The organism is Anaerosacchariphilus hominis (assembly GCF_014290175.1).
GTDB classification, from domain to species: domain Bacteria; phylum Bacillota; class Clostridia; order Lachnospirales; family Lachnospiraceae; genus Laedolimicola; species Laedolimicola hominis.
Window position 1 is genome coordinate 1 of sequence record NZ_JACOOR010000010.1, and the last position, 57,671, is coordinate 57,671.

General features: G+C 46.4%; 52 protein-coding genes and 7 pseudogenes (1 of these 59 running past the window's edge). 23 read left to right on the top strand and 36 right to left on the bottom strand.

Annotation, left to right across the window (positions count from 1 at the left end):
• The 14 genes and pseudogenes from H8S44_RS16500 to H8S44_RS14775 form a co-directional block, all read right to left on the bottom strand.
• On the bottom strand, positions 1-630 hold a 630-nt coding region (locus H8S44_RS16500), incomplete at its 3' end, for a recombinase family protein (protein ID WP_243167625.1).
• Positions 631-720: 90 nt separating this feature from the next.
• Positions 721-1,389 (bottom strand): annotated as a pseudogene (locus H8S44_RS16505) (type IV secretory system conjugative DNA transfer family protein); the annotation flags it as partial.
• A gap of 85 nt (positions 1,390-1,474) precedes the next feature.
• Positions 1,475-3,376, bottom strand: coding sequence for an AAA family ATPase (locus tag H8S44_RS14720; protein ID WP_186873960.1), 1,902 nt, complete (start codon positions 3,374-3,376; stop codon positions 1,475-1,477).
• 16 nt (positions 3,377-3,392) lie between these two features.
• On the bottom strand, positions 3,393-4,907 hold the full coding sequence (gene mobQ / locus H8S44_RS14725; protein WP_186874016.1) for a MobQ family relaxase: 1,515 nt from the start codon (positions 4,905-4,907) through the stop codon (positions 3,393-3,395).
• A gap of 231 nt (positions 4,908-5,138) precedes the next feature.
• Positions 5,139-5,435, bottom strand: coding sequence for a DUF3847 domain-containing protein (locus tag H8S44_RS14730; RefSeq protein ID WP_117566690.1), 297 nt, complete (start codon positions 5,433-5,435; stop codon positions 5,139-5,141).
• A gap of 150 nt (positions 5,436-5,585) precedes the next feature.
• Positions 5,586-6,524: a serine hydrolase gene (locus tag H8S44_RS14735; protein WP_040219241.1), complete on the bottom strand. Its 939-nt coding sequence runs from the start codon at positions 6,522-6,524 to the stop codon at positions 5,586-5,588.
• A gap of 79 nt (positions 6,525-6,603) precedes the next feature.
• The gene (locus H8S44_RS14740; RefSeq protein ID WP_117831495.1) at positions 6,604-6,900 is read right to left on the bottom strand and encodes a hypothetical protein; all 297 of its coding nucleotides are present in this window, start codon (positions 6,898-6,900) and stop codon (positions 6,604-6,606) included.
• Between the two features lie 133 nt (positions 6,901-7,033).
• Complete coding sequence (locus H8S44_RS14745) at positions 7,034-7,225, bottom strand: transposon-encoded TnpW family protein (protein WP_112091126.1); 192 nt, start codon at positions 7,223-7,225, stop codon at positions 7,034-7,036.
• Between the two features lie 79 nt (positions 7,226-7,304).
• Positions 7,305-9,154 (bottom strand): annotated as a pseudogene (locus tag H8S44_RS14750) (recombinase family protein).
• 56 nt (positions 9,155-9,210) lie between these two features.
• Positions 9,211-9,501: pseudogene (locus H8S44_RS14755) on the bottom strand (VirD4-like conjugal transfer protein, CD1115 family); the annotation flags it as partial.
• The gene (locus H8S44_RS14760) at positions 9,498-9,989 is read right to left on the bottom strand and encodes a PcfB family protein (protein ID WP_007705957.1); all 492 of its coding nucleotides are present in this window, start codon (positions 9,987-9,989) and stop codon (positions 9,498-9,500) included. The gene H8S44_RS14760 and the pseudogene H8S44_RS14755, both read right to left, overlap by 4 nt.
• Positions 9,990-10,886: a DUF6017 domain-containing protein gene (locus tag H8S44_RS14765; RefSeq protein WP_186873962.1), complete on the bottom strand. Its 897-nt coding sequence runs from the start codon at positions 10,884-10,886 to the stop codon at positions 9,990-9,992.
• 103 nt (positions 10,887-10,989) lie between these two features.
• Positions 10,990-11,577, bottom strand: coding sequence for a DUF5720 family protein (locus H8S44_RS16915; RefSeq protein WP_243167627.1), 588 nt, complete (start codon positions 11,575-11,577; stop codon positions 10,990-10,992).
• Positions 11,578-11,649: 72 nt separating this feature from the next.
• Entirely contained in the window at positions 11,650-11,847 is a 198-nt protein-coding gene (locus tag H8S44_RS14775; protein ID WP_114000934.1) for a helix-turn-helix domain-containing protein, read from the bottom strand.
• Positions 11,848-12,515: 668 nt separating this feature from the next.
• Here H8S44_RS14775 and H8S44_RS14780 point away from each other — a divergent pair.
• The 8 genes and pseudogenes from H8S44_RS14780 to H8S44_RS14815 all read left to right on the top strand — a co-directional run.
• A pseudogene (locus H8S44_RS14780) lies at positions 12,516-12,743 on the top strand (site-specific integrase); the annotation flags it as partial.
• A 203-nt stretch (positions 12,744-12,946) separates the two neighbouring features.
• Positions 12,947-13,924: a choloylglycine hydrolase gene (gene bsh / locus H8S44_RS14785; RefSeq protein ID WP_186873963.1), complete on the top strand. Its 978-nt coding sequence runs from the start codon at positions 12,947-12,949 to the stop codon at positions 13,922-13,924.
• Positions 13,925-13,969: 45 nt separating this feature from the next.
• Positions 13,970-15,529 (top strand): cardiolipin synthase, encoded by a 1,560-nt coding sequence (gene cls / locus H8S44_RS14790; protein ID WP_186873964.1) that lies wholly within the window; start codon positions 13,970-13,972, stop codon positions 15,527-15,529.
• Positions 15,530-15,701: 172 nt separating this feature from the next.
• The gene (locus tag H8S44_RS14795; protein ID WP_186873965.1) at positions 15,702-17,135 is read left to right on the top strand and encodes a phospholipase D family protein; all 1,434 of its coding nucleotides are present in this window, start codon (positions 15,702-15,704) and stop codon (positions 17,133-17,135) included.
• An 18-nt stretch (positions 17,136-17,153) separates the two neighbouring features.
• Positions 17,154-17,825 (top strand): response regulator transcription factor, encoded by a 672-nt coding sequence (locus tag H8S44_RS14800; protein ID WP_186873966.1) that lies wholly within the window; start codon positions 17,154-17,156, stop codon positions 17,823-17,825.
• Positions 17,825-18,868, top strand: coding sequence for a HAMP domain-containing sensor histidine kinase (locus H8S44_RS14805; protein WP_186873967.1), 1,044 nt, complete (start codon positions 17,825-17,827; stop codon positions 18,866-18,868). Before H8S44_RS14800 ends, H8S44_RS14805 begins: the two co-directional genes overlap by 1 nt.
• Positions 18,869-18,899: 31 nt before the next feature.
• Complete coding sequence (locus H8S44_RS14810; protein WP_186873968.1) at positions 18,900-19,964, top strand: FUSC family protein; 1,065 nt, start codon at positions 18,900-18,902, stop codon at positions 19,962-19,964.
• Positions 19,965-20,137: 173 nt separating this feature from the next.
• Positions 20,138-20,284: pseudogene (locus H8S44_RS14815) on the top strand (GNAT family N-acetyltransferase); the annotation flags it as partial.
• Positions 20,285-20,368: 84 nt separating this feature from the next.
• On the opposite strand, the pseudogene H8S44_RS14820 reads toward H8S44_RS14815, so the two are convergent.
• Both H8S44_RS14820 and H8S44_RS14825 read right to left on the bottom strand, forming a co-directional pair.
• Positions 20,369-20,518: pseudogene (locus tag H8S44_RS14820) on the bottom strand (ATPase); the annotation flags it as partial.
• A 36-nt stretch (positions 20,519-20,554) separates the two neighbouring features.
• Complete coding sequence (locus tag H8S44_RS14825) at positions 20,555-22,315, bottom strand: diguanylate cyclase domain-containing protein (protein WP_330593589.1); 1,761 nt, start codon at positions 22,313-22,315, stop codon at positions 20,555-20,557.
• A gap of 250 nt (positions 22,316-22,565) precedes the next feature.
• Between H8S44_RS14825 and H8S44_RS14830 the strand changes: the two are divergent.
• From H8S44_RS14830 to H8S44_RS17045, 3 genes and pseudogenes are all read left to right on the top strand, one after another.
• A pseudogene (locus H8S44_RS14830) lies at positions 22,566-23,132 on the top strand (DUF4143 domain-containing protein); the annotation flags it as partial.
• A gap of 21 nt (positions 23,133-23,153) precedes the next feature.
• Positions 23,154-23,744, top strand: coding sequence for a hypothetical protein (locus tag H8S44_RS17040; protein WP_456298173.1), 591 nt, complete (start codon positions 23,154-23,156; stop codon positions 23,742-23,744).
• On the top strand, positions 23,626-24,111 hold the full coding sequence (locus H8S44_RS17045) for a tyrosine-type recombinase/integrase (protein ID WP_456298172.1): 486 nt from the start codon (positions 23,626-23,628) through the stop codon (positions 24,109-24,111). Before H8S44_RS17040 ends, H8S44_RS17045 begins: the two co-directional genes overlap by 119 nt.
• Before the next feature lie 342 nt (positions 24,112-24,453).
• Here H8S44_RS17045 and H8S44_RS14840 read toward each other — a convergent pair whose 3' ends face one another.
• From H8S44_RS14840 to H8S44_RS14855, 4 genes are read right to left on the bottom strand one after another with little or no spacing between them, the layout of a single operon-like run.
• Entirely contained in the window at positions 24,454-25,920 is a 1,467-nt protein-coding gene (locus H8S44_RS14840; RefSeq protein ID WP_186873970.1) for a glycoside hydrolase family 1 protein, read from the bottom strand.
• A gap of 1 nt (position 25,921) precedes the next feature.
• A complete protein-coding gene (locus H8S44_RS14845; protein ID WP_186873971.1) occupies positions 25,922-26,248 on the bottom strand; it encodes a PTS lactose/cellobiose transporter subunit IIA in 327 nt (108 codons plus the stop codon).
• 25 nt (positions 26,249-26,273) lie between these two features.
• Positions 26,274-27,506 carry a PTS sugar transporter subunit IIC gene (locus H8S44_RS14850; RefSeq protein ID WP_186873972.1) on the bottom strand — a complete coding sequence of 411 codons (1,233 nt, stop codon included), beginning with the start codon at positions 27,504-27,506 and terminating at the stop codon, positions 26,274-26,276.
• A 15-nt stretch (positions 27,507-27,521) separates the two neighbouring features.
• Positions 27,522-27,821 carry a PTS sugar transporter subunit IIB gene (locus tag H8S44_RS14855; RefSeq protein ID WP_186873973.1) on the bottom strand — a complete coding sequence of 100 codons (300 nt, stop codon included), beginning with the start codon at positions 27,819-27,821 and terminating at the stop codon, positions 27,522-27,524.
• 163 nt (positions 27,822-27,984) lie between these two features.
• Between H8S44_RS14855 and H8S44_RS14860 the strand changes: the two genes are divergently transcribed.
• The 6 genes from H8S44_RS14860 (at position 27,985) to H8S44_RS14885 (ending at position 36,219) form a co-directional block, all read left to right on the top strand.
• On the top strand, positions 27,985-29,898 hold the full coding sequence (locus H8S44_RS14860; RefSeq protein WP_186873974.1) for a BglG family transcription antiterminator: 1,914 nt from the start codon (positions 27,985-27,987) through the stop codon (positions 29,896-29,898).
• A 34-nt stretch (positions 29,899-29,932) separates the two neighbouring features.
• Positions 29,933-30,685, top strand: coding sequence for a hypothetical protein (locus tag H8S44_RS14865; protein ID WP_186873975.1), 753 nt, complete (start codon positions 29,933-29,935; stop codon positions 30,683-30,685).
• A 130-nt stretch (positions 30,686-30,815) separates the two neighbouring features.
• Positions 30,816-33,128: a phospholipid carrier-dependent glycosyltransferase gene (locus tag H8S44_RS14870; protein ID WP_186873976.1), complete on the top strand. Its 2,313-nt coding sequence runs from the start codon at positions 30,816-30,818 to the stop codon at positions 33,126-33,128.
• A 15-nt stretch (positions 33,129-33,143) separates the two neighbouring features.
• Positions 33,144-34,457 (top strand): ArnT family glycosyltransferase, encoded by a 1,314-nt coding sequence (locus H8S44_RS14875; protein WP_186873977.1) that lies wholly within the window; start codon positions 33,144-33,146, stop codon positions 34,455-34,457.
• 54 nt (positions 34,458-34,511) lie between these two features.
• A complete protein-coding gene (locus H8S44_RS14880) occupies positions 34,512-35,279 on the top strand; it encodes a hypothetical protein (protein ID WP_186873978.1) in 768 nt (255 codons plus the stop codon).
• Complete coding sequence (locus H8S44_RS14885) at positions 35,269-36,219, top strand: class B sortase (protein ID WP_186873979.1); 951 nt, start codon at positions 35,269-35,271, stop codon at positions 36,217-36,219. Before H8S44_RS14880 ends, H8S44_RS14885 begins: the two co-directional genes overlap by 11 nt.
• Before the next feature lie 15 nt (positions 36,220-36,234).
• Here H8S44_RS14885 and H8S44_RS14890 read toward each other — a convergent pair whose 3' ends face one another.
• From H8S44_RS14890 to H8S44_RS14900, 3 genes are all read right to left on the bottom strand, one after another.
• Positions 36,235-36,645, bottom strand: coding sequence for a hypothetical protein (locus H8S44_RS14890; RefSeq protein WP_186873980.1), 411 nt, complete (start codon positions 36,643-36,645; stop codon positions 36,235-36,237).
• Positions 36,642-38,168, bottom strand: coding sequence for a Y-family DNA polymerase (locus tag H8S44_RS14895; RefSeq protein ID WP_186873981.1), 1,527 nt, complete (start codon positions 38,166-38,168; stop codon positions 36,642-36,644). Before H8S44_RS14895 ends, H8S44_RS14890 begins: the two co-directional genes overlap by 4 nt.
• A 97-nt stretch (positions 38,169-38,265) precedes the next feature.
• A complete protein-coding gene (locus H8S44_RS14900) occupies positions 38,266-39,105 on the bottom strand; it encodes a TrmH family RNA methyltransferase (protein ID WP_186873982.1) in 840 nt (279 codons plus the stop codon).
• Between the two features lie 211 nt (positions 39,106-39,316).
• Between H8S44_RS14900 and H8S44_RS14905 the strand changes: the two genes are divergently transcribed.
• Entirely contained in the window at positions 39,317-39,790 is a 474-nt protein-coding gene (locus tag H8S44_RS14905; RefSeq protein ID WP_186873983.1) for an LURP-one-related/scramblase family protein, read from the top strand.
• 386 nt (positions 39,791-40,176) lie between these two features.
• Here H8S44_RS14905 and H8S44_RS14910 read toward each other — a convergent pair whose 3' ends face one another.
• The 13 genes from H8S44_RS14910 to rpmH all read right to left on the bottom strand — a co-directional run bounded on the left by H8S44_RS14910 (position 40,177) and on the right by rpmH (position 52,223).
• Entirely contained in the window at positions 40,177-41,055 is an 879-nt protein-coding gene (locus tag H8S44_RS14910) for a DUF3881 family protein (protein ID WP_186873984.1), read from the bottom strand.
• A 117-nt stretch (positions 41,056-41,172) separates the two neighbouring features.
• On the bottom strand, positions 41,173-42,450 hold the full coding sequence (gene serS, locus H8S44_RS14915) for a serine--tRNA ligase (protein WP_186873985.1): 1,278 nt from the start codon (positions 42,448-42,450) through the stop codon (positions 41,173-41,175).
• 76 nt (positions 42,451-42,526) lie between these two features.
• Positions 42,527-43,039 carry a DUF4446 family protein gene (locus H8S44_RS14920; RefSeq protein WP_186873986.1) on the bottom strand — a complete coding sequence of 171 codons (513 nt, stop codon included), beginning with the start codon at positions 43,037-43,039 and terminating at the stop codon, positions 42,527-42,529.
• A 26-nt stretch (positions 43,040-43,065) separates the two neighbouring features.
• On the bottom strand, positions 43,066-43,968 hold the full coding sequence (locus tag H8S44_RS14925; protein WP_186873987.1) for a ParB/RepB/Spo0J family partition protein: 903 nt from the start codon (positions 43,966-43,968) through the stop codon (positions 43,066-43,068).
• Position 43,969: 1 nt separating this feature from the next.
• Positions 43,970-44,737 (bottom strand): ParA family protein, encoded by a 768-nt coding sequence (locus H8S44_RS14930; RefSeq protein WP_186873988.1) that lies wholly within the window; start codon positions 44,735-44,737, stop codon positions 43,970-43,972.
• A 306-nt stretch (positions 44,738-45,043) separates the two neighbouring features.
• Positions 45,044-45,763, bottom strand: coding sequence for a 16S rRNA (guanine(527)-N(7))-methyltransferase RsmG (gene rsmG / locus H8S44_RS14935; protein ID WP_186873989.1), 720 nt, complete (start codon positions 45,761-45,763; stop codon positions 45,044-45,046).
• Between the two features lie 97 nt (positions 45,764-45,860).
• A complete protein-coding gene (mnmG, locus tag H8S44_RS14940) occupies positions 45,861-47,744 on the bottom strand; it encodes a tRNA uridine-5-carboxymethylaminomethyl(34) synthesis enzyme MnmG (protein ID WP_186873990.1) in 1,884 nt (627 codons plus the stop codon).
• Between the two features lie 16 nt (positions 47,745-47,760).
• Entirely contained in the window at positions 47,761-49,140 is a 1,380-nt protein-coding gene (gene mnmE / locus H8S44_RS14945; protein ID WP_186873991.1) for a tRNA uridine-5-carboxymethylaminomethyl(34) synthesis GTPase MnmE, read from the bottom strand.
• 49 nt (positions 49,141-49,189) lie between these two features.
• The gene (gene jag, locus H8S44_RS14950) at positions 49,190-50,185 is read right to left on the bottom strand and encodes an RNA-binding cell elongation regulator Jag/EloR (RefSeq protein ID WP_186873992.1); all 996 of its coding nucleotides are present in this window, start codon (positions 50,183-50,185) and stop codon (positions 49,190-49,192) included.
• A 16-nt stretch (positions 50,186-50,201) separates the two neighbouring features.
• Positions 50,202-51,464, bottom strand: coding sequence for a YidC/Oxa1 family membrane protein insertase (locus tag H8S44_RS14955; protein ID WP_186873993.1), 1,263 nt, complete (start codon positions 51,462-51,464; stop codon positions 50,202-50,204).
• Positions 51,465-51,482: 18 nt separating this feature from the next.
• Positions 51,483-51,692 (bottom strand): membrane protein insertion efficiency factor YidD, encoded by a 210-nt coding sequence (gene yidD / locus H8S44_RS14960; RefSeq protein ID WP_186873994.1) that lies wholly within the window; start codon positions 51,690-51,692, stop codon positions 51,483-51,485.
• Positions 51,689-52,036: a ribonuclease P protein component gene (rnpA, locus tag H8S44_RS14965; RefSeq protein ID WP_186873995.1), complete on the bottom strand. Its 348-nt coding sequence runs from the start codon at positions 52,034-52,036 to the stop codon at positions 51,689-51,691. The genes yidD and rnpA overlap by 4 nt, the downstream gene beginning before the upstream one ends.
• A gap of 52 nt (positions 52,037-52,088) precedes the next feature.
• Positions 52,089-52,223: a 50S ribosomal protein L34 gene (rpmH, locus tag H8S44_RS14970; RefSeq protein ID WP_158361287.1), complete on the bottom strand. Its 135-nt coding sequence runs from the start codon at positions 52,221-52,223 to the stop codon at positions 52,089-52,091.
• A 300-nt stretch (positions 52,224-52,523) separates the two neighbouring features.
• Here rpmH and dnaA point away from each other — a divergent pair, with 300 nt between their 5' ends.
• From dnaA to gyrB, 5 genes are all read left to right on the top strand, one after another.
• Entirely contained in the window at positions 52,524-53,891 is a 1,368-nt protein-coding gene (gene dnaA / locus H8S44_RS14975; protein ID WP_186873996.1) for a chromosomal replication initiator protein DnaA, read from the top strand.
• Between the two features lie 285 nt (positions 53,892-54,176).
• On the top strand, positions 54,177-55,289 hold the full coding sequence (dnaN, locus tag H8S44_RS14980) for a DNA polymerase III subunit beta (RefSeq protein WP_186873997.1): 1,113 nt from the start codon (positions 54,177-54,179) through the stop codon (positions 55,287-55,289).
• Between the two features lie 28 nt (positions 55,290-55,317).
• The gene (locus H8S44_RS14985; RefSeq protein ID WP_186873998.1) at positions 55,318-55,530 is read left to right on the top strand and encodes an RNA-binding S4 domain-containing protein; all 213 of its coding nucleotides are present in this window, start codon (positions 55,318-55,320) and stop codon (positions 55,528-55,530) included.
• The gene (recF, locus tag H8S44_RS14990; protein WP_186873999.1) at positions 55,527-56,612 is read left to right on the top strand and encodes a DNA replication/repair protein RecF; all 1,086 of its coding nucleotides are present in this window, start codon (positions 55,527-55,529) and stop codon (positions 56,610-56,612) included. The genes H8S44_RS14985 and recF overlap by 4 nt, the downstream gene beginning before the upstream one ends.
• Before the next feature lie 28 nt (positions 56,613-56,640).
• Positions 56,641-57,671, top strand: the 5' portion of a protein-coding gene (gyrB, locus tag H8S44_RS14995; RefSeq protein ID WP_186874000.1) for a DNA topoisomerase (ATP-hydrolyzing) subunit B. Its footprint extends 886 nt past the window's final position; 1,031 of the gene's 1,917 nt are visible here — the first part of the coding sequence; the start codon lies at positions 56,641-56,643; its stop codon lies beyond the right edge, outside the window.

A 57,671-nucleotide genomic window follows, 5' to 3' on the forward strand; every position in this document is an offset into this window, starting at 1 on the left:
AATTTCAATCCGGTCTGTGGATAATTTGCAGGCGATCTGGTAAGGCCCATATCCCTCCAGCGTGAGGGAGAATATACGGCGTACCACTTCGGCAGCTTCCTCATCTACCAGCCAATGCTCCCGTTTTTCGTCCCATAAGTAGCCGTAAATCACAGTGCCGGTCAGGTGCTTGCCACTCATGCCTTTTGACTTAAACACAGAGCGGATTTTCCGGCTGGTATCACGGGCGTAAAATTCATTCATAATGTTACGGAAGGGCGTAAAATCGTCATCGCCTTTCAGACTGTCCACACCGTCGTTGATGGCAATCAGACGAACGCCTCGCTGCCGCAAAACCTCCATAACTTGACCGACCTTCAGATAGTCGCGTCCTAACCGGCTCATGTCCTTGATGACGATTGCCTCTACACGCCCTGCCTCCACTTCCTCCATCATCGCCAAAAATCCGGGGCGGTCAAAACGGGTGCCTGAGATACCATCATCGGTAAAGTGCGTAGGGTTGGGCAGCCCATTCCGGCGGGCAAAATCCTCTAACATCTGTTTTTGGTTGGATATGGAGTTGCTCTCGCCCTGTAACTCATCGTCCCGGCTCAGGCGCTCGTACAGTGGGGTAATTTTTTCATTTCTCATGGCTGTACCTCCTGAAACAAAAATGCTCTAAGTGATTGCTTCACTAACCATGACAAAATCATGATTAAGAAGTCACTTAGAGCATATATCACCCGCCGCCATCTTGAATTTGCGGTACTGCTTGACGGCGAAGTGGTCCGGCTCCCGTTCCTCCAGTTGAGAAAAGAGCAGATCCACCGGGCTTTGATAAGTCTCGTCATCTTCTCTGGCCTCACTGGCATTGATAAGGTCCAGAAGTGTGATGAAGTTCTTTTCTTCCTCCGTGGCCTCGTACCAGATGTAGCCGATCAGTGCGGAATAATAGAGGCGTTCCGCTTTGACCCAGAAATCTTCCGAAGATTTTTCGCCTTCGCCCTTCGTGTTCATAATCAGGGCATTCACCAGCTTTAAGATATCCTTCTCCGACCGAATGTAGGCCAGCGGGTTGTATTTCATGGATTTTCGGAAGTTTATCAGGTTGAGGCACTTGATACGGTATTTCTTCCGTTCCAGGAAAGTGCCGATCTCCGGCAGCAAGGTCCCTTTCGGATCGGTGCAGACATAGGACGAATGGGCTTGCAGCAGCGACGGCTTACAGAAGAACCGCGTCTTGCCGCTGCCGGAACCGCCGATCACCAGAATGTTTTTGTTTCTGGCGTACTTCGGCTGCTTTGGGCGGCTCGCCATTGTGATCCGCTCCGTCTGCGTCATGGGGATGTTCTGGAAAAAGTCCTTGTCCATGTAGGGAGCGATATCTGTCGCCGTACCCCATGAAGCGTTTTGTCAAGTGCTTTTTTGAGTTATTGACGCAAATTATCGTGAAAGTGCGAAAGTGCAAAGTGCAAAGGGTCTGCGTTTTGCACTTTCAGCTTGCGGGTTCGGGTGGCTGCTTCTTCTTGATGAAGTTGTACCATTGACCGCCGACACGCCTTGCGCCTAAAATACCGCCCATGTCGCGCTTGGCGTTCTGTACCGTCCTTTCGGATATTCCGGCTTCGGCTGCGGCTTTTACAATGTCCTCGCTGGCAAGCTCTTTTCCGTCTGCAAGCAGGTCAAGTATCAGCCTTTCGGCCTGTTCGGTCTTGGTGGCGGTGTTCCCGCCCGCGCCGGACAGCAGCTCGTCGGCGGTGATGTCGTATTCGCCTATCCATGAAAAGCCCGTTTCCGGGTCAAGGCAAAAGGCAACGGGCTTGCCCTCCGGCGCAAGGGAAGATTTGTCATGGACGATAACGCGCACATTCGGTTCTCGCTTCACGCGCCCGATTAGCAGGACGCTCCTTGCTGCGGCGCGGAAGTCGATAGAACCTAAGCCCCGGTATGCGCTCTGCCCTCCGGCAGCTTTGTTGAGATGTCCGATAAGGATAACGGCGCACCCGGTACGCTCGGCAACATCGGCAAGGCGGCGGAACATGGGGCGCACTTCGTTTGCCCGGTTCATGTCGGTCTTTTCGCCCATGTACGCCTGTATGGGGTCAAGGATAATCAGCCGCGCCCCGTTCTGCGTGATTGCCTTTTCTATGCGCTCATCGGACAGGGTAAGCTCCCGCTTGGCTTCATCAATCACAAGCACCCGGTCAAGGTCTGCGGTGGCTTCTATCAAGCGTGGCTTGACGGTATCGCCCAGCCCGTCCTCGGCGGTCTGGTAAATTACTTGGAATGGCGGCAATGGCTTCATTCCCGGCAGCGTTCCCCCGGTGGTGCAGGCGGCGGCAAGGCGTAGGGCAAAAGTGGTCTTGCCCTCGCCGGGATTGCCCTGCACAATGGTTACTTTCCCAAAGGGGATATACGGCTCCCATAGCCATTCAACGGTCTGTGTGTCAACCTCGCTCATGCGGATAATCTCAACGGTTTCTTCCTGCGGCGGCTCTTTCAAGCCGTAAATCGCTTCCCGGATATACTTCCCGTCTGTGATTTCCGCCCGGTGCTGCAACACCTCGTTCCAATCCTTGAAAAGAGGGATAAGCCGGTGGACGATGTAGCCCTCCGGCATGAGCTTCACAAGGCGGCTGCAAGCGTCGTTTCCGGCTTCGTCGCTGTCAAGGCAGAGGTAAACCGTCTGAATGTCTGGACGGTCAGAGAGAAAGCGTAAGAGGGCTTTTTCTCCCACGCCGCCCAGTGACAAATAGCTTTGCTTCTGCCAGCCCTTTTTGAACAGGCAGAGGAAAGATAACAGGTCAATCGGGGCTTCAAAGACAAATAACCGCTCGCCCGCGCCCCGATAGGAGAAATTAAAGGCTTTGTCGCTGCCTTTCACATCAAGCCGGAAGTTCCCGGCTGTGCCGCGCTGGTGGGCGTATCTCGGTATGCCGCTTTCATCTCTGCCGACGAATACGGCGTTGTGGTGGGCGGCTTCCTCGTAAATATCCCCGCTGGCAAAGAAAAAGCCCGTCACATCTTCATCAATGCGGCGGGCTGCTGTGAGGTAGTTCCTCGCTATGCGGTTGTCGGGGCTACGGGGCGGCAGTCGGAAGTCAGAAATGGGCGCGGGGCTTGGTCTGTCCGGCGGTGGGGCTGCGCCTTTTTCTCCTGTCAGCAATTCTATGGCTTCGGTAAAACTCTTTCCGAAAAACTCCATGACAAAATCAATGGGTGCGCCGCCTTTGCACTGGCTGTGTCTGTACCATTTGTTTCCCCGGATAGTCAGGCTATCGTGCCGTTTCCAACGATATTCCTGTCCGGCGCGGGTAAGCTGCTCGCCCTGTGATTGCAGGAAAGAAACAAGGTCTGTTTGGTTGGCGCGGTCTATTTGCTCTTGGGTGTAATACATAAAATTTCAACTCCTTTCAGCGGTCTATATCATGCCGCTTGGTGCGGTTCTGTGTCTGCTCCGGCTGCTCGGCTTTCAGCGCAATATCCACGCATTTGCGTATCTTCTGAAGCTCGGCAACCTCGGCGCGGGCAGCTTTCAGTTTGGTGTAGTCGGTATCTCTCTGTGTCTTAATGTCAGAGTATTCCTGTTCCCATTCCGCAATAGGCAAGGTCTTTGTTCCTTTCGGCAGATTTGCATGGAGATAGCGGCTTGCTGCGTTCCATAGTGTCAGCTCGGCGCGGTGGGCTTCCTCGTACTTGTCGCGCTTGTTTGTCCAGCCGTTTTGCAGCTTTTTCAGCTCATCGTGAATGGGCTTGTACTCTGTATAGTTCTTCCCGTATTCAATTAGCTTTTGCAGCTTCTTCATGCGTTCCTCGGCGGTTTTCATTCCCTCCCGGATTGAATAGGCTTTATCACTGACAGAGGAAAGAGAAGCGTCCAGCTCATCAAGATTAGAGATACCATGCTCGGAAAGATAGTTGACCGCTGCCGCTATGGTTTTCAGTTCATCGGCTGTGTGCTGTTGTTGCCAACGCTGCGAATACTTCCGGCTCTTTTCTCTCTGAACGCTCAAATACTTCATCAACAGATTTGCGAGGTTGGGAGATTGCGGCGGCTGTTCTGGGGCGGTTTCCCGCGCTTTGAACAGGTCGGCAATCCACTCTTTGAGCTTTCCAATCTGCGCCCGGATTTCCCGGATAAGGCGGTTTGCCTTTTGGATATTTCGGTTCAGTTCGCCTTTCTCGGTGGCGATACCTTTCTTCTCCATTTGGCAAGCAGCCACGCCCATGTGGACGGTGGGTATCTCGTCTATACCGCGCTCTGCGTTGCTGCGGTGGTCGATGCGCTCCGGGCTTCCGTTCCTCTCCAAAAAGTCGTTGGTAAAGTCAGCCCATGCCTTGCGCCACAAGAAGGTGTTGTCCTTGTCGTTCCAGCCTGTAAGGTCAATTTTGTGCGTCTTGTATCTGCCGCTTGCAAGCCGTATGCGCTCGCCGTTTTCGTCAAGGTCATATTCCTTTTTGGATTTCGCTGCCCATGTGCCGCGCTCGTCAAGGGGGCGCATGGTAAGCATGATGTGACAATGGGGGTTGCCGCTGTCGGTGTCGTGAATGGCATAATCAACGCACATTCCTCTGGAAACAAATTGAGAGGAACAGTATTCCCGGACAAGCCGGATCTGTTCCTCTCTGGATAATTCTATGGGGAGCGCCGCGTCAATCTCTCTGGCAAGCTGGGCGTTCCCGGCTTTCTCGTAAAGCTCCACGCTGTTCCACAAGGCTGAACGGTCAGAGAATGAGGGCGGGGCATGGGGCGGCAGCATGATTTCTGTATGGACAACGCCGCCTTTGCGGGTGTAGTCATGGGTCATTCCGTCCCACTCGTTTGTGAGCTTTTCGCCGCTTCGGTAGGCGGCTGCGGCAACGGCTGATTTGCCTTTTCCTCGGCTCACAATGCCGATGTTCCAATGGTAAATGGCTATGGGTATCACCTCCCGGATAGGATAATAAAACCCGCAAAAATGGTACAGACGCCAAAGGCGGGTGTACCGTTTTTGTGGGTGTGCAGGGATAGCCGCGAAGCGGCGCAAGGGGTGCAGCCCCTTGTTGCGGCAAAGCCGCCATATCGGAGCGCGGGGTAAAATCCCTGTGCGGAGATAAGCCCTCGGCAGAGCGCACACGCCCGTTAGGGTGTATAAGTGCGCCCTTTGTTCCAAAGGGATTTATTCGGCGTTCCCGCTTTCGGCTCGTTTTTTCAAAAACTCCCGCGCTGGCTCACTGGTTAGGGCAAGCCGGAGAAGCGCGGCGGCTTCCTCGTCAGTCATGTTCTTTGCTTCCGGCACAATGCTTTCAAAGACTGCGCCCCGGACGATAAGGCGGTGGCTGCGCGTTCTGCGTTCTTCTTTGGATAGCTTCTGACGCAACATCTTTTCCCGGTTCTCAAACTGCCGGATTTTCTTCTTTCCGTCCTCAATCTCGGCTTGCAGCTCCTCGCGGGTTTTCTCTCTCGGTTTCGTCATGGCTGGTCGCTCCTTTCTGCCTGTCGGCGTAGAAAAAGGACAGTCGATTTCTCGGCTGCCCTTTTGGGTGGGTATTAAGTTTTATTGTGTGCTGTTTTATCTTACCCTTATTGTTTTGACACTTTACTTAAACGGGATATTTCATCATCATTATTCAATAATCGTGTTGATAGCAGACTGTACCGCTTTATATCTCCCCTCATTTGAGTGTGCCGCTAAACAGGTAATTAAATATGCTTTTCCATCTTTTTCATACAGAACAACAATGTTATAGGAAGATGCCATTGTTCCTGTTTTCATTCCTTTAACATTTGCATTATAGTACGGTGAATTTTCATCTAAAAATTCATTTGTATTTTTCCATGTAAATTCACCTTGCGGAGTTTGAATTGAAAATTCGCTTTTTCCAATACATTCTTTAACAAAATCGTAGTTAAGGAGCTTCAACGCTACGCGGTTAATGTCATCTAAATGAGAGTCAGCTTGCATAGACGCGCCACTTGGGTCATTATATAAATTTGTTTTGGAATAGCCTGCTTCGATTAAATACTCACTAAGTTCTGTCATGAAATAATCTATATATTCCGTTGCTGTATAACCTTCGCCTAATTCGTTTTTAGCGATATGATATGCCAACGCATAGGCTGCGTCATTTCCGGAAGGAACAAGCATAGCCTCCATGATTTGTTTAACTGTGTATTCCCCAGCATACAGATTTGCTAAAGATGAACCCGCCGGAACAAGTTCTAATACCTCTTGATTTACTTCAACAATATCTTCCAAATCTACTTTTCCCAAAGCATAATCAATGGCAAATAGTTTTGCCAAACTTGCTACTGTGGGAAGTTGGCTATCGCCCTCGTAAAATAAATATTCCTCCTGTTCAATATCATAAACAGAAAATGAAAGAGCGTCCTGCGGAATGTTAAGCTCGTTCGTACTTAGTTGAAAATCAATTTTTTTATAGATGTCCTTTAAGAAATCAAAACGATAAATCCCTGTTTTGTGTAGCCCAATTACTGCAACAAATGCTATAAACAACACTGTTACAAAAGCTATTATCTTTTTACATTTTCTATGCTTCTTCATATTTTTTCTCCCACGAATTTATATCTGCCATTCTGTGCCTTTAAGAAAAGTATAGCACAAGAATATGAACAAATCCACATTATTTCAACAAGTTTGTAGTGCTGTTTTCTCTGGCATATCGCCGCGTTGCTTCCCGTCGTTCCTCGCTGTATGGGGCAGTCAGACGGAAAGAGAAACGCCCTTTCTCAATATCAAACTCCATGCAGCCCGTTTCCGGGTCTGTGTCCGTCTGCTGGCAATTCGCCGGATAACGGCGGCTGTATGCAAGCAGCCGCTTCTTTAAGGCGGTGTTGTGGGTGCGGATATGGATAAGGGGGTCTTTCTCGTCAAACCAAATATCGGTGGTCTTTTCCTGCTTCGTAAGCCCTGTTCTCATAAACTCTCCTTTCTGTGCCCCTGTTACGCAGTAGGGGCATTTTTCGGGTGTTTTTCCCGGCTCTTGACTTGGGGAAAATGAGGATTTTCAAATAGAAATCGCCCGGACAGGGAATGGTTCGTCAGGGCGGCTGTTATCGCAAGATTTCTGTTTTTTCCGGCTCTTGACCGTCAGACGCGGATAAACGCGTACTGTCGGCAAGCACCAGTTTGAGCAGCTTGTCGCGGAATGTTTCTGTGCTGCTGTGATTGAAAAATAACTCCGCAACAATGGTCTGCCCGTTCCTCTGGGTCGTGATGATATTGTCGGGGGTCTGTTCTGCCATAGGCGGCTCCTTTCTCCGGGTGCAAAAGAGGGATTTCCCGTAACTCGGAAAATCCCTCTTGGTTGACGGTTATTCTGTTTTACTGTGTGGGCTGTGCGGCGGCTGCCTGCGCCTTTTTCTTCGCCCGGTATTCCCGCGCCTTGATACGGTCATACTCCCGCTGCTTTTCAAGGTTTCGCGCCCGGTACTCCCTTGAATACTGCCGGTGGTATGCGCGGCTCTTTTCCTTTTGGCTTCTTCGATTTCCTCCCGCATTTGCCGGATTTCCTGCTCGGTCGGTTCCGCAAGCTGTGTCACTTCATTCTCAAACTTGCCGATATAATTGAAATATATGCTGATGTGCTGGATTGCGTATCTCGCCCTTTTCTGGTCGCGCTCATACACTTCAATCCTGCTGATAAACTCGTTGAGAATGGCGGGTGTAAGGTCGGTAAAGGCAGCATGGCGTTCCGTCAGCTTCAAAAACTTCTGCGCCCGTCCTCCCGCGTTCTCATAAGCGGACAGCTGCTCTTGGAGCGTGGCAAGCTCCGCTTTCAACACATAGTATTCTTCCGAATACTTCTGCGACATCTGCTCATAACGATCTTGCGGGATCGTGCCGAGGGCGTTGTCCTCGTAGAGCTTGTTCAGCACCTTGTCAATCTGTTCAAGGCGCGTCGTGATTTGCGGGATACGCTTCTGCTGCTTTTTGGTCTGGTCGGTCTGCTGCATGGCAAGGTTCTTTTTCACTAAGGCTTCAAACTCTGCCCGGTTGCTGATAGAATAGTCCTCGATTTTCTTCAGCACTTCCGCGACGGTCTGCATGAGCAAGTCCGCGTCCATGATGTGCGGGGAGCTGCACTTGGGATTTTTTGCTTTTCCCTTGTGGTACTCGCTGCAATAGGCAACGTGCCGCTTGCTGCCGTATCTGTAATCTATTCGGATGTGCATTTTTGCGCCGCAGTCCTTACAGAAAAGTAAGCCCGACAAAGGGTGGATTTCCCCGTCCCCGTTGGGGCGTCTGACGGGTGCGTTTTCCAAAATCCGCTGTACGGTTTCAAAATCGCTGCGGCTGATAATCGGCTCATGCACATTTTCTGTGATGTGCCACTGGCTCCGGTCTACATAGTGGTTATGTTTATCCCGGAAATGCTTTGTAGTCTTGAAGTTGACTACATCGCCGCAATACTCCTGCCGTGTGAGGATATTGGTCAAGGTGGCTTTGTTCCACTTGCAGCGGCTATCCTCGTTGAGCGTCTTGTTTTTACAGGTTCCCCGCCCCCGGTCTTTCATATAGAAAGTGGGGGTAGGGATTTGCTCGTTTTTCAGATGCACGGCGATTTGGTTGCGGTTCTTCCCACCGATAAACAGACGGAAAATCAAACGGACAACCTCGGCGGCTTCCTCGTCGATTATCCAAAAATCCTTGTTGTCCGGGTCTTTGACATAACCGTAAGGGGCTTCGGTGACAATCGGCTTTCCACTCATGCCTTTGGTCTTAATGCCCGTTTTCACTTTCTTGCTGATGTCCTTTGCGTACCACTCCGACATGATATTGATAAAGGGCGCAAACTCCAGCGTGTCGGGTTTCTCGCTGTCAATGCCGTTGTTGACCGCGATAAAGCGCACATTGTTCCGTCTGAATATCTCCATCGCGTTGCCGACTTGGAGATAGTCGCGCCCCCAGCGGGTAAGGTCTTTCATAATGCAGACACCGATTTTCCCGTTTTCTACATCGTCCATCATGCGGGAGTAGGCAGAACGGTCAAAAAACCTGCCGCTTTCGTCATCGTCGATGTAGTGCCGGATATTGGTTAGGTGCTGCCCTCTGGCATAGTTCTCCAAAAATATTTTTTGGTTCTGTATGCTGTTGCTCTCGCCGCCGTCCCTGTCCTCGTCGCCCACGGAAAGGCGGGAGTAAAGGGCTGTAATTTTGCTATAATCAGTCATGTGCATAACCTCCTGTGCGTCCATGTATGTGTCATTTACACTTAAAATTATGCACTCCAGCGGGCAGAACCATACTCGATCCCGTGGCGATACTTCTTAGCGTTCTTGCCTTTCAGGTAGACCGTCATGCGAAGGACCACTGCACCGGTTATGCCGATCAGAAGGTCCGTGGGATGGAAACTGAGCCACGGGGAGGAAAATGCTGCCGTGAAGCCGTCTCCGATGGAGAGCAGCTTGCCGGAGAGGTCAGCGCCGGGCGCAAGCCGGAAAGCCTGTGCCAGCTTATCGAAGGGATACATAAACAGAAGATACGGAAGGTTCAGCAAAAACAGTTTTTTCATGTTCATCTCTGCACGCTCCGATCTTTGACCTTTACTTTCTCCCGGTCAATGGTGCGGTGTTCCGTTTTCTCCGCCGCTTGTTCCTTCGCCTGGGTTAGCCGCTCCCGGATGGAGGGCTTTTCCTCACGGCTCATTTTCCGGCTGGCAAACTCCTGAAACGCCGCTGTGATGGCATCCGCGTCCCGGCTTTTGAAAAAGACCAGGTAACGAGGCTGCTCTGCGGCGGTGTCTTTCTTCAAGGCAAAATCCACATGGTATTTCTTCGCCACACGGGAGAAAGCCTTGATATTCTTGTCACTGATCTCGATATTGGCAAGACCGGCGTTCTGGCTGGCAAGCTGTTTAAGGCTCTGCCTGCCGCGGTAGATTTTGGGCTTCTGGCTTTTCTGGATTTCCTCCAGGAACTTTTTGACGGCCTTTTCAAAGACCTGCTCGCTTAGTTTGGCTCCGTCAACAATGAGCGTCACGGCACCTCGCGTTACTTCCTCCTGCATTTAGCCTCGCCCCCTTTGCCCGTCCCCGTACATATCATGCTGCACCAGGGAAGAATAGTAGCTGTTGATGGTGGTCGGGGCGTTATACAGCGCCGCCAGAAGATATTTCTTGATATTGCGGACATAGGTGGTGTTGTCCTTCATGCAGTCCATAACATACTGAACATGGGAACTGTCCAGCTTCATAAACCGGGACTTTACCACCTCCGCCGGATAATCATCTCCGGCAATGCGGATGATTTTGCGAGCAGAACACACGGTATCCACGATCAGGTCAACGATCTCGTCAAGCTGCTCACGGTCGATATGGCTGTCCTGCACCAGATAGCTGTACTCGATGTTATCCAAAATCACTTCACGATAACATTCTCTGGCTCCCATCCGATCCGTTCCCATCCTTGCCTCTGCGGGGGTGGGGGGATTTGATTGGATAGGATTTGATATCTCCATACTTGATAAATCAGTCTTTGTTTGATTAGTATTTAATTGTGCGGGGTTTTCCGTACACGGTTCCGCCGTATCCGGGACACCCATATCCGGGTTTTCCGTATATGGCTTTGCCGTACCCGGTAAAGGCGTACCTGGGCTTGACGGCGGCTCGCACTGAGGCATTTCGTAAATGACATACTCGGTATCCGTGATCTTGCCTTTTTCATCCCGAAGCTGTGTGCGCCGGATATACCCGTGGGTTTCCAGCTCCTTCAACGCCGCACCGATGCTGTCCACACCTTCCCGGCAGATCGCCGCAAGACCTCTGGTGGTGTAATTCCACTCGTCAGGGAGTGACAGCATCATGGACAGCAGCCCCTTGGATTTCAAGGTCAGCGTCCGATCTTTCAAGTGATGGTTCGACATGACCGTATAATCACGGGTCTTTTCAATACGAAAAACAGCCATCTTCGCACCTCCTTCCTGTGAAAATAAAAAGTGTTGATTTTGAGCGGTTTATCTGTCTGTATGCCTCCATAGCCTTCCGCATGGGAAAACATCCACGCCCTGTTCAGAACGCAAGCCACTGAGGAAGAAACAGAAGATATCCCACTGATTTTGATACAGTTTGGGGCGGCTGCCTCTCACGGTCTTTATGGTCATAGTGGAGATCGCCGGAAAGCACCTTCGCATGGTTACGGATTTTGATATGTCCCTTTTCCTGATTTTCCAAAGCCTTGCTGTATCCGGTGTCGGTCAGGAACAGGCGCATTTTCTCACCCTTCCAGCCAACAGGCGAGTCATGGGTAAGAACATCAAAGACGATCATGTGTCTGGTTGCCGGGTCGAAACGCTCCAAAGCCATAATGTCATGGCCGGATAACTTCTGCGCCCCGGATCGTTGCCTGGCTTCTGCCAGCATTTCCCCGATGGTGCGGGCCTTCTCCGGCAGACGATATTCGGTCTGCACCTTGCGGATCAAATCCATACACTCCTGATCCGACAGAGGACGGAGCTTCTCCAGAAGGCTTTCCGCCGTTTCTTTCGTCGCCGGGTTCGGCGCATAGCGCCATGTCATGTAAATCTCATTCAGGGCGGCGTTCTGATTGGTACTTTCAATCTGAAACACCATCCTCATTTCTGCTTCTGTCAGTTTCATTGCCAGCCTCCTTCAAAATGGGTATAAAAAAACGCCATAGGTTTTTTGAGCCTACGGCGTTTCTTGCGATATTCACAATTCCAAACTTTCCAGCCACTCGTCAAAAGATTTCTTGGAGACGCGGATCGCATTTCCTATGCGGACGATCCTGAACTCCTCCTGCTTGACGAGCTGATATGCGGTTGTGCGGCCAATGTTGAGCATGGCTGCAATCTGTTCCACGGTATATGTGCGCGGTTCCGGCAGTGACTTTTTCTCTTTCTTGTCCATAGTAACCTCCATGTATTTGCTTTGTCATTTTGACTAAGGGAGTGAAGAATGGCAGTAGCAATCGGCTTTGGCGGGGTGTCCTCTTGCTAAGAATTTGCTAATAGGACCACCCAACGGACACATAAAACTGCGTCAGAATAGGTGTTTTGCACCATAAAGTTCGTTTACTACAAGTCATTCTGCGTAAGGGATGATATTGGAAGTTACATCCGAACCGTGTATCACATGGTAAGCCATACTCCTAAGCACTAGTTGAGGGTTCGATTCCCCCTGGGAACGTGCATTTTTTGCAGCAATGATCGTAAAAGCTCATTGCTGCTTTTTCTTTTTTCCGATGCTCATGAGCACCGAGAGAACACTTAAACGCAAATATCGAGCACCGAAATTTCTTAACGGGCACCAATGCAATAATTCAATCCTGGCACCGAACGGAGATAACTACAGCGTAGGATAAGGATTGGGGTGTCAATGAATGTAAATATGGTTTTCTTGCCTGAACAAAACAGGCCTGACGGATCTATCCGCTCAGATTAGATTAAGAATCTATTCTGGGCGGATTTTTTTCGTTACAGATATTTTGGAGGAGGATAGCTTATGGATCAAAAAACGGATGTAAGAGATCCGGATGAAAAAGTTGTTGAGATTGAAATGGAACGGTTAAGAGCATTTCCAAATCATACAAGCTGAAGCTTAGTGGTGGAGACATCAAAGCGGTCCAGGGCGATTCCGGACATGCACAGGCGGACATGGTGACAGAGGTATATGGCCATATCATTGACGAGGACAGGCGAAAGAATGCACAGAGAATGGAGGATGCGTTTTATAACAGGGAAAATCTTAATCCGGAGATGGCGGCATTGCTGACGAGTCTGGCGAAGAGCTTGAAAGCTGAATAAAAATATAATAATGGAAATAAAACAGAGTCTACTGGCATTAGGAAAAATCCAGATGTGGGTGGGCTTTTTTTGATGGAAAATAATGTAGTCCTTGAAAGTATGATTATATGTGAATTTGAAACAAAACAATAGAATTGTGCTATACTATTGTTTAACAAAAAACTTATTGATATAGTTCATATTATTTAGGAGGATAAACAATCATGTGTACAGCAGCAACCTATAAGACAAAAGATTTTTACTTTGGACGAACCCTCGATTATGAATTCTCTTACGGTGATCAGATAGTAATTACACCACGTAACTATTCATTTCATTTCCGTCATGTTGGCGATATGAAAAATCATTATGCAATTATTGGAATGGCTCATGTTGCGGAGAATTATCCTTTATATTATGATGCGATGAATGAAAAAGGAGTGGCAATGGCAGGTCTGAATTTTGTCGGAAATGCTGTTTATTCCGAGGTTCAACCAGATATGGAAAATATTGCACAGTTTGAATTTATTCCATGGATTTTAAGTCAGTGTGCTTCTTTAGCAGAAGTTCGTAAGCTTCTTAATCGAATTAATATTGTTAATACTCCTTTCAGCGAGCAATTGCCATTAGCACAATTACATTGGATTATCGCTGATGAAAATGAATCAATTACTGTAGAGTCTATGTCAGATGGTCTACATATTTACGATAATCCTGTAGGAGTGCTTACGAATAATCCGCCATTTCCACAGCAGATGTTTCAATTAAATAATTATATGTATTTATCCCCAAAGCAACCCAAAAACACTTTTGGAGGAAATTTGGCTCTTGATGCATATAGTAGAGGTATGGGAGGTTTAGGTCTTCCGGGAGATCTTTCATCTTCTTCTCGTTTTGTGCGTGTGGCTTTTACAAAAGTAAATGCAATTTCAGGTGAATCTGAGGAAGAAAGTGTTAGTCAGTTCTTTCACATTCTTGGATCTGTGGATCAGCAACGTGGATGTTGCGAAGTGACTGATGGAAAATATGAAATCACATTGTATACATCTTGTTGTAATGTTATTAAAGGTATCTATTATTATAATACTTATGAAAATCATCAGATCAGTGCGGTAGATATGCATGCAGAGAATCTGGAAAGTAATAAATTGATTTGTTATCCAGTAATTCAAGGGGAACGAATCAATTATCAAAATAAATAGTATTTTGAATATAGAGCTGACGTAGAAAGAAGAGGTGGAATACATATGAAGCAAGATACCTTAGAAGGAAAAGCAAAAACAAAAAATGGAATAAAACGATTGTGCTTTTCCATAATCTGTATTTTTCTTGAAGTGATTTTTATTATTACTATCGTAACGCGCTTGAATGAATATGCAGAAATCATAAATTTATTTACCAGAATTTTAAGTGGAATCTTAGTTTTGAGATTGTATGCGTCAGATAAGACATCTTCTATGAAAATGCCTTGGGTCATTTTAATTCTGATTTTCCCAATTATGGGTGTAGGCCTGTATTTATTGATTGGCTTAAATGGTGGCACGCATAAAATGCGTGAGCGATATGCAGAAATTGATAGCAAATTGTTACCAATGCTTCCAGACAATCAGGAGTGTTTAAGCAGAATAAAAGAAAAGATTCCGAAAGCAGGAAATATTGCAAGTTACATACAAAGAAATTCGTGGTATCCAATCTATCAGAATACGGATATCAAGTATTTTGATGAAGCAGTGAAGGGATTAGAGGCACAGCTTGAAGAACTTGCGAAAGCACAAAAGTTTATCTTCATGGAATATCATGCGATAGAAGATGCTGAAGCTTGGCATAAGATTCAAGATGTTCTGGAAGAGAGAGTAAAAGCCGGTGTGGAAGTCAGGGTATTCTATGATGATATGGGGTCTATAGGTTTTATTAACATAGATTTTGTAAAAAAGATGGAGAGTATAGGAATTCATTGTCGTGTATTCAATCCATTTGTGCCAGGCTTAAATCTATTTTTGAACAATCGTGATCACAGAAAAATAACAGTAATTGATGGAAAAGTTGGATTTACAGGTGGATATAATCTTGCAAATGAATACTTTAATTATACGCATCCGTATGGGCAGTGGAAAGATACCGGTATTCGTTTAGAAGGAGATGCTGTTCAGTCGCTTACAGTGACATTTTTAGAAATGTGGAATGCTGTTAGTGAAAAAGCTACGAATGATACTGATTTTAGTAAATACATTATTCATTACGATTATAAAGCACAGCAAGCAGGTTTTGTTCAGCCTTATGCAGACAATCCTATGGATAATGAGCAGGTCGGAGAAGAAGTTTATATCAGTATGATAAATAAGGCCGAAAATTACTGTTGGTTTATGACACCATATCTAATTATAACAGACGAAATGACACATGCGTTATGTCTGGCTGCTAAGCGAGGGGTAGACGTAAGAATTATCACACCAGGAATTCCTGATAAAAAATTCATTTATAATATAACTCGCTCTTTTTATCATGGATTGGTTAAACATGGAGTGCGAGTTTATGAATGGACACCAGGATTTTGCCATGCGAAAATGAGTATAGTGGATGACTGTATGGCAACCTGTGGAACAATCAATCTGGATTATAGAAGCTTATATCATCATTTTGAAAACGGCTGTTTTATGGCAGATTGTCAGGCAGTTGTGGAAATTAAAAATGATCTGATAAGAACGATGGGAGAATGTCGTGATGTAACAGATCAATATTGTACTGGGCGCAGTGCATATTTGCGACTGGGACAATTATTTATGAGATTATTTGCTGGATTGTTATAAGAATTTAGTGAAACGACCTTTCAAAAAATAGTTGATTTTGAGAGGTCGTTTTTGTTATGTCTGATTGCCGGTACAGGAAATTTACATGGATAAAATTAATTCTGTTGAGGTAAAATTGAGGTTGACTTTGTATTGTATAGACATAAGATGAAAAAAAGTCAGGTGATGTGCGATGGGAAAACGTAAGATATGTAAAATTGTTTTTGTTATACTGTCAATTTTTTTATGTGTGGCTTTTTATGAATTATTTGGAATCTGTATTGCATATAAAAAACAGCCGGAAGTGTCTAATACCATCAAAAAAGAAACACAAAATAATTCGTGGAACGAACGCAGCGAGAATATGGAACGAGCAGTGATCATAGAAAAAAATCCAGAAGCACTTTTACAAAGAGTGCGTTTGATCCGAAATGCAAAAGAAGACATTATTCTTTCTACTTTTGCATTTCAATCAGATGAAAGTGGAAAATTGATCTTAGGAGCACTGCATGATGCGGCAGACAGAGGTGTGCATGTTCGTCTGTTAGTAGATGGAATGGAGAGCTGGGTTGATATGGAAGGCAATCCGTATTTCTATGGATTATCTTCCCATGAGAATGTTGAAATTAAACTGTATAATAAGGCCAATCCGTTGAAACCATGGAAGATGATGGGGAGAATGCATGATAAATATTTGATTGCAGATGGTAAGACATATATTCTTGGTGGAAGAAATACATACAATTATTTTCTGGGTGATTTTCTGGGACATAAGAACTATGACAGAGATGTGTTAGTGGTTTGTGATGAACCTGAGAAAGAAAATTCAGTTAACCAGTTGTTAGAGTATTTTGAAACGATATGGGAACAAGAAGACAGTGGTTATTTTCATAACAATAAAAAACTGGCAAATAGAAAATCTGTAAAGAACGCAGTTTTAGAGCTGCAGAACGGCTATCAGAAATATTTTGAAGAGAATAAGGAAAGAATCTGCGAGACCGATTATACGGACGAAACTTTTGAGACAGAAAAGATTACATTAGTGTCAAATCCTATCCACACAGGTCCCAAGGAACCAGTAGTCTGGTATCAACTGGGAGAACTAATGAAAAATGCAAAAGAGCGCGTGAAAATTCATACACCATATATTATCTGCAATGATATGATGTATAATACATGGAAAGAGATTGCGGAGAGAGTTCCGGATTTTTCTATCATGACCAATTCGGTTGCCAACAATGGAAATCCGTTTGGTTCTGCTGATTATGCGAGAAACAGAAACAGAATTTTAAATACAGGAATTGATATCTGGGAGTATGAAGGCGGCTATTCTTACCACGGAAAAAGCATCCTGATTGATGATGATCTATCCGTAATCGGTTCCTTTAACATGGATATGAGAAGCACGTATCTGGATACGGAACTGATGCTTGTAATACGTAGCAAAGAGATTAATAAACAGTTGGAAGAAGGCATGATGGAATATGAAAGAGTGTCCCGACAGGTATTGGAAGATGGAACCTATCGTGATCCGTATCATGTAGAGCCAATTGAATTGACAAAGAAGCGTCAGAGAAACGTACTTTTGGTACAGCATCTGCTTGGATGGGCAAGATATCTGTTCTGATAAAGGAGGAAGAAGATCGTGTTTCAAATATTAATTGTAGAAGATGATAAAGAATTAAGCCAGCTATTCCAAAAAGTGCTTGAGAAGAATGGATATCAGGTCAAAAGTGCATCGGATGGAGCACTGGCATTAGAAATATTGGATAAAGAGTATATTGATCTGATCATTTCCGATATTATGATGCCGGTTATGGATGGTTATGAACTGGTGTCGGAACTCCGTTCAGCAGGATATCAGATACCGGTACTTATGATCACTGCGAAAGGTTCCTTTGATGATATGCGCCAGGGATTTCTTTCGGGAAGTGACGATTATATGGTAAAACCGGTAAATGTGAATGAAATGGTTTTAAGAGTCGGAGCACTGCTTCGCCGTGCACAGATACTGAATGAACACAAAATTGTGATCGGTTCAACAGAGTTTGATTATGATGCAATGACGGTTACAACTGATAAGGAAAGTCTTGTTTTGCCTAAAAAAGAATTCCTGCTTTTATATAAGCTTGCAGCTTCGTCAGGCAGAATATTTACAAAACAACAGTTGATGGATGAAGTATGGGGATACGAGACGGAGGCAGACCCACATACGATAGAGGTACATATAGGAAGAATCAGGGAGCGTTTGAAAGATAACCCTGATTTTGAAATCGTAACAATGCGTGGAATTGGATACAAGGTGGTGAAAAAATAATGGAACAAAAGAAAGAAAAAGAATTGCGGATCCGATCCTGTCTGACTGGTGCAATCTGGCTGGCACTTGTATTTTCAACAGTCATATCTGCGTTATTATTTGCTTTTTTGAATCATTTTTTTAATCTGCCTGGTAGCATACCTGTGCTTGGCTGGCTTTTGATTTTTAATACATTGATTGCAGGGCTGATTACTTCCTTTATCAATGCAAGGTTGCTGGAACCAATTACCAGACTCAGTAAAGCAATGAAGGAAGTTTCGCAGGGAGATTTTGAACAGCACTTGGAAACGAACAGCCGTATCGCAGAGGTTGGAGAATCTTACCAGAGTTTTAATGTGATGACAAAAGAGCTTCGTGCAACAGAAGTACTGCAGATGGATTTTGTCTCCAATGTTTCTCATGAGTTTAAGACCCCGATCAATGCCATTGAAGGGTATACAATGCTTCTTCAGGGAGAAGAACTGTCTCAGGAGCAAGAGGAATATGTAGAAAAAATCCTGTTTAATACCCAAAGGCTTTCCGGATTGGTTGGAAATATTTTGCTGTTATCCAAGTTAGAGAATCAGAACATACCAATGAAAAAAACAGAATATCGTTTGGATGAACAGATCCGTCAGGCATTTCTTTCCCTGGAGACAAAATGGACAGAAAAAGAAATTGGTTTCCAGGTAGAGCTGGAGGAAGTTAAATATACTGGGAATGAAGGACTTTTTATGCATATATGGATGAATCTTTTAGATAATGCGATTAAGTTCAGTCCTGCAAAGGGGACAATTATGATGTTTCTGAAGCAGGAAAAGGATTCTGTAATGTTTATTCTGGAAGATGAAGGACCGGGAATAGAGGATGATGTGAAAACCAGAATATTTGATAAATTTTATCAGGCAGACGGTTCTCACAAAGCAGAAGGAAATGGTCTCGGCCTTGCACTTGTGAAACGGATCGTAGATAGTGCTGGCGGGACAATCAAGGCAGAAAACCGGGAATATGGTGGATGCAGATTTGTTGTAGAGCTTCCAATACAGAAAGATGAGGCCATATAAGTTTAAGAAAAACAGATAGAGGAGGAATTACATGACATTTTATCAGGAATTGCAGTTAAATCAGGCAGGTTCTAAAAATCTGTTGAAAAAGAGTGAAACAGTGAAAGAAAAATCATATCATATACTGGTATATTTGGTAAAGATAGCTGTTACAATGGCATTTTGTTTTTTATTTGTTACTATTTTCAGTATCTTATTTGGAAATGAGAATAGTATTGTGGGTGTAGTAGTTTTATTATGCCTTATGGTATTTCGGAATGCGGATCTGGGGATCCACACCGGACAATCTACGATGCTTTTGGCTTTGTTCTTTGTAATTATGACTGTATGTCCGCATTTAGCAAACCAGCTTTCACCGGTACTTGGAATGCTGTTAAACATTGCTGCACTGGCAGTGCTGATTCTGTTCGGATGTCATAACCCATTCATGTTTAACCAATCCACATTGGTTCTTGGTTATCTGTTATTGTATGGATATGATGTAACAGGAAAAAGTTATCAGATGCGATTAACCGGAATGGCATTAGGTGCAGCACTTACCTGCTTCGTATTTTATCGAAATCATAAAAACAGAACGTATAAAAGAAATTTGAATGATTTGGTACAGGAATTTGATATATCTTCTTCCAGAACAAAGTGGCAGTTATGTCAGATCATATGCATACCGGCAGTACTCTGCATTGCGGAACTCTGCAATATGCCACGGGCAATGTGGGCTGGAATTGCGGCAATGTCAGCAATCTTACCATTTATGGAGGACATGCAATACAGAGTCCGCAAAAGGATTGTCGGAAATATTGCAGGTGTAATATGCTTTACAGTACTATATTTTCTGCTTCCGTCATCCATCTATACATACATAGGAATCCTTGGCGGAATTGGTGTAGGACTTTCTGCAAAATATGGCTGGCAGGCAGTATTTAACACATTTGGTGCTTTGGCCATTGCTACAGAGAGTTATGGACTAAAAGGAGCAGTTGGTCTTAGAGTGATTCAGAATGTTTTTGGCGTTGTATTTGCATTAATATTTTGTTCTATGTTTTATTGGCTTATGTCGAAAAAAAAGGAAACAGTGGTAACCGTGGCTGCAAAATAACGTGGGTTAGAAAGAAAAAAGGTTAATCCGGAGATGGCAGCTTTGCTGACGAGTCTGGCAAAGAGTATAAAGATGTAAGGGAAAATGTAAGATCTGTTGGCTTTGGGAAGAATCCTAAGGGTGACAGATCTTTTTTTATGTTTTATTCTGCTTTGGATATACTAACCATAGTGCTAGTGAAAGAAATGATGTCACAATCCGAAGTCTATGTGTTTGAAATGGATAAAATGATACAAGGATTTGTAGGACTAAATGATGAATATATCGAAGGTATTTTTGTCTTTGATGAAATGCAGTCATGTGGCATAGGTAAACTTTTATTCATCTGCAATCTCCGTCATAATAAAAATATCTCCATTATTTCAAAAGAGAATGCTGGAGATATTTAGCCTTGCTTATTCTTCATCTCGAATCTGAAGCCGAGGAAAGCATTCTCTCTCAAATGTTTCCTGCCCGGAAATGCTGTCGCTGATCTGAATATAAAACTTCTCGTTGCTTCTCTGAGCAACAAAGTCGATTTCCTTTTGATAGAGCTTGCCGACATAAACATTATATGAAAATAGATCATACGCTCTGTTTTTTGCAATATTTTATCTTGCGAATTTATCATTGTAACGAATATGCATATCTTCCCAATCCATGAACAATACGTAAAATACTTTCCCGTATTGCGGGCTCTCTACAATTCTTCCATGATCAAGAACAGAAAAATAAGTTCCGTCAGCTTTCCGAAGATGAAAGTGAATATAGTCATTTTCATTGCCGTTGTCAATCTGTTCCCAGATACTTGATTCTATCTGTTGCTGTTCATCTTCCCGAATCAAGTTGCGAAAACTTTTCTTAGTAAGTCGGAATAGTTCATCTATATCTTTATACCCAGACATATGAAGAAATTCATCATTTGCAAAAATTAGTTCATCATCTTCTTTGTCAGCTCTGTATATGATGAATGCACCTGGAAGATGTTCAGAGATATCCTTGAATGCGAATCCAAGCTGTTTGCGGGCACCTGACCGAAGACCTTCCCTGTAGGCCATACATCCATTTTTACCATGAAGCTTTATCTCATAAAGAGCTGCATCTGCGCAGCGCATGAGCTGTGAACAATTGGATGCAAAAGTTGGATATTCTGCATATCCTAGAGAAATATAAAATGCATGTTCCTTACCATGGTATGAGAATGATTTAGGAAGTTTGGTGAATTGCTGCAGCTGTACATCTGCTTCTTTAAAGGTACAATTTGGTAAAATAATACAGAATTCGTCACCGCCGTTTCTTCCAAGTAATGCATCGGATGGGAAAAAAGCCTTCATGCTGTCTGCAAGATTTTTTAATGCCCTGTCTCCGTAATTATGTCCATAGATATCATTAATAAACTTGAAATCATCGATATCAAAGAGCGCGGCCACAAAATGTGCATTTGGATTTTTTTGAATCATTTTTTCTGCAAATTCATCAAATCCATAGCGGTTATAAATTTTTGTAAGAGAATCTGTGCGTGCCAGTATCTGAAACTTTTTCTTATGTTCACTTGCTACTAACCATACTCTGGTAAGAACTGACAGAAGAAGGCTTATTGTAAGAAACAATCCGCCGATGATTATCAGTAGTGTGTTATTTCTCCATCCACTTTTAGGAGTTACTTCAAATTTCCAGTTTTCATCTCCTATTGTAAATGTATAAGAAACAGGATGATTTATTTGCCCATCTGATTGATAAATCACTTTATAAGTATCACTCCATGGAGCGTCTGTTTTTGAAATTTTGCATTCGTATCCAAAATCTGAAAGTGCACTGATTGAATCTGAAAAAATATCCGGAACACGCAGGATAACAATAGTAAATCCCCAGAAATACTCATGTCCGTTTTTATCTTTCAGGTATATGGGATTGCGGACTGCAATTCCATATTCTCCCTGTTTTAATTTGAAGGGGCCCTGCGTAATGATTGTATGGTTGTCTCTTGCGTAACAGGAAATTTTTCCGCGGTCTTTATCATGGATCAAATCAATCTTACCTGCCTCATTTCCATTAGCCGGATAAATATCTGTAACAACACCATTAGGAGCGAGCTGTACACTTTCAATAGAATCAGACATAAGATTTCCGGCAATTGTTTCAAACTGATGGATTTCGCCATTTTCACTTATTAAGATTTGCTTCAAGGTATCTGTGATCTCAATTCCATTTGTAATTTCATTCTTTATTCGTTCGCCATAGTTGGCTACGTTTAATTGTGCTGTTATGTGTCTCTGCTCTTTTTCGTGGGTGTCTGTTTTGTATACAATCAAACTAACAAGGCATATGCCCAGTAAAAAAGTGATAAGAGGCACAAGTGTTTTCTTTTTCACTTGGTTCACCTCATTTTGTCCATGGGAATTATTATAATAAATCATTATATCACAGAAGTTGAAAAACAGAATAAGTTTTATGGAAAAAACGAACTGTGCAAAATCTTTATACGTTGTCATTAGAATGCCCCTTTTTTGGTGTATTAACTATAATAACGATTAGGGCAGACGATTTTGGACACCACAATCGAAAAAAATTAAATATATTAAATTCCGTTACATAAAAATGTGCAGATGCACATAAAATGGGAAGATTGCTAATACCTTCGCCAGTGAGCGCCAGATGACTTATACCAATAAAACTATCTCCAACCATATTGACCATCTGGCAGATGCCTTTTTGATTTCCAAAGCAAGCCGATACGATATTAAAGGAAGAAAGTATATCGGTGCAAATCTGAAATACTACTTTACTGATCTGGGACTGAAAAATGCACGTCTGAATTTCAGACAGCAGGAGCCTACTCATATCATGGAGAACATTGTTTATAACGAGCTGCTGATCCGTGGCTACAATGTTGATGTGGGTGTCGTGGATATCTTCGATAAGGATAAAGAGGGCAAGCGTGTTCGTAAGCAGCTGGAGGTTGACTTTGTGGTGAATCAAGGCAACCAGAGGTATTACATTCAGGTTGCTTATGACATGATTTCGGAAGAAAAGCAGACTCAGGAGTTTAATTCTCTGCGTAATATCCCAGACTCTTTTAAGAAGATTGTCATTGTAAATGGCAGTAAGAAGCCTTGGAGAAATGATGAAGGTTTTGTCATCATGGGAATGAAGTATTTCTTGCTGAATGCGAATAGTCTGGATTTTTAAGTCGATTCTCGGATTCTGAGCGTGATTCTGAGTCTATTGGGTGGTATTCTCACTATCGAAATGTGGGAATTGATGACCAGAAACCCTGTGGAGCACGCTACACTGCCGAAGGAAAAGCACAAGACCAGGGACATATGGACAGCAGAAGTGCTCCAGAAGGCTCTGGAAGCCTGTGACGATGATATTCTTCGTCTGGCTATCAACCTTGCCTTCTCCTGTTCCCTGCAAATGAGCGAGCTTCTGAGGCTTACCTGGAACTGTATTGACATTTCCCCCACCAGTATTGAACTTGGTCAGGCAAGCATCTTCGTTGAAAAAGAGTTGCAGAGAGTAAATCACGAAGCGATGGCAGATCTGGACGGTAAGGACATCATGTTCAAGTTCCCGCCGACTTTCGCCAGTACGCATACCGCATTGGTTCTCAAAACTCCTAAAGAAGGATGTTCTTCGTGTATTTCCGGATCTGAGGGAAAGCAACAAGACGGTTCTTGTATTGAAGAAGCCCAAGACGGCTACCAGTACACGAAAGTTCTTCCTTCCGAAGACGGTAGCAGAGATGCTGGTCGAATGGAAAAGAGATCAGGACTTCACGAAAGAAGCTCTGGGCAGTGAATACGCAGATTCCGATCTTGTCATGGCCAATAGCTTGGGTATGCCGACGGAGCAGTCGCACATCACAGCTCTTTTTGCTGCGCTCATTGAAAAGAATGATCTGCCGAAGGTTGTTTTCCACAGTCTTCGCCATTCCAGTATCACTTATAAATTGAAGTTGAACGGCGGCGATATCAAATCGGTTCAGGGCGCTTCCGGTCATGCACAAGCCCAGATGGTTACGGAGCAGTATTCGCACATTCTGGACGATGACCGTAAGAACAACGCAGCACTGTTTGAAAGAGCCTTTTACAGCGGCAAGGGAGTCGAGAGCGTTGAGGCACCGGCAGAGCCGGAAGACACGGGACCAGTTACCCTGCTGGCGTAGATCCTGAGCTTCTGGCAAAGATCCTCAGCAATCCGGAGATGGTTGCACCGCTGATGAGCCTGGCCAAAAGCCTAAATTAAAAGAAGGGCCGGAGATCAATCCGGTCCTTCACTTACATAGAGAGTATTGTAAACTTGGATTTCATTCGAACCGTGGATGCAATGCTCTCTTTTTTATCATCTTCCCCAGCAAATACTTTTCGGGGATTTGGATGAAAACATGTTTCGATTTTCAGTTCGATTGCGATTGGATTTTCACACTCAAAACTGCTAAAAATGGCGGTAGACGAAAATTGTTCTTCTTCCCCTTTTCTCCATGTACCAGCTGCTTTTGAAACTGGAATTACAGCTCGCTTCCGTTGGTCTCGATCACATGCTTGTACCAGTAGAAGCTGTCCTTTCTGTATCGGTCATAGGTGCCGTTTCCGTAGTCATCTGCATCCACATAGACAAAGCCATAGCGCTTCGTCATCTCGGATGTGGTGGAGCTTACCAGATCGATCCAGCCCCAGTAGGTGACGCCAAATACATCCACGCCGTCCTTGATGGCCTCCTTAATCTGCTTTAAATGGGCGTGCACGAACTCGATACGTCCCTGATCGTGAATCTGGTGGTTTTCGTTTATATCCTCATACATACCGATTCCGAACTCCGATACGAAGATAGGAAGTCCATAACGGGTATAGAGTTGATTCAAAGCAATCCGTAGGCCAACCGGATCGATGGCCCAACCCCAGTCTGTCATTTTCAGATAAGGATTATTCCGGCTCATATCCGGAAGCAGACCGGTAAACTTCATAGGCTCTCCCTGATATTCTGAAATATTGGACATGTAATAGCTGAAGGATAAGAAATCCACCTTTCCATTCTTCAGAGTTTCGATATCCTCCGGGGAATAATTTCTCTTGATGTTTTTCTGTTCAAAATACCGTTCCAAATAATAGGGTATCGTCCCCATGCATTGAATGTCATAGAAGTAATAATTGAGATTCATATCAAACATCTGCTGTAGGGTATCTTCCGGCTTTACGGTCTTAGGATAGTACACATGCTTCCATACCATATTCCCCACCAGAACTTCAGGTGCTATCTCATGTGCTAGAATTACTGCCTTTGCACTGGCCAGAAGCATATTATGAATGACCTCAAAGGTAAGCTGCTCTTCATTCAGTCCCTTTAAGGAGTGATCCGGCATAGCTCCCGAACAGGTAGAAAGACTTTGAAGACTCATATTAATCTCATTAAAGGTCAGCCAGTATTTTACTTTCTTATGATATCTTTCCACAATGACGCGAACATATTTTTCAAACAGCGAAATAGTTTCTCTTGATTCAAAACCATTCAACTTTTCGCAGATCGCCAACGGAAAATCATAATGAAGCATGGTAACTAACGGCTCAATCCCGTATTTATGGCACTCATCAAAAACTTTATCATAAAAGGCCAACCCCTCCTCATTAGGTTTCTCTTCAAATCCCGTCGGGAAAATTCGGGACCAGGAGATAGACATACGGAATACTGAAAAACCCATTTCCGCCATTAACGCAATATCTTCTTTATAGCGATGATAAAAATCATTTCCCCATCTTTTTGGAAATATATAGGTATCTTCATTTGCTTTCGCATCCTGCAAAGACGCATAGGTCTGTGCAAAAGTAGCCTCATCTGCCCGCCGTTCATTAGGCGCTACATATCTTAAAAAATCTGTATTTGCCAGACCTCTGCCGCCCTCATTATATGCGCCCTCGATCTGATTGGCTGCAGTCGCTCCTCCCCAGAGGAATCCTTTTTTGAAACTTCTTTCACCCACGTTACTTTTCCTCCTTTTTCATATTTTTTAAGCACTGATACAAGGTAGAAATCATATACTGTTCACTTTCGACAGTCATCAGCGTATCCTGTGCATGAGAAAACAACACGGTCATAGAAATAGACTCTCCTGCTGCTTCATTCTGAAGCACAGAAGTCTGTGCCTTATGCGCCTCTATTAATTCTACGGAAGCCTGCTTTAAAAGCTCCTCTACTCCATCCAGATCCTGCACGGTCAGTTTGGTTCCCGCTTTCCGAATGTAATCCCGGGCATCTCCCGCATGCATGATTACATTCATGGCTACCTGAACTAATTTTTCGTTATCCATCGGTTTCCTCTTTTCTTTTTATATTTTACGCTTCCTGCTCATTCTCCAACTCCTGTTTTTCATAGGCCTTAAAAAACGGAAGGTAGATAAAATAGGTCAATACAAACAGTACTGCCCATAGAATGATGCCACGGAAATCGCTGTTTACCATAAAGGTAGAAATGGGCTGCGGCAGGAAGTTCATCATCATGGCAACCGCCGGAATGGACACCAACCCGAGCTTGAATACGATATAAGTAATCGTCGGCACAATAAAGGATACTGCCATATAGCCCAGCATCATAACCGGATTCAACACGACCGGAAGACCATACATAACCGGCTCGTTGATATTGAAAATAGAAGAAGCGATGGCCGCCTTTCCGATGGTACTAATTTTCTTTGATTTGGAACGAATCATCAGAATATTCAACGGAAGCGTACAGCCCAATCCACCCAGGCAGCACCATCCCATAAATACCAGTTCATCGGTTGCAATGTAAACCGGAGACTGACCAGCCGCCACTGCTGCCGCATTTGCCGCGATATTGGTCAGGTACAGTGCACATACGATGGGCCAGATGGTCCATGCAGACAATCCGCAACAATAGCACAATGCCATAATCATATAAAGAAGCAGGAATCCCAGATAGGTATTTCCGATATTGGCAAGAGGACGGAACACCACTTCCATCAGGGAAAACAGATCCACTGCCTGACCGATAAAGATACATGCCAGAATCAGCACGAAAATAATCAGAATGGATTCAAACCAAACCACTACTACCGTAGGAAGAGAACTGTCCTTTTTAAACAGGCCATGCTTAAAATAAGTAGAAAACAGCCAGCCCACTAACAGCCCCACCACCATCGCCACTGTCATGCCGCTGGTTCCCACATAACCAGCATTTACCACCAGATTTCCATCCACATACTGAGGATTTGCCAGCGCGATGAGTGCGGACACGGACGCAAAGCCCGTTATCATTTTCTGTTTCTGAAGCTTCTTGCTTTCCATGATCGTATATGGAATCAGGAATGCCATAAAAATAGAAATCAGGCCAAAGGAAAAAGAATTAATCAGACTCAGATCCGGCAGCCAGGAAACAAAGTTCCGAAAGGTATTAAACAGACTTGCCAGAGAGCCTACCATAATCATAGGTAAGATAATCGTAAAACACACCTGAAGGGCGTGCATATACGGATTCTGCATAAACTTCTGCATCTTCTGTGAGAACGGCCCCTCCAGCCAGTCCTGTAATTTCGAGTAAAATTTCATTTGTAATCCCCCCTTCTAAATCAGACTTTTTGCTGTTTCAAAACACTTTGCTCCATCCAGCGTGGAAAATGCGTAATTGTCAATGAGCGCGTATTTTTTCCCGTGCTCCTGGCAAGTCTCGCTGATCATTTCCTCATTGCACTTCATCTGAGGCGCTGCCAGTACCACATCAAAATCATCGATGACCTCGGACAGCTCTGTATAGCTGTAGGCCTCCGTTTCCACGTCATATCCCTGGGCTTTCCCTGCTTTTCCTGTGCGCGCTGCAATCATGCCACTGGAAACACCGTTTCCACAGATAAACAAAATCCTCATTGTAAAACCTCCCATTACATTATTCGTCTTCAGCTGATGTACTTATTATCGCTTATCTATCTCTTTCTGTCCATCTTCCGACTTTCCTACCCCTTAGGAAAAAGAAGGATAGCTCTTTCTCCCTACACCTTTTATAATAAAATAAACTAGGAGGAGTATCAAAATGAACAATTCAGAAAAAATTCTTTCAATTTTAAAACAATCCGATACACCTGTTTCTTCCCGACAATTAAGTACTATGCTCTCTGTTTCTGACCGCTCTGTGCGTAACTATATCAGGGAGCTCCGAAACAATGGCGAACAGATCACCGCCAATGAAAACGGCTATCTCTGGCTTGGAGCAAAAAATCAGAGTCCCTCTGAGTCAAAGCCGCAAACTCTATTTGCGTTCTCCACCCCGGAAGAACGTATCAATTATCTTATTGAGAAATTGATTCTGAGCAACTCTGGCATGGATTTATACGATCTGGCCGATTCCATTTATATCAGCTATTCTACTATCGAGAAAGATATGATCCGGGTAAAAAAGAAGCTTGCTCTTTTCAATCTGAGCATCCGCCGTCATAACGGCGTGATCGAAATTATTGGTGATGAACGGCATAAACGGGCGCTCTTTTCCCATTACCTCACCTCAAATCCTACTTCCACCATGGAGCTGACCTTTGAATCTCTCTGCAAGCTTCTGAACATCTCCCCTGATACTCTTCGTGAAATCGTCTGGGAAGCCTTGCAGATAAACAACCTGTACGCATCCGATTATGCCTTCAAAAGCATCATTATTCATGTGATTATCAATATGGCCCGCATCAAAATCAGCGAATATCTTCTGGAAAAGCCGCTCTATGACAACGTGGCCATTCACACCGCGGAATATCTGGCAGCCCGACAGATTTTCGAACAGACATCCCGACTCTGCCCGATGGATTTCAACGAAAATGAACTGCAGCAACTGGCATTCATTATTATGACCAAGACCAGTTCTCTCGATATTCAGAATGTGATCGACATCCCTCAAATCGTGGATGAGCATATTATTCAGTTTGTCTGCGATATTATTAAAAAGGTGAAAGCGCTCTACTACATCGATCTGTATGATTCGGATTTTATTAATTTTTTCACCATTCATCTATCTAACGCGCTGTTCAGGTGTATGCACAATGTTTCTGTCCGGACGCCGCTGTCCGATGAGATTTTTATTCAGAACCCACTGATTTATGAGATCGCTGTTTTCATTACACAGGAAATCAGAACTACCTTTGGATATGAATTGAATAAAGATGAAATCACCTTTGTATCTCTCCATGTGGGCGCTGTTCTGGGGAAAAAAATGGATGAACATCCTGAAATTAAAGCCGTTCTTGTAGTAAATAATTATTATAACTATTATAATGAGCACTCCCTGGAAGCCATTAATCAGAAGTTATCCGGAAAGTGTAAGATTGTGGAAATCACTAATACCCTGTCCGATATTAATCCGGTTTACTATGATCTAATTATCGATGCCTCTAATTCGATGTCTCTCCAGGACGGGTTAAAAATCGTCCGAACCCACACCATCATTACAGACAGTGATTTCCAGAAAATCCAGTCTGTCTGTAACGACCTTCTGAGCGAAAAGAAACAGAAGCTGTTCCGGGATAAATTAATGAGTTTTATGGATCCGCGGCTCTTTGAAAAGAATCATTATGAAACTTCCGTGGAACACATGATACGTTACATGGCGGACAAACTGGTTGCCTTGGGCGTCGCTCCCCCGGCTTTTACCGCCTCGGTTCTGGAACGGGAAGCTATTACCCCCACCAGCTTCGACAATCGGGTGGCAATTCCCCATTCTATCGTATGCTCCACAGAAAAAAACATCGGCTTCGTGATCGTCAATGACAAACCGATCCACTGGGGAACCTTTGACGTGCAGATTATTATGATGATCGGTGTGAATCATCAGCAGCGTATGGACTTTAAGTATGTATATTCCAATCTGCTGGAACATTTTGAAAACAGCACAACAGTAGAAAAACTGATCCGGGCCAGGGATTATCACGAATTTATTGATATTTTAACTCGACGAACAAATTAAAATGAGTTATGCTATGACATGGGGAGGGATAGCAGTGACTTCTTTTTTCATTTCTTACACCGTGATCGGTTTTCTTTTTTACAGCATCTTTTATTCCTGCAGGAGCGTGAATTCGGAGTTTTCGTATCCGCCTGCTCTTGTGTGGGGATGCTACGCGGTTATCCGACTTCTGCCATTCTTACTTTTGCGGGGAAACCAGGGGTATCTGACTCTGGCTCTGATGGATCTTCCGATCTTTCTTTTGTTCAGTCTTTTTCTTGGAAAATTTTATGGATCGAGGCTCAAGTCCTATGGACAGATGCACTATATTTTTACGCCTTTTCTGAGCCTTTGTCTGGGATACGGAAAGGTTCTGCTCCTGTTCCATAATCTGATCTTACTGCTGATTATCATGCTCCTGGTTCGGGAACTGAAGAATCGGAAGTATTCTCTTTTTGTATTCTATCCCGCATGGGCCACTCTTCAGGCTGCCTTGATTCTGCTTCTCTATGCTATCCGCGAGGAACACCAGACCTTCCGGCAGCTGGCCTCTGTGGATTCTTTTCCCGTGATTCTGGTTCTGGGCCTGTTTCTGCTGGAAATCGCTCTGACACTGTATGTTATCTGCCACCGATACCAGATGGCGACGCCTCGGAAGCTTCTTCCCGATCCTGCGGACTCCGGCTTCATCCTTGGTTCGGATTCAGGATTTTTTCCACAGATACAGCTTGAAAAACGAGATCTTATCTCCATTCTGCTTTTGACTCTTGTGGCCTTTTTACTACTTGCTCTCCTTACATTTTTCTAGCGAAAAGGCAGATCTGATAATTTCATCCGTCTTTTTGAAGATAGAAAAACTACCCATTCGGATGGTGTCCTCTTTTCATTCCTCTGCTACACTATGGTTAGACTATGACAAGGCTTGCGGAGGGATGACCATGACTTCCTTTTATATTTCCTATACCGTGCTCGGCTTTATTTTCTATTGCGTTTTCTACTTTCGCAGGAACGGGGATAGTGACTTTTCTTACCCAGTTTCTCTGGTATGGGTTTGCTATTTGCTTCTCCGGGTTCTGCCTTTCTTTTTTCTGCAGGAGAACCGGTTCAACTATCTGGTTCTGGCTCTGATGGATCTTCCTGTCTTTCTTTTGCTGGGCTTTCTTCTGGGTCGGATCTATGGAGCCCGGTTGAAATCCTATGGGCAGATGCACTATCTGTTCACGCCCTTTCTGAGTCTTTGTCTCGGCTACGGAAAAGCCCTGCTCCTGCTCTGCAATCTGGTACTCCTGTTTATTCTTCTGATTCTGATCCAGGAACTGAAAAACCAGAAGTACTCCCTGTTTTTCTTTTATCCCGCGTGGATAATCCTGCAGGCGGGCGCTATCCTGCTCCTGTACGCAGTACGCGAACAGCACCAGACATTTCAGCAGCTGATCTCTGTAGATTCAATCCCCATGACTCTGAGTCTGGGACTGTTTCTTCTTGGATCCGCTTTGGTTCTTTTTATTCTTTCCTGCAGGTATCAGACAAATTTACCGGAAGCTTTGTTGCATAAAATCCCTTCGGACTTTGTCGGTTCCACTGCGGAATCCGGTTGTGTACGGGATGATTTTCCACAGGTGCATATCCGGAAACAGGATATTGTCCACATTCTGCTCCTTACTGTCCTGACTTTTACCCTCCTGTCCTTCCGGCTCGGCTCCCACCAGGCTCCTGCCTCCGGCTGCATCCTGTCTTCTGAAATGGGTACCGATGAAATCACGCTTACCTTTGAGAAGTCTGTCTCGATTTCCCGTGTGTACGTATTTCTCGGGTATGAGTCCAAACGGGATTTTACATTTTTTTCCAAAGCCAACAAGACAGACGCTGTCACTTCCTCTCAGGAAACACTCACCTCCCCATTTGCCTGGAATTCCGTGGATATCGGGCAGTCTCTCACAGAGCTTCGCCTCCGCTCCGAAGAGGATGAGGCCCAGCTTCTGGAGCTGATTCTTCTGGATTCCGATGGCCATCTGGTTCTGCCCGCCAATGCGGCTCAGTACCCGGAACTTTTTGATGAGCAGGCACTCTGGCCCGGCACTCCCACTTTCTACGAGCAAACCATGTTCGACGAAGTCTATCACGGTCGAACCGCCTATGAATTCCTTCACGGACTTCCCATCTATGAAAACACACATCCGCCCCTGGGGAAAATCCTCATTTCCGGCGGCATCGCCCTGTTCGGCATGAATCCCTTCGGCTGGCGCATCGTCAACGTACTCTGCGGCACCCTGATGATTCCTTTTGCCTATCTCTGGGGGCTGCGGCTCACAGGACGGCGGCGTTTCGGGCTGTTTTCCGCCATTCTTATGATGACAGGCTTTCAGCACTTTACCCTGTCGCGTATTGCTACCATCGATATCACGGTGGCCGTCTTTCTCCTGGCCGCTTTCTACTTTCAATACTGCTTTATCAGCACGGAAAAACGGCGTTATCTTCCACTCTGCGGCCTGGCTCTGGCCTGTGCGTTATCTACCAAATGGACCGGCGCTTATGCGGCTCTGGGTATCGCCCTGGTATTTTTTCTCTGGTTTTTTGAAAAGTATCTTCCCCTGCGAAAGCAGGCCGGAATCCGAAAACAGGTTTTGCAGCTGACACTGATCTGCATGGTTTCCTTTCTTGTGATTCCGGCAGTTATTTACACCCTGTCCTATCTTCCCTTTACGCGGGTTTATCCGGAGCAGAACCTGCTGCAGCATGTGATTTCCAATGGCCAGCTGATGCTCCGCTATCATGCCCACACGGTATTTGAACATCCGTATGCTTCTGAATGGTATGACTGGATCCTTGATCGGGTTCCTCTTCTGGATTCCTATACGGTTCTTCCTGACGGACGGCTGTCCATCGTGAAAACCTTTTTAAATCCGCTCATCGCCTGGGGCGGCATTCTGGCGCTTCTTTTCTGTATCCTGCGCTGGCGCTACAGAAGAGATCGGCAGGCACGCACGCTGGTTTTATTTTACCTGTCCATGCTTCTGCCCTGGCTTTTCATTCACCGGACAGTATTTATCTATCAATATTTCGGCGCAGCTCTGATTCTGATTTTCTGTATCACCTACGGAATCAGCCGTCTGAAGCGTCACCAGACCCGGGTGCTGGTTCTGACCGGCGCTCTCAGCCTTGCTCTTTTTGCCCTGTTCTACCCGGTACTGTCCGGACTGCCGGTCTCCGGAACCTATGTGCGTCAGCTGGCCTGGCTGCCCCGCTGGTAGGAGGTGTGAAAACACATGAATATTTTTACAGGCTTAAAAAAAGAACAAAACGCCTCTATCCGGCTGATTCTCTGCATCGGACTCTGCCTCCGGATCTTTTACCTGTTGTATACTCCCTGCGGAATCCGTTCCAATGACTTCTGGGAGATCCGCTCCGATTCCTGGGGACACGCGGCCTATATTCTGAATCTGTTAGAGGGGCACCTGCCCCGCACCAATACGGTTCAGTTTTATCAGCAGCCCTTTTACTATCTGCTCTCCGCCGGACTGGCCAGGATCTCACTGCTTCTTATGCCAGGACTGAGTGCTTACCGGCTGGTGAGCTTCGGCCAGATCGTATCCTGTACCGCCTCCTGTATCACTCTCTTCTTAGTGAAAAAGCTGGGAGAAACCCTAAGGCTTTCCATGGCCGGGCTACAGATTCTGCTGCTTTATGTGGCCTTCACCCCGGTTTTTATTCTGAACTCCGGCAGTGTCACACCGGACGCCCTGACCACCTGCTTTCTCACCGCTGAGTTTCTGGTTACCCTGCTCTGGAAGCAGAGGCCCTGCCGGAAATACCTGTTCGCCCTGGCCTTTCTCTACGGCTTCGGCATCATGACTAAGATATCCTGCGCCACGATAGTTCCTTTTACTGCTCTCGTCTTTCTTCAGAAGCTGTTCCAGGAAAAGGACTGCCGACGGCGTCTCTGCTTGCTTAAGGATTATCTGCTTTTTGGCTGTATCAGTCTCCCGTTGGGGCTTTGGTATGCCCTGCGAAACTGGCTGCTTTTCCGCCAGCCTCTGACCTATGTGCCGGATCTGGGAAAGACTTCTTATCTGTATCGGGGCGATCATTCCCTGGTATCCCGTCTTTTTTATGTGGATATCCGAAATCTGTTTTCCGGCCCCTATGCCGTCGTTGCTGACGATTACAACGTACCGGTGTATTTTCTGAAAAGCTCCCTGTTTGGAGAGTTTCACTTCTCTGTTCCGGGACTGATTCCGGCGATGTTGCTCTGGTCCGCTCTTCTGCTGGCCCTTCTCTTTGTGGCGGCGCTGCTTTGGAATCTTCGTAATCCTTCCGGACGTTTTAGAAAAGAGCTTCTTCTGATGACCTTCTTATTCTACGGAAGTATTCTTTTCTTTAACATAAAGTACCCATACGGCTGCAGCATGGATTACCGCTACATGGGCTTTTTCTCAGTCCTCGGTGGCTGTCTTTTCGGAACTTACGCAGACGAACGCTGGAAGAAAGGAGGTGCTTATGGATTTGCCATCGTCCGGCTGCCCTTCCTGCTCTACGCCGTATGCAGCTTTTTGATGTACACCTTCGCGGCCTGGTGCTGACGTTCCGGCTGCGAATCGTAAAATCTATCATCATAAAAAGGAGTGACTTTTAGTATGAAAGCAAAAACACGTAAAACCATTTCCTATGTACTGGCTTCTGCTCTGATTCTGGGCGGAACCTTCTGTACACTCTCCGCAAAAGGACTTTCCGCCCAGGCGGCAGGTACCACTTACCGGGTACTGTCCGGTGGAGATGTGAACCATCCTTATGGCTCTTCCTCCGGGCTGGATCTGCTGGTAGAGGCTCCCTGTGAGGAACTGACCGGTATTCTGGTAAACGGACAGGCTTTGGATCCGTCTCTCTATTCTACTGCGGCTGCGTCCAATTCTTCCAAACCGGCGAAATCAGACACGGCAGCACCGAGTCAGGAACCGTCGGCAACTACAGTGGCACCTGTAGAGACTACTCCGGCACCACCTGCTACTTCCGGGGCGCCCGCTACCTCAATGCCAACTAGCTATTCTATCACGGACTCTGAGCGTCCTATCGCCCAGGAATCCTTCCTCCAGTCCTTCTGCACCGCTCTGAAGAATGCTTTCACCGGAATCACCGCTGAGGCGGCTTCTTCCCGCTGCACCAAGGTTCACATCAAGGCGGATTATCTGAATTCCATGCCCAATGGCACCCACACAGTGACCCTTACCTATGTGAACGGCCAGGCTGTCACCACCTTCTCCATCTCCGACAGCCCCGTTGTGGCACAGGACGCAGTTCCGAAGACTGGCGTGGCACAGTATTCTGAGATTTTCGGTATCCTCGCTATCGCTGCCGGATTGGCTGTGATCTACTTTGAGAGAAAACGGAGAATCCATGCAGAATAAACGAGTTCATCCTGAAAAATTATTTCATATTCCAAAAGAGAAGGACGGCTTTTTCCGCCGTCCTTCTCAAAAAAACCGGATACTCCGAAACATCAGCATCCTGGCCCTGTCGGTCTGCCTTGCTCTGTTTTTCTATGCTCATTTTCAGGAACAGTCCTCCCGGACTGCAGCAGCGACAGAATATCAGAAGCTTCAGGAAGAGAAGTCCGTCTCCAGTGCGGCGTCTTTCCCAGATCTGACAGATCTGGCTCCCCTGGCGAAGACAGGTGACACAAATAGGACAGAGGCGGCAGATGAAACAGCCGAGACTTCGGATTCGCCCTCCATTCTTCCGATCTACCAGGCTCTCTATGAACAGAACCCGGATCTCATCGGCTGGCTCCGGATCCCGGATACGATTATCGATTATCCTGTCATGCAGACGCCTCTGGATGAAACCTATTACCTGAGCCGGGACTTTGAAAAGCGGGACAGCACTTCCGGCTGTCTGATTCTGGATACCGCCTCCCAGGCCGGAATCGGAACAGCAGCTCAGGATTACCGGAATGGCATCGCCCCATCCACCAATCTCATCATCCACGGCCACACCATGAAGTCCGGCGAAATGTTCGGCAGACTGAAAAAATATGCCGATGAAACTTATGGGAAAGCTCATCGGCTGCTGTATTTTGATTCTCTTTATGAGCAGCGGGAATACGAACTCATCGCTGTCTTTTACTCCCAGGTCTATCGTTCCACCGATCCGGTCTTCAAATATTACGATTTCTTTCGGGCCTCTACCCAGGAGGAATTTGATAACTGGTATCAGAATATCAAGGCCCTGTCTCTCTATGATACCGGTGTAAGCGCACAGTTTGGCGATGAATTTCTGACCCTATCCTGTTGCTCTTATCATATGGCAGATGGCCGCTTCGTGGTGGTGGCACGGCGTGTTACCTGACTGTACCGGAATGTCTCATCCTGCATCGATCCCGGTGATATTCCCTACAGGTATCCGCGTCCGATCTTCCAGAATCACCACTCGTTCCTGCTCTTTAACCTTACGGATTCTTCCAGTACGGCTCACATAAGCCCCTCCGCTTTTCCGCTCATCGGGCACAAACCATGTGAACGTGCTGCTCTTTCCCTCTTTACTCCGGCGCTCTGCCAGGTGCAGTCTTTCCTCCAGCTCTTCCAGCATATTTTCGTCCAAATCCATTTCCCGCTCTGTCACTCTCCCGGTCTCCCGAATGGCCGCCTCGTGGCCGGTCAGGGCCGCAAAAGGCGAAAACTGAGCCGCCCTATCCGCCAGCGGCATATGGGGATGTACGGAAGACTGGTGATGGGGCAGATCGATGATATCGTCATAGGCGTGTGTGACTTTCATGCACGATGTCCTCCTATCTGACTGTTTCTGCTTCGGGCTGTGGCCCCCTCCTGCAGGTTCGAACCTTTCAAGATGGCGTTTTTCCCATACTTTTTCTTAATGTCCAGCATGGCCTGCTGAAGCTTTTTCTCCTTCGCCCTCTCTTCTTCCCTGCGTTCCTCTTCCCGCCTTTTCGCCTCATAATCGGTAAAGAGGTCTAACTGCTCATAGATCTGTTTCCTCTTCACAGTCTCTTCCCGCGCCAGATGATTCACCGTGACTGTCACCCGCCGAATCAGCAACGCCGGATTCACCAGACGACGGTACAGAGTCATGACTGCTTCTGTCAATTCTCCCGAGGATGAAGTGGGTGTCTTCAGATTTTCCGTGCCATGGGCGTGCCTCGGAACCTGTCTGCCATAGCGATCTGTCGTGATTTCTCCCCGGTACTGTTTTCTCCGGACCGGATCGGACAGATTCTCTATGTCATAGCCGATGGTCAGCACTATCTGATCGGTCACCAGTCCTTTATCTACCAGATCCAGGGCCAGTAAATCCGTCATTTCCCGTACGACCATGGCAGCTTTTTCATATTCATAGGGACACTGCAGCACCTGGCCGGACACAATACTGTTATTCTCCGGCTCATAGGCCCGAATCTCCGGAATGGTGCAGGGTTCCCAGCCCCAGGCGTGATCGATCAGAAGCTCCGCATTGATGCCGAACATTTTATACAGGAGCTCCTCATTATAGTAATCCGAGTTCTTTCCCAGCGAACAGCGAGCGATATCGCCCATGGTATACAGCCCCTGGGCTTCCAGCTTCCGGGCATATCCCCGGCCTACCCGCCAGAAGTCCGTCAGCGGCCGATGGCCCCAGAGCTTTTCCCGATAAGACCTTTCATCCAGCTCTGCAATCCGGATTCCATCCGCATCCGGCTCCACATGTTTAGCCATAATATCCATGGCCACCTTACAGAGATACAGATTCGTCCCCACTCCGGCCGTGGCCGTGATGCCAGTCTCCCGATAGACTGCCTGAATCATCTCCGCCGCCAGCTCACGGGGCGTCCTGCCATAAGTATTCAGATAACTGCTCACGTCCATGAACACCTCATCAATGGAATAGACATGCATATCCTCCGGTGCGATATACCGCAGATATACTTGATAAATCCGGGTACTGTATTCCATATAATGGGCCATCCGCGGCGCCGCCGTAATATAAGTAAGCTCCTGCTCCGGGTGCTTTTTCAGCTCTTCCGCGTCGTAGGACTCTCCTGTGAAGCTCCTGCCCGGTGCCTGCCGCCTGCGTTCTGCATTCACCTCTTTTACCCGCTGTACTACTTCAAAAAGTCTGGGGCGTCCCGGAATCCCATAAGCCTTCAGTGCAGGGGAAACAGCCAGGCAGATGGTTTTCTCCGTCCGGCTCCGATCCGCCACCACCAGATTCGTCGTCATGGGATCCAGTCCACGCTCCCGGCACTCCACAGAGGCGTAGAAGGACTTTAAATCAATCGCCAGATAGCAATGTTCTTTTTCCAAGGTCTACAGCCTCCCGTTCAAATCCTTTTCTTATAACCTATTATACCCCCGGTGCGCCGTCTTTTCAAGAACAAATGTTCGTTTTTTTAAATTAAAATCAGGCCCGATTTTTCTGATTTTTCTGCCCCACCTGCCAGAACGCAACTGCACTGGCTGCCGCCACATTCAGAGAATCCACTCCGTGGGACATGGGAATCTTTACAGTATAGTCACAGTCCGCAATGGTAGCTGCCGCCAGACCATCCCCCTCTGTGCCCAGAATCAGCGCCAGCTTTTCTTCCTCCATCAAATGCGGATCATCGATGCTGACGGAGTCATCCTTCAGAGCCAGCGCCGCCGTACGAAATCCCATTTTTCTCAGTATGTCCATTCCACCGTCCGGCCATTCCTCTTTTTCAAAAAAGGTCCAGGGAATTTGAAACACGGTTCCCATGCTGACCCGGACAGCCCTGCGGTAAAGGGGGTTGCTGCAGTCAAAGGTCAATAGCACCGCATCCATATGGAGGGCCGCCGCAGAACGGAAAATGGCTCCCACATTGGTGGGATTCACTACATTTTCCAGAATAGCGATACGCTTTGCGTCCCTGATCACTTCTTCTACAGAGGGCAGCGGCTTTCGGTACATGGCGCAGAGCATTCCCCTCGTCAGTTTAAAACCTGTAATCTGCGCCAACACCTCCATTTCCGCTGTGTATACCGGAATCTCTCCCAGGCGCTCCAGGATTTCTCTTGCCTCCCCTTCTATCTGCCGCTTCTCCACCAGGCAGGACACCGGCTGAAAGCCTGCGTCCAGCGCACGCTCGATAACCCGGGGACTCTCGGCAATGAACATTCCCTCTGCCGGATTGGCCCGGTTCACCAGCTGGTTTTCACTGGTCCGGGCATACACATCCAGCTCCGGAGCCTGAAAATCTGTAATTTCTATGCTTTTTAACATATTCGTTTCCTTTTCTTTTTTCTGCCGTGGAAATTCTTTTTTTGCTCCCATCTGTTATCCACATTTTCGCCATAGCAAGGAACTTTTTTCAACATTACCAGAAGGATTTCCACAGCCTTTTTCTTTTATTATAGCAGATATTATAGCAGAAACGGTGGGAGTTTGATATACTGAGAGCAGAATAGTAACTGTACAAAGGAGGGCCTTTCCTATGAAATTACTGATCAAACAGCGCGTCTTTTCCTGGTCTGACACTTACGACATTTATGACGAAAATGAAACTGTCCGCTACTTTGTAAAAGCGGAATTTCTATCCCTGGGCCACCGGCTCCACGTCTATGACACCAATCACAACGAAATCGGTCTCATCAAACAGAAGCTCCTCTCCATGCTTCCCGCCTTTGACATCGAGCTCAATGGCCAGACCGTGGGCCGTATCCAGAAGAAGTTTTCCTTTCTGAAGCCCAAATATGAAATTGATTGCAACGGCTGGCGCGTGGAAGGCGATTTTCTCGGCTGGAACTACGACGTCTACGACAGCTGCTGCCCCGTCATCCACATCACCAAGGAGTTCTTCCACTGGGGTGACACCTACGTCATCGACTTCACCAATCCGGCGGACGAGCTGATGGGAATGATGCTGGTGATCGCCATTGATGCAGCGAATTGTACGGATGGAAATTAATCCACTCTCTCCAAAATGACCAATAAAAAAGAATGTGCCGTTGGCACATTCTCACGCCGAGGCGCGGTTGCTTTGGCAACCATCTACCACTGCGCTGAGTGCGCATCCCCACGGAGGGTTTTTTGCTCTATAGGAAGCATAACTTTCGTGCTTTAACGTGACACGGTATTTCCTATAGAGCAAAAAAACCCGGGGAATCTGACATCCCCGGGATTTCTTATAGTCCAAAGCTCTGAAACAATCTTACCTTAGAATAGTTTTAGTATAGTTTATTTGGAATATTTTATCAATTATATATTTTCTATTACAGGCATTTCTTTTATATAAAAATGCTCCCCTATCCACCCGGATAAGGAAGCACCTCAACTCTGAAATCCTGTTCTGTTTTAGCTGTGAAAAATCACTTCGCCCTGCATCCAGACCACACCCTTGAATCGACGGCCTACGGCAGGTTCACCCAAAAGATCTTCCCGGTTAATGCAGACCTCAAATACCAGGTCATGACTTTCGATGGTCAGGATGTAAATCCATTCTCCGGTGCAGCTGTTCTCCACCAGTCTGCACTCCAGAATCTCTCCAAGCACATTATAATGATCACACTCCACACCATAAGGCATGAAATACGTGGAAACGATCGAGAATACGTCCTCGTTGGCGATTCGTCTGGAAATCATGGAATAGGTATCCATATCCTCCAGCGTCAAATTTTCGATGGCCTCCTCATCCCCCTCGCGGGCAGCCTTCAAAAGCTTTGTTCTCTGCAGAATCGCCTCTTTATTCTCCTCATCTGTCAGATTCTTCGCTACCGGAAGCAGAATCCTTCCGTCTGTGGACAGGCCCGCAAATCTCAGTGTCACAGTGCAGGAAGACAACTGATTCAGACGGCGCTCACTGAGAAAATCCGCCACATTCTGCACATAGAAAATGATGGTCACGCCCATGGCCAGATCATCGCAGACTCCCGCATAGGACTCCTTCTCCGCATGGCGCTCGATGGTGATATTATCATAGAACTTTTCCTGCGTTCCCTGAAAATAAGGAAAATAATAATCTCTCTGATATTCTCCTTTTTCATCGTACTCTCCCCGGAGCATCAGACCCATTCCCGGCGCAAATTCCTTCTTCCGCTCGGAAAATTCATGGCCATTATAATTCCCGGAAGTTTTTTCACTCTGATAGCTCTCCTCTGTTAAATGCAGAAGCTGACTCAGCTCCTCTTTTGTTTGGATACGGCTAAAGCCAACCGCTCTTAAATATTCATGCACTGTATTCACCTCCTTCGGGATCAATTATCCACATCTCCACAAAGTTATCCACTTTTGTGGACAACTTATGGAAATTGTGGATAGATTATTTTGACTGCTTTACGCTATATGGAATTATTACCGAATCTCTTTCATACCGCCCATGTACGGCTGCAGCGCCTCCGGAATACGAACGCTTCCGTCTGCCTGCAGATTATTCTCCAGGAACGCGATCAGCATACGCGGCGGAGCAACTACGGTATTATTTAATGTATGCGCGAAATACTTGCCCTTTTCCCCGTTGATACGGATTTTCAGACGGCGTGCCTGCGCGTCGCCCAGATTGGAGCAGCTTCCTACCTCGAAGTACTTCTTCTGACGGGGAGACCATGCTTCCACGTCCACAGACTTCACCTTCAGGTCAGCCAGGTCGCCGGAGCAGCACTCCAGAGTACGAACCGGAATATCCATGGAACGGAACAAGTCAACGGTATTCTGCCACAGACGATCAAACCACATCTTGCTGTCCTCGGGCTCGCAGACTACGATCATTTCCTGCTTCTCAAACTGGTGGATCCGGTATACGCCTCTCTCCTCCAGGCCGTGTGCGCCCTTCTCCTTACGGAAGCAGGGTGAATAGCTGGTCAGGGTCTTCGGCAGCTCATCCTTCTGAAGAATGCTGTCGATGAACTTACCGATCATGGAATGCTCGCTGGTTCCGATCAGATACAGGTCCTCGCCCTCGATCTTATACATCATGGCGTCCATCTCTGCGAAGCTCATAACGCCGGTAACCACATTGCTGCGGATCATGAAAGGCGGTACGCAGTAAGTGAAGCCTCTGTTAATCATGAAGTCACGGGCATAAGCCAGTACTGCGGAATGCAGTCTCGCGATATCGCCCATCAGATAATAGAAACCATTTCCGGCTACCTTTCTCGCGCTGTCCAGGTCGATGCCGTTAAAACGCTCCATAATCTCCGTATGGTACGGAATCTCAAAATCCGGAACCACCGGCTCGCCGTAACGCTGAACTTCTACGTTCTCGCTGTCGTCTTTACCGATCGGTACACTCGGATCAATGATGTTCGGAATGGTCATCATATCCTTTAGGATCTTCTCATCCAGCTCCTTCTCTTTCTCGGAAAGCTCTGCCAGACGATCTGCCTCTGCGGCTACCTGCTTCTTAACCTCTTCTGCCTCTTCCTTCTTGCCCTGACCCATCAGCGCGCCGATCTGCTTAGAAAGCTTGTTACGCTCTGCACGAAGATTATCTGCCTCCTGCTGTGCGGCTCTCTTCTGGGCATCCAGCTCAATGACTTCGTCCACCAGGCCCAGCTTCTGGTCCTGGAATTTATTACGAATGTTCTGTTTTACGATTTCCGGGTTTTCTCTTACAAATTTTATATCCAGCATGATTTTTCTCCTTTACTGCTTTCGATACTTTAACTGATTAATGCTCACTTTATCATATAATACTCTGAACTATTTTTCAAGACTGGCTTTTTGCTTTATCCAGCGCCTGCTGTTCCTCTTCGGAAAGAAGGATCTCGCTCTCTCCGTTCTTAATCTCCTTAATGTAGGAATATCCTCCCTCATTTCCGTAAACAGAGTTCAGTAGGAACCCATTATTTCCCTGATCCAGCAATGCCAGTGCATAACTCAAATCTCCGCTCATTTCCCGGAATGCGTTATACTTTACCATTCCCATTTTCTGATAGGTAATCTTCTGGTTTTTACGAAGACCAATGATATCTTCCCGAAGCATCTGATTCATCTGGTCTACCTTCTCAGTTTTCTCAATGCAGGACAGAATGGTATCCTCCAGACTCTCCGCATCCTTTCCTCTCATGTAGCGATCCAGCTTTCGATGAAGCTTTTTCAGTTTACATAACGTCACAATCGCAAGAATGAAAAGAATCAGGATCAGCACCAGCATTCCTGCCAGGATATAAACTGTATCAATTCCCGTTGCCTGATACACGTATTCCAAAATCGGACTCATTTTCTATTCCTCCTCTGTCTGTTCTTCTATTTTGTAATCATTTCAATGATTCGTTCCAAATCATCGCTGGAATAATACTCGATCTCGATTTTTCCTTTTCCTTTTGCTTTCTGCTTGATGGATACCTTGGTTCCCATGACCGCCTTCATTTTTTCTTCCAGGTCGGTGTAAATAAAGTCCTGAACGACGTTGTCCTGCTTTTTTGTCTTTTTACCTTCCTGGATCTGCTTTACCAGCTTCTCCACTTCCCGCACGCTCAGTTTTTCATCAAAAACTCTTGTGGCTGTGGCTGCCTGCAGATCCGGATCTTCGATTCCCAACAGAGCCCGGGCATGTCCGGTGGTAAGCATATCATCGATCACCATCTGCTGTACTCTCTCATCCAACTTCAACAGACGCATGGAGTTGGTAACCGCCGCACGGCTCTTGGATACCCGCTCCGCCACTTCATCCTGTTTCAGATTGAACTCATTCAACAGGCGCTTGTAAGCCATGGCTTCTTCTATGGGGTTCAGGTTCTCTCTTTGAATATTCTCGATCAGGGAGATCTCCATGATTTCCAGATCAGTATATTTTTTTATAATAACCGGGACTTCTTTCAGACCGGCTATCTTTGCGGCCCTCCATCGACGTTCGCCGGCAATGATCTCATAAAAGCCATTTTTCTCCTGTACTACCAGCGGCTGTATGATACCGAACTGTTTGATAGAATCCGCCAACTCCATGAGGGAATCTTCATCGAACTGTTTTCTGGGCTGATCTTTGTTTGGTCCTACCTTGGAGATTTTTACTTTCATCTCCACCGGTTTCTCCACGACTTTCTCAACTACTTTTTCTACAACTTTTGCTTTCTCCTGTGGCACCGCTTTTATGGTCTCCGGAATCAGACTGTCCAATCCTTTTCCAAGACCGCCTTTTCTTGCAGCCATTTTATGAATCCTCCCTGTTTATTACTTCATCAGCCAGTGCCCGATAGCTCTCTGCCCCTGCGGATTTGGAATCATATATGGTGATCGGATATCCATGACTGGGGGCTTCGGCCAGACGGACATTTCGCGGTATGATGGTGCTGTATACCCTCTGTTTTACATTGGCACGAACATTTTCTACTACCTGAAGGGAAAGGTTTGTACGGGCGTCGTACATAGTGAATACAATACCTTCGATATCCAGATAGGGGTTCAGGCGCTCCCGTACCAGGTTGATGGTATGTATCAGCTGGCTCAGGCCTTCCAACGCATAGTATTCGCACTGAATGGGAACCAGGACTGTGTCTGCTGTGGTCATGGCATTGATGGTCAGCAGATTCAGGGATGGGGGACAATCGATTAGGATGAAGTCGTATCTGTCCCGTATTTTTTCTACTGCTTTTTTGATGATGAATTCTTTTTCTGCGATGCCTATCAGTTCGATCTCTGCGGCCGCCAGATCTACGTTGGAGGCTATCAGGTGGAGGTTTTCAAATTCGGTGTATTCGATACAATCGTGGATATCGGTTTCGCCAAGAATTAGATCGTATACGGTGTTTTCTACCTGATTTTTTTCTACTCCTACGCCGCTGGTGGCGTTGCCCTGGGGATCGAGGTCTATGAGCAGAACTTTTTTACCTTTTTCGGCAAGGGCCGCTGATAGGTTAATAGCAGTGGTGGTTTTGCCTACTCCACCTTTTTGGTTTGCTACTGCTATGATTCTTCCCATGGTTGGTGTCTCCTTTTTTATATGGGATGTTTCACGTGAAACATTTTGATCGTGTTGATATTTATTATAGCATAGGATTTATTTGATTGCTATATGAAGTGGCGGGATTTTTATTAATATATCGTTAATTTTGATGGGAGCGATTGGATGGCAAAATAAGCACATATAATCTTTTACTATACTACCTGCCTCAAAAGAAGCTGGGGTGTACTTCTACATCCCAGCTTCTTTTAATGTTTCACGTGAAACATCTCACTTCCATTCATTACACTATCCCATTTCGTCCATCTTATATTTTCCCTGGTACTAATGCAAGGGCTCCTTCGTAGGCATCCCCGCCTTCCGCGGATACCGCTTCGCCGTACTCTTTACCTTCTCAATCTCCAAAAGACACCGATACATATCCGTTCCCGGCAGCACAAATTCCTTCATTTCCCGAACAGTACCACCCAGGATCTCCACCGCTCTTCCGGCTGCTTCGATCTCCTCCTGAATCTTTCCGGATTTATAAGGTACAAAAGCACCACCCACCTTCACAAAAGGCAGACAATACTCTGAAAGGGATGCCAGATTCGCCACCGCCCGGGAAACACAACAATCAAACTGTTCCCTATACTCCGCCTTCTTTGCAAACTCCTCCGCCCGGCCATGAACTGCTTCTACATGCTCCAGTCCCAGAGCGTTCACCACTTCCTGTAGAAACTTCACTCGCTTATTCAGAGAATCCAAAAGCGTCACTTTCAGTTGCGGGAATACAATCTTCAACGGAACTCCCGGGAATCCCGCTCCGGTTCCCACATCGATCCACCGCTCTCCCTCTATGGGAATACGCAGATCCTTAATCATCACACTGTCAATAAAATGCTTCTGTACGACCTCCTCAAACTCTGTGATGGCCGTCAGATTCATCACTTCATTCTTTGCGATGAGCATTTCATAATACTGTTCAAACTGAGCTGTCTGCTTATCACTGAGTTCTATCTGAATCTTAGAAAACTCTGTTTTAATATACCCTCTTCTATCCATTCTCAAATCCTTTTACCACTTCTATCAAATCAACAATACTTTTATCCCAATTTCTGTTCCAACTTCTATCCCACATTCTGATCTCGCCGTGAGCTCATCAGGAACTTCTCTTTTGCTCCAACCATACCAGCAGCACGGAAATATCCGCCGGAGACACGCCTGAGATTCTGGACGCCTGTCCGATAGATATCGGATGAACTGCCTTTAACTTCTGTCTTGCTTCCGTCCGGAGGCTGGGCACCTCATCATAGTCAAGCCCCTCCGGAAGCTTCTTATTCTCCAGCTTTTTAAACTGCTCCACCTGCTTTTTCTGCCGCTGAATATAACCGTCATACTTCAGGCGGATATTCACCTGCTCCGCCACGCCCCGCAACAGCTCCGGACGTTTCGGATCCAAAGACGCCACGATCTCGTAGCTCAGCTCCGGACGCTTGATCAGCTCCGCCAGAGAGATTCCCGAATTCAAAGGAGTACTCTCGTATTCACTCAAAAGCTCCTGCACCTCGTCAGAAGTTCCCAGAAAAACCTTTTCTACTCTCTGAATTTCTTTCTCGATCTGTCGCTCCTTCTCCAGCAGACCCTGATATCTTTCTTCGGAGATCAGTCCTATCTCATAACCGATCTTCGTCAGACGCAGATCCGCATTATCCTGCCGTAAAAGCAGACGATATTCGGCACGGGACGTCATCATTCGATAGGGCTCACGGTTCTCCTTAGTCACCAGATCATCGATCAGAACTCCGATATAGGCCTGGGAACGATCCAGCACCAGCGGCTCCTTCTTCAGCACACTGCGCCCCGCGTTGATTCCTGCGATAAGTCCCTGGGCCGCCGCCTCCTCATAACCGGAGCTGCCATTGAACTGTCCTCCACTGAACAAACCATGAATTTTTCGAAACTCCAAACTGGGATACAGCTGCCGGGCATCGATACAGTCATACTCGATAGCGTAAGCATTTCTTACAATCTTCACATGTTCCAGTCCTGCCACCGAAGAGTACATGGCATGCTGCACGTCTTCCGGCAGAGAGCTGGACATGCCGCCCACATACATTTCGTTCGTATACAGTCCCTCCGGCTCAATAAACACCTGATGTCGGTTCTTATCCGCAAATCGAACCACCTTATCCTCAATAGATGGGCAATAACGGGGCCCCGTTCCCTCGATCATACCGGAATACAGGGGCGAACGATCCAGATTATCCCGGATAATCTTATGGGTTTCCTCATTGGTATAGGTCAGCCAGCAGGAAATCTGTGGCTTCTGAATCTCCTCCGGATCTGTAGTAAAGGAAAAGGGCACAATCCGTTCATCTCCAAATTGTTCCTGCATCTTACTGAAATCTACAGATCGTTTATCAATCCGGGCCGGAGTTCCTGTCTTAAAACGGTACATCTGAATTCCCAGACTTTTCAGGGAGTCCGTCAGATGGGTCGCTGCCTGCAGCCCGTTGGGGCCTGTGTAATTGCTGATATCCCCGTAGATACATCTGGCCCGGAGATAAGTACCGGTACAAAGCACCACTGCTTCAGATTCATAGACAGCTCCTGAAGTGGTCTTTACACCCTTTACCACTCCATCCTCTGCCAGAATCTCCGCCACCTCAGCCTGCACGATGGACAGATGATCCGTATTCTCCAGTACCCGCCGCATACTGCGGCTGTATTCTGCCTTGTCCGCCTGAGCCCGCAAAGAATGTACCGCCGGTCCCTTGGACACATTCAGCATTTTCGACTGAATAAAGGTTCGATCAATATTTTTTCCCATCTCACCGCCCAGGGCATCCACTTCCCGGACCAGATGGCCCTTGGAACTACCTCCGATATTCGGATTACAGGGCATCAGCGCAATACTGTCCACGCTCACCGTAAAGATAATGGTTTCCAGTCCCATCCTTGCACAGGCAAGGGCGGCTTCACAGCCGGCGTGTCCGGCACCCACCACAACTACCTGACACTTCTCATGATACACGTTCTTCATATACGTCACCTATTACTTATTTTCCCATACAGAATTTTCCAAATATTTCTTTTGCCAAATCGTCACCTATCTCTTCTCCTATGATAAAGCCCAGAGACAGATAGGCATCTTTCAAATCAATGGTAAAGAAATCCTCCGGCATTCCGCTCTCGATGCTTTCCATCACCATCTTAAGGCTTCCGGCCGCATCTGCCAGAGCCTGCTTCTGTCGAAGGTTTGTAATCAGTACTTCATCATTAAAATCCACTTCCCCATGGAAAAAGAGACTCCGGATTTTCTCTTCCAGTTCCCGGATTCCCTCTCCTTCCTTTGCGGAAATTACCAGCACCGGATGCATGGTTTTCTCTTCCATGGACTCCGGGGTAATCACCGGTTCCAGATCGGATTTATTCAAAAGCACCAACGCTTTCTTTCCCTCCAGAAGCTTCAGAATCTCCTCGTCGCTGTCATCCAGCGGCCGGGAGCTGTCTGCTACATAGAGGATCAAATCTGCGTCCTCTGCCTGCTTTCTGGCCCGATCCACTCCAATCTGCTCCACCACATCCTCGGTGGAACGGATCCCTGCCGTGTCCAGAAGCTGCAGAGAAATCTCTCCCAGCTGAAGCTGCTCCTCCAGCACATCCCGGGTGGTTCCGGCGATTTCTGTGACAATAGCCCGCTCTTCACCCAGAAGCACGTTCAAAAGAGAGGATTTACCTGCGTTGGGCTTACCCAGAATCACAGTCTTAATACCTTCCTTCAGCATCCTTCCACTGTCCGCACTCTTCAGAAGCTCTTCCACTTCTTTCTGGATATCCTTCACCTTTTTCAGAAGCTCTTCCCTGTAACCATCCAGGCTGATATGCTCCGGATCGTCCAGAGCCGCTTCCACAAAGGCCATCTCATACAGAATTTTTTCGCGCAATCTTCCAATCTTCTCGCGCACTGTACCCTTCAGCTGTGCCAGGGAAGACCTGAGAGCCATCTCATTTTTCGACTGAATCAGATCCATGACCGCCTCTGCCTGGGACAGATCTATCCGTCCGTTCAGAAAAGCCCGTTTGGTAAACTCCCCCGGTTCTGCGGCTCTGGCGCCATTCTTAAGAACCGTTTCCAGAATCTTCTGCATCACCAAACGGCCTCCATGACAGTCGATCTCCGCCGTATCCTCCGCCGTATAGCTGTGGGGACCCCTCATGAACATCACCAGTACCTCATCCAGCACCTGGTCTCCATCCACAGCCATACCATAATGAACCGTGTATCCGGACTGTTCCCTCATGACTTTCTTCTCATTTTTCGGCCGAAATACTTTTTCCAGTACTGCAAAGGCCTCCGGGCCGCTGATTCGGATAATTCCGATTCCGGCGCTCCCCATGGCCGTTGCAGCTGCCGCAATGGTATCTGTATGAATCATCTTTTCTGATCTCCGTTTATTTACTTCCGTTTAGAGAAAAAGGAACGCCTTAGCGTTCCTTTTTCTTATTATTATAATTACGGTTATAACGTCCTCTGTTATTACGGTTACCATAGTTGTCCAGCTTTACGCCTTCCTTTAAGGTAACCACCACCCGGCGGTAAGGCTCCTCTCCCTCGCTGTGGGTGCACACAAACTTGTCATTCTGCAGGGCGGAATGAATCACTCTTCTCTCATAAGGATTCATGGGCTCCAGAGATACCGGCTTTCTGGTTCTCTTTACCTTCTGCGCAATATTCTTCGCCAGATTCTCCAGCGTCGCCTTTCTACGCTCACGGTAATTCTCAGTATCCACCTTTACACGGATATAATCTTCGGTGCTTTTATTCACCACCAGGCTGGAAAGATACTGGAGAGAATCCAGAGTCTGACCTCTCTTGCCGATCAGAACGCCCATATCACCGCCATCCAGCGTGATATTCATCTCTCTATCCTGGGGATTCTGCGTGATCTTAATCTCCACCTTCATCTCCATGGCTTCAAATACATCCTGAAGGAACTTCTCCACCTGTGTGGTATCCACCGGTTCTGCCGGGGCTGCAGGCTTCTCTGCCTTCGGCTCTGCTTCCTTTACGGGAGCCGGCTTCTTTTCCTCTTTCCGTACCGGCTTTTCCGGCTTCGGCTGTCTGGGTGCTTCACTCTTCGGCGCCGCAGGCTTCTCAGCCTTTGCCACATTCTTCGGAGCTGCTTCTTTTTCCCTTTTCGGCTGCTCCTTCTTCTCCGGTTCAGAAGTCTTCTGAGACTTCTCATTGACACGCTCCAGGAGCTTCTCCATCTCCCTGTCGGCCTTCAGCTTCGCCTCTACCTCTTCCTCAGACTTCTGATGAGCCCGGATCACAGCTTTTCTGCCTCCGATTCCAAGAAAACCAGAGCTGGGCTGCATAATCACTTCATAAGCTACCTTATCTCTTGTGGTTCCAAGCTGAATGGCTGCTTCGAGAACCGCATCTTCTATTGTTTTTGCAGAAACCTCAATACTTTCCATATGGACCCCCCGTTACTTATTTCTTTGTCTTTTCATTATACTGCTCTACCATTCTGGCCTTAGCAGCAAGACTTCCCGGCTTCGCCTCGGTATTCTTATAGAACTCTGTAGAATCCTTGATCTGCTTTGCACGCTCTTCCGGAGTCATTTCGTGCTTTTTGGTATTTACGGTCTTCGCGCTGGTTCTTGCCACATTGTTCAATTTTTCCGGCGGAAGTCCGTCCTTTTCCCGTTTCCGGTTATATTTTTCAATATTCTTCTTAATCTCTTCGTCAATATCCATCTTGGACAGATATTTGTTAATTACCAACTGTTGAACCGTACGAACCACGCCGCTCATAACCCAGTACAAGCCCACACCTACGGGAAGGACCGCACAGAAGTATACGGACATCAGCGGCATGAAGTTGTTCATAGCCTTCATGGACTGCATCATCTCGTTATTGGAGTCGTCGCCATTTGCGTTGGCTGCTGCCTGGGGCATCAGACGAACGCTTATCCACTGGGTCAGACCTGCCAGTACCGGAATCGCGATAGCCGCGATCAGAAACAGATAGTTATGCTCGCCCAGATACTGCTTTGCGCTGTACCAGGGGGAATTGGCGATATTCAGTCCTAAAAAGTTATTAAAACCGTCCAGGGTATTCCGCGCGCTATCAATGACAGAGCTCAGATCCGGGAATGCGGCTGCTACACTGTCCCACTCTGCGGTAGATGCCTTATTCAGTACGTCGATGATGGTATTCTCGGTAAATCCCTGTTTTTTGAACTGGGTCGCACTCTTCAGGCCCATGATAATGTCCTGGGCACCCTTGCTGTTCATCAGCTCCGTAACCAGCGGATAGTAAGCCATCTTTACCTTATCCACATAAGCCGGAATTGCGTATACCACCCGGTATACGGCCAACAATACCGGCAGCTGAATCAGCATCGGCAGGCAGCTTCCTGTCTGAGATGTACCATATTTTGCGTATACAGCCTTCATCTCATCCTGCATCTTCATCATGGATACCTGATCCTGTTTGCCCTTATACTTCTTCTGAATAGCCTGAATCTCCGGATTCATCCGAACAGACATCCTGGAAAACTTCTGCTGCTTATAGGTAAGCGGAATCATCAGAGTGTACACAACGATAGTAAATAAAATAATAGCCAGTCCCACGTTGGGCTGTCCCATGGAATACAGCAGATCAAAGATTTTCTCAATCAGCCAGCCAAGAATCGCCGCGAACTGACTTAAAATCGGTGTCGTATTCCGGGTTAATAACAAACCTGTCAATGAATTAATCCTCCTTTATTAGGGTACAGGATCATATCCACCACTGGAAAACGGGTTGCATCTTAAAATTCTCCAGGCGGCAAGAATGCTTCCTTTGACTGCTCCATGCTTCTGAATGGCCTCCAGGCCATACTGGGAACAGCTGGGATAATAAGGACACTTTGTTCGTTTCATCGGCGATAGATATTTCTGATAAAATTGAATCAGTCTGATCAATAATATTTTCATTCTTCTTTTAAAACTCCCTGAAGCTTTCCCAAGTGAAGCAACGCGCTTTCGATCTCGCTCATACTCCGATCCTTCGCGCTGATCCTTGCGATGACTACCATGTCCAAACCACTATTGAACATGTCTTCATGTAGTCTGTAACTTTCCCGAATCAATCTGGTGATTCTGTGCCGCACAATGCTGTTTCCAACCTTCTTGCTGACAGAAACACCGAGACGATTCTTTTCCAGACCGTTCTCCTTCACATAAAGTACCAGATAACGGTTGGCACGGGACTTTCCTTCCTTATATAAAAGCTGAAAATCCCGGTTTTTTTTCAAAGATTCTGAATGCGGATACTTCATACGCTCTCCAAACAAAAAACGTAAAGAGAAAAAAAGGCCACATATATGCGGCCTATGCGGATAATTTCTTTCTTCCCTTTAATCTTCTGGCAGCTAATACCTTTCTTCCGCCAGGAGTGCTCATTCTAGCTCTAAATCCGTGAACCTTTGCTCTGGATCTTTTCTTCGGTTGAAATGTCATCTTCATGGTGCCTACACCTCCTATCTATAAAACATCATTCTAATTATATTCATAAAATCCCTTAAAGTCAAGCAATTTGGCGCTAAAATTCATTTTCTTCCCGGATTTTATACATCTTGTGCCTGAAAAATAGTTATCCACAACATGTGGATAAAATGTGGATAATAAGTGGACAACTTCCTTTTTTTATCCCATTGTTTCCACATTCCGGGCTGGAAATTTAATTCTTTTCTTGATCCCCGTCTGAATTTGGTATATTATTGAATATAGGATAAATTGCCTATTTTGGGCACTGAGGAGATAAATATGAATCTGATAGAAGAAAAATGGACCGAGATTCTCGAGCACGTCCGAAAGGAACATGAACTTTCGGATGTTTCTTTTGAGACCTGGCTCCTTCCGCTGAAGGTACACAGCACCGACGATCACGTCGTAAAAATTATTGTTCCCATGGGAGAGCAGATGATTACCTATCTGAACTCCAAGTTTAAGACGCCTATTTTTGTGGCCATCGCCGAATTTACAGGCGAAAAGTACGATGTGGAATTCATAACGGAAAAGGACGCCCAGGAGCAGAAGGCTGCTTCAGCAAAGGCTGCGGCTCCCGTCGCGGATCGTCCGGTGATTAGTCCGGATTTTGAAAAGTCCAATATCAATCCGAAGTTTACCTTCGACACCTTCGTGGTCGGCAGTAATAACAAGTTCGCCCACGCAGCTTCACTGGCTGTGGCCGAGACGCCCGGCAAGGTCTATAATCCGCTGTTCCTGCACGGAGGCGTGGGACTGGGAAAAACCCATCTGATGCACGCCATTGCCAATTACATCTTAAAAGAAAACCCGAATATGAAGGTACTCTACGTCACCAGTGAATACTTCACCAACGAGCTGATCGAGACCCTGCGAATGGGCGATCCCTCCGGTATGACCCGCTTCCGCGAGAAATATCGGAACATTGACGTACTGCTCATCGACGACGTTCAGTTTATTATAGGAAAGGAAAGTACTCAGGAGGAGTTCTTCCATACTTTCAATGCCCTTCATACAGCCAATAAACAGATCATTATCTCCAGTGACCGTCCTCCCAAGGATATCGAGACTCTGGAGGAGCGTCTCCGCACCCGGTTTGAGTGCGGCCTGATCGCCGATGTATCCTCCCCGGACTTTGAAACCCGTATGGCCATTCTTCGCAAAAAAGAGGAACTGGAGGGTTATCACATCGACGACGATATCATTACCTATATCGCTACGAATATCAAGTCCAACATCCGTGAGCTGGAAGGCGCTTTCAACCGTCTGATCGCCCTTTCCACCCTGGAAAAGCGTCCCATTGATATGCTTCTGGCTGAGGAAGCCATCAAGGATATCATTTCTCCGGGCGAGAGCCGGAAGGTGACGCCGGAGCTGATCATTGAGATCGTAGCGGAACATTTTCATATCAGTCCTTCTGATATTTACAGCAATAAGCGTACCGCCAATATCGCCTATCCCCGCCAGGTAGCCATGTATCTGTGCAAGGATAACGGCACCACCTTAAAGAAAATCGGCGAGATCATGGGCGGCCGGGATCACACCACCGTCATGCACGGCGTGGAGAAGATTGAAAAAGAACTACAGAACAATGATTCCACCATCCGTACCATCGGAACCATCCGCAAGAAGATTAACCCCAATTAACCGTTCCCTGGGCTTGGAATTATTTATCAACATTCTCATGTGGACAACCATGTTGATCCTGTGGGGAAAACTTTTCATCTGAAAAGACCATGTGTATAACCTGCCCGGTTGACCGCCGGTTATACCCTGCTTTTTCACATAGTTATCCTTTTCAGAACCCCTTGATTTCTGGGGCTTCAGACCACTTATCAACATATTCACAGCCCCTACTACGGTTACGACGGATTCTTTTATATATTTATTTACAGCGCCCTCCGGGGAACGACGAAAGGAGTTATACACATTATGAAGTTTGTCTGCAAGAAATCAGACCTTGTAAAAGGTGTCAATATTGTTCTGAAAGCAGTTCCTTCCAAGACGACCATGTCCATTCTGGAATGTATTCTGATTGATGCGTCCACAGGGCAGATCAAGATGACAGCCAATGATATGGAACTGGGAATCGAAACCGTCATCGAGGGAAACATTCTGGAAAAAGGTATTGTAGCCATTGATGCCAAGATCTTTTCCGAGATCGTACGGAAGCTTCCGGATAATGACGTAACCATTGAGACAGATGCTTCGTTTAAAACTAAAATCACCTGTGAGAAGGCGAAGTTTGACATTTCCGGAAAATCCGGTGAGGATTTTTCCTATCTGCCCTATATTGAAAAGAATGAGTATATTTCTCTGTCCCAGTTTAACCTGAAGGAAGTAATCAAGCAGACCATTTTCTCCGTTTCCGATAATGAAAACAACAAAATCATGACCGGCGAACTTTTTGAGATTAACGGCGAGAACCTGAAGGTGGTTTCTCTGGACGGACACCGGGTATCCATCCGGAATCTGAAACTGAAGGAAAGTTACGATCCCAGAAAGGTGATCGTACCGGGAAAGACCCTGGTGGAGGTCAGCAAAATCCTTTCCGGCGAGATGGAGGACGAGGTCCGCATTTTCTTCACGAAAAATCATATCGTATTTGAGTTTGACGAGACCGTTGTGGTATCCCGTCTGATCGAGGGCGAGTATTTCCGCATCGAGCAGATGCTTTCCACTGATTATGAGACGAAGGTAAAGGTGAATAAGAAGGAGCTTCTGAACTGTATCGACCGCGCGACCCTGTTAATTCGTGAGAGCGATAAGAAGCCCATCATTATCCAGATCGGTGATGGGGAGATGCGACTGAAGCTGACCTCCGGTGTGGGTTCCATGAATGAGGAGATCGTCATCGAAAAAGAGGGCAAGGACATTCTGATCGGCTTCAATCCCAAGTTCCTGATCGATGCCCTGCGCGTCATCGACGACGAGATGGTGACCCTGTATCTGGTAAATCCCAAGGCGCCCTGCTTTATCCGGGACGATCAGGAATCCTATATCTATCTGATCCTTCCGGTGAACTTCAGCAGCGCTTCTGTATAAAGTCTGTAGTAAGGACAAAGGAGACATTATGGAATCTATCGAAGTAGCAATTCGGGATGAATTTATCCGCCTGGGTCAGGCCATGAAGCTGGCCGGGATCCTTTCCCTGGGCTCGGATATCAAGTACGAGATCGTGGACGGCAAGGTAAAGGTAAACGGCGAAGTGGAGGAGCGCAGAGGGCGCAAGCTTCACAGGGGAGACGTCTTTACCTATCAGGGACAGGATTATAAAATCGTATGATCATCGAATCCATGGAACTGAAGAATTTCCGGAACTACCGGGAGTTAAAGCTTCAGTTTGATGCAAAGACTAATATTTTCTACGGCGACAATGCCCAGGGGAAAACGAATATTCTGGAGGCTGTGTATTTAAGCGGCACCACCAAGTCCCATAAGGGCAGCCGGGATCGGGATATGATTTATTTCGGGGAAGAGGAAGGTCATCTTCGGACCTTTGTAAAGAAGGGTGAGATCGAATATCAGATCGATATTCATCTGAAGAAGAATAAGACCAAGGGTATCGCTATTAATGGCGTGCCAATCCGCAAGGCCAGCGAACTCTTTGGCATTGCGAATTTTGTATTTTTCTCTCCGGAGGATTTAAGTATTATCAAACAGGGTCCGGGCGAACGGCGTCGGTTTCTGGATATGGAATTATGTCAACTGGATAAGGTGTATCTTCACCATCTGGTTGGTTATAACCGTATTGTGACCCAGCGTAACAAGCTCTTAAAAGATCTGAGCTTCCGCCCGGATCTGATCGAAACGCTGGATATATGGGATCTGCAGATGGCGGAATATGGAAAAAAGCTCATTGAAAGCCGGGAGGCATTTATCCGATCCCTTGGAACGATCATTCAGGGGATTCATCAGAAGCTTTCCGGAGGCAAAGAGGAACTGGTACTTTCCTACGAGAAAAATGTGGGAGCCGAGGAGCTTTACAATGCCATCTGTAAAAGCAGAGAGAGGGATATCCGCATGAAGACGTCAAATGTGGGTCCCCACCGGGACGATCTGATGTTTTCTGTCGGAGGCGTGGATATTCGGAAATTCGGTTCCCAGGGACAGCAGCGGACTGCGGCTTTATCCTTGAAATTATCGGAGATCGAGCTGGTCAAACAGGTGATTCACGACACACCGGTCTTACTTCTGGACGATGTGTTGTCTGAACTGGATCACAACCGGCAAAACTATTTATTAAACAGCATTCATGATATTCAGACTATGATTACCTGTACGGGTCTGGATGAGTTTGTAAATCACAGGTTTTCGATCAACAAGGTGTTCCGTGTGATCGAGGGCGCTGTATACAGTGAAAATTAGCAACGATTCAGCAATAGGAGGATTGGAAATGAGCGCAGAATACGGAGCAGATCAAATCCAGATTTTGGAAGGACTGGAAGCGGTCCGAAAGAGACCTGGCATGTACATTGGAAGTACTTCCTCCCGCGGACTTCATCATCTGGTTTATGAGATTGTAGACAATTCTGTCGATGAGGCCCTGGCAGGCTTCTGCAAAAATATCGATGTGACGATTCAGAAGGATAATTCCATCACGGTTATCGACGATGGACGTGGTATTCCGGTGGGAATCAATCACAAGGCCGGCATTCCGGCGGTAGAGGTGGTCTTTACCGTGCTTCATGCAGGCGGAAAGTTCGGCGGTGGAGGATACAAGGTGTCCGGAGGTCTGCACGGCGTAGGAGCATCCGTAGTCAATGCTCTTTCCGAGTGGCTGGAGGTTCGGATCTATAACGAGGGAAAGATCTATTTCCAGCGGTATCAGAGAGGCCATGCGGTGGAGCCGCTGAAGGTGATCGGCGAGTGTGAGCCGGAGAAAACAGGTACTCAGGTAAGTTTTTTGCCGGATAAGGAGATCTTTGAGGAGACCGTTTACGATTATGATACCCTGAAGATTCGTCTGCGGGAAATGGCCTTCCTGACCAAGGGACTGAACATCATTCTCAGGGATGACCGTCAGGAGCCCCAGTACAAGAAGGAGTTCTGTTATGAAGGCGGTATCAAGGAGTTCGTAAGCTATCTGAACCGCTCCAAAACAGCTCTTTACGAGCAGATTATTTACTGTGAGGGTATGGTAAATGACGTCTTTGTAGAGGTGGCGCTGCAGCATAATGATTCCTATACCGAGAATTGCTACAGCTTCGTCAATAATATCAACACTCCGGAGGGTGGAACCCACCTGACCGGTTTCAAAAACGCGCTGACCAAGACCTTTAACGATTACGCGCGGAAAAATAAGCTTTTGAAGGACAGCGAGCCCAGTCTGAACGGCGATGACATCCGGGAGGGTCTGACTGCCATCATCAGTATTAAGATCGGCGAGCCCCAGTTCGAGGGCCAGACCAAACAGAAGCTGGGCAA

Coding starts and splice junctions, on each gene's coding strand:
- H8S44_RS14720 (WP_186873960.1), bottom strand. CDS start 3,376: ATGTATTACACCCAAGAGCAAATAGACCGCGCCAACCAAACAGACCTT.
- H8S44_RS14730 (WP_117566690.1), bottom strand. CDS start 5,435: ATGACGAAACCGAGAGAGAAAACCCGCGAGGAGCTGCAAGCCGAGATT.
- H8S44_RS14735 (WP_040219241.1), bottom strand. CDS start 6,524: ATGAAGAAGCATAGAAAATGTAAAAAGATAATAGCTTTTGTAACAGTG.
- H8S44_RS14740 (WP_117831495.1), bottom strand. CDS start 6,900: ATGAGAACAGGGCTTACGAAGCAGGAAAAGACCACCGATATTTGGTTT.
- H8S44_RS14745 (WP_112091126.1), bottom strand. CDS start 7,225: ATGGCAGAACAGACCCCCGACAATATCATCACGACCCAGAGGAACGGG.
- H8S44_RS14760 (WP_007705957.1), bottom strand. CDS start 9,989: ATGCAGGAGGAAGTAACGCGAGGTGCCGTGACGCTCATTGTTGACGGA.
- H8S44_RS14765 (WP_186873962.1), bottom strand. CDS start 10,886: ATGGCTGTTTTTCGTATTGAAAAGACCCGTGATTATACGGTCATGTCG.
- H8S44_RS16915 (WP_243167627.1), bottom strand. CDS start 11,577: ATGAAACTGACAGAAGCAGAAATGAGGATGGTGTTTCAGATTGAAAGT.
- H8S44_RS14775 (WP_114000934.1), bottom strand. CDS start 11,847: ATGGACAAGAAAGAGAAAAAGTCACTGCCGGAACCGCGCACATATACC.
- bsh (WP_186873963.1), top strand. CDS start 12,947: ATGTGTACAGCAGCAACCTATAAGACAAAAGATTTTTACTTTGGACGA.
- cls (WP_186873964.1), top strand. CDS start 13,970: ATGAAGCAAGATACCTTAGAAGGAAAAGCAAAAACAAAAAATGGAATA.
- H8S44_RS14795 (WP_186873965.1), top strand. CDS start 15,702: ATGGGAAAACGTAAGATATGTAAAATTGTTTTTGTTATACTGTCAATT.
- H8S44_RS14805 (WP_186873967.1), top strand. CDS start 17,825: ATGGAACAAAAGAAAGAAAAAGAATTGCGGATCCGATCCTGTCTGACT.
- H8S44_RS14810 (WP_186873968.1), top strand. CDS start 18,900: ATGACATTTTATCAGGAATTGCAGTTAAATCAGGCAGGTTCTAAAAAT.
- H8S44_RS14845 (WP_186873971.1), bottom strand. CDS start 26,248: ATGGATAACGAAAAATTAGTTCAGGTAGCCATGAATGTAATCATGCAT.
- H8S44_RS14850 (WP_186873972.1), bottom strand. CDS start 27,506: ATGAAATTTTACTCGAAATTACAGGACTGGCTGGAGGGGCCGTTCTCA.
- H8S44_RS14855 (WP_186873973.1), bottom strand. CDS start 27,821: ATGAGGATTTTGTTTATCTGTGGAAACGGTGTTTCCAGTGGCATGATT.
- H8S44_RS14860 (WP_186873974.1), top strand. CDS start 27,985: ATGAACAATTCAGAAAAAATTCTTTCAATTTTAAAACAATCCGATACA.
- H8S44_RS14870 (WP_186873976.1), top strand. CDS start 30,816: ATGACTTCCTTTTATATTTCCTATACCGTGCTCGGCTTTATTTTCTAT.
- H8S44_RS14875 (WP_186873977.1), top strand. CDS start 33,144: ATGAATATTTTTACAGGCTTAAAAAAAGAACAAAACGCCTCTATCCGG.
- H8S44_RS14880 (WP_186873978.1), top strand. CDS start 34,512: ATGAAAGCAAAAACACGTAAAACCATTTCCTATGTACTGGCTTCTGCT.
- H8S44_RS14885 (WP_186873979.1), top strand. CDS start 35,269: ATGCAGAATAAACGAGTTCATCCTGAAAAATTATTTCATATTCCAAAA.
- H8S44_RS14890 (WP_186873980.1), bottom strand. CDS start 36,645: ATGAAAGTCACACACGCCTATGACGATATCATCGATCTGCCCCATCAC.
- H8S44_RS14900 (WP_186873982.1), bottom strand. CDS start 39,105: ATGTTAAAAAGCATAGAAATTACAGATTTTCAGGCTCCGGAGCTGGAT.
- H8S44_RS14905 (WP_186873983.1), top strand. CDS start 39,317: ATGAAATTACTGATCAAACAGCGCGTCTTTTCCTGGTCTGACACTTAC.
- serS (WP_186873985.1), bottom strand. CDS start 42,450: ATGCTGGATATAAAATTTGTAAGAGAAAACCCGGAAATCGTAAAACAG.
- H8S44_RS14920 (WP_186873986.1), bottom strand. CDS start 43,039: ATGAGTCCGATTTTGGAATACGTGTATCAGGCAACGGGAATTGATACA.
- H8S44_RS14925 (WP_186873987.1), bottom strand. CDS start 43,968: ATGGCTGCAAGAAAAGGCGGTCTTGGAAAAGGATTGGACAGTCTGATT.
- H8S44_RS14930 (WP_186873988.1), bottom strand. CDS start 44,737: ATGGGAAGAATCATAGCAGTAGCAAACCAAAAAGGTGGAGTAGGCAAA.
- rsmG (WP_186873989.1), bottom strand. CDS start 45,763: ATGGATAGAAGAGGGTATATTAAAACAGAGTTTTCTAAGATTCAGATA.
- mnmG (WP_186873990.1), bottom strand. CDS start 47,744: ATGAAGAACGTGTATCATGAGAAGTGTCAGGTAGTTGTGGTGGGTGCC.
- mnmE (WP_186873991.1), bottom strand. CDS start 49,140: ATGATTCATACAGATACCATTGCGGCAGCTGCAACGGCCATGGGGAGC.
- jag (WP_186873992.1), bottom strand. CDS start 50,185: ATGGAAAGTATTGAGGTTTCTGCAAAAACAATAGAAGATGCGGTTCTC.
- yidD (WP_186873994.1), bottom strand. CDS start 51,692: ATGAAAATATTATTGATCAGACTGATTCAATTTTATCAGAAATATCTA.
- rnpA (WP_186873995.1), bottom strand. CDS start 52,036: ATGAAGTATCCGCATTCAGAATCTTTGAAAAAAAACCGGGATTTTCAG.
- rpmH (WP_158361287.1), bottom strand. CDS start 52,223: ATGAAGATGACATTTCAACCGAAGAAAAGATCCAGAGCAAAGGTTCAC.
- dnaA (WP_186873996.1), top strand. CDS start 52,524: ATGAATCTGATAGAAGAAAAATGGACCGAGATTCTCGAGCACGTCCGA.
- dnaN (WP_186873997.1), top strand. CDS start 54,177: ATGAAGTTTGTCTGCAAGAAATCAGACCTTGTAAAAGGTGTCAATATT.
- H8S44_RS14985 (WP_186873998.1), top strand. CDS start 55,318: ATGGAATCTATCGAAGTAGCAATTCGGGATGAATTTATCCGCCTGGGT.
- recF (WP_186873999.1), top strand. CDS start 55,527: ATGATCATCGAATCCATGGAACTGAAGAATTTCCGGAACTACCGGGAG.